General features: G+C 41.3%; 62 protein-coding genes (1 of these 62 running past the window's edge). 27 read left to right on the forward strand and 35 right to left on the reverse strand.

Translation table 11 applies throughout. The features are described 5' to 3' along the window. Together QQL36_RS01935 and QQL36_RS01940 are read right to left on the reverse strand one after the other, a co-directional pair. Nucleotides 1-501 carry the 5' portion of a GNAT family N-acetyltransferase gene (locus QQL36_RS01935; RefSeq protein WP_083720269.1) on the reverse strand. 12 nt of this gene lie to the left of the window's left edge, so the window shows 501 of its 513 coding nt (coding positions 1-501); the start codon lies at nt 499-501; its stop codon lies off the left edge, out of view. Nucleotides 502-567: 66 nt separating this feature from the next. Beyond that, nucleotides 568-1,179, reverse strand: a complete 612-nt coding sequence (locus QQL36_RS01940; RefSeq protein ID WP_083720268.1) for a hypothetical protein — start codon at nt 1,177-1,179, stop codon at nt 568-570. An 808-nt stretch (nt 1,180-1,987) separates the two neighbouring features. Between QQL36_RS01940 and QQL36_RS01945 the strand changes: the two genes are divergently transcribed. Next, a complete protein-coding gene (locus QQL36_RS01945) occupies nt 1,988-3,151 on the forward strand; it encodes a hypothetical protein (protein WP_083720266.1) in 1,164 nt (387 codons plus the stop codon). A gap of 108 nt (nt 3,152-3,259) precedes the next feature. On the opposite strand, the gene QQL36_RS01950 is transcribed toward QQL36_RS01945, so the two are convergent. Next, nucleotides 3,260-4,534 carry a hybrid sensor histidine kinase/response regulator gene (locus tag QQL36_RS01950; protein WP_321570534.1) on the reverse strand — a complete coding sequence of 425 codons (1,275 nt, stop codon included), beginning with the start codon at nt 4,532-4,534 and terminating at the stop codon, nt 3,260-3,262. 293 nt (nt 4,535-4,827) lie between these two features. Here QQL36_RS01950 and QQL36_RS01955 point away from each other — a divergent pair, with 293 nt between their 5' ends. The 9 genes from QQL36_RS01955 to QQL36_RS01995 all read left to right on the forward strand — a co-directional run bounded on the left by QQL36_RS01955 (nt 4,828) and on the right by QQL36_RS01995 (nt 14,877). Next, on the forward strand, nt 4,828-6,942 hold the full coding sequence (locus QQL36_RS01955; protein ID WP_321568701.1) for a M48 family metalloprotease: 2,115 nt from the start codon (nt 4,828-4,830) through the stop codon (nt 6,940-6,942). Nucleotides 6,943-7,018: 76 nt separating this feature from the next. Further along, a complete protein-coding gene (locus tag QQL36_RS01960) occupies nt 7,019-9,064 on the forward strand; it encodes a DNA polymerase III subunit gamma/tau (RefSeq protein WP_321568702.1) in 2,046 nt (681 codons plus the stop codon). Nucleotides 9,065-9,152: 88 nt separating this feature from the next. After that, nucleotides 9,153-10,811, forward strand: coding sequence for a pyruvate dehydrogenase complex dihydrolipoamide acetyltransferase (locus tag QQL36_RS01965; RefSeq protein ID WP_321568703.1), 1,659 nt, complete (start codon nt 9,153-9,155; stop codon nt 10,809-10,811). 134 nt (nt 10,812-10,945) lie between these two features. After that, nucleotides 10,946-11,332 carry a VOC family protein gene (locus QQL36_RS01970; protein WP_083720345.1) on the forward strand — a complete coding sequence of 129 codons (387 nt, stop codon included), beginning with the start codon at nt 10,946-10,948 and terminating at the stop codon, nt 11,330-11,332. A gap of 73 nt (nt 11,333-11,405) precedes the next feature. Continuing rightward, entirely contained in the window at nt 11,406-11,912 is a 507-nt protein-coding gene (locus tag QQL36_RS01975; protein WP_083720261.1) for a GbsR/MarR family transcriptional regulator, read from the forward strand. 213 nt (nt 11,913-12,125) lie between these two features. Continuing rightward, entirely contained in the window at nt 12,126-13,076 is a 951-nt protein-coding gene (locus QQL36_RS01980; RefSeq protein ID WP_321568704.1) for a TIGR01777 family oxidoreductase, read from the forward strand. 32 nt (nt 13,077-13,108) lie between these two features. Further along, nucleotides 13,109-13,477: a CoA-binding protein gene (locus QQL36_RS01985; RefSeq protein WP_083720259.1), complete on the forward strand. Its 369-nt coding sequence runs from the start codon at nt 13,109-13,111 to the stop codon at nt 13,475-13,477. Between the two features lie 185 nt (nt 13,478-13,662). Continuing rightward, entirely contained in the window at nt 13,663-14,136 is a 474-nt protein-coding gene (locus tag QQL36_RS01990) for a ribonuclease H-like YkuK family protein (protein ID WP_083720258.1), read from the forward strand. A gap of 324 nt (nt 14,137-14,460) precedes the next feature. Then, nucleotides 14,461-14,877, forward strand: coding sequence for a hypothetical protein (locus QQL36_RS01995; protein WP_321568705.1), 417 nt, complete (start codon nt 14,461-14,463; stop codon nt 14,875-14,877). A 259-nt stretch (nt 14,878-15,136) separates the two neighbouring features. On the opposite strand, the gene yihA is transcribed toward QQL36_RS01995, so the two are convergent. After that, nucleotides 15,137-15,745, reverse strand: coding sequence for a ribosome biogenesis GTP-binding protein YihA/YsxC (gene yihA / locus QQL36_RS02000; RefSeq protein ID WP_179090955.1), 609 nt, complete (start codon nt 15,743-15,745; stop codon nt 15,137-15,139). Between the two features lie 90 nt (nt 15,746-15,835). On the opposite strand from yihA, the gene ubiE reads away from it, so the two are divergent. From ubiE to QQL36_RS02025, 5 genes are all read left to right on the forward strand, one after another. Further along, complete coding sequence (gene ubiE, locus QQL36_RS02005) at nt 15,836-16,570, forward strand: bifunctional demethylmenaquinone methyltransferase/2-methoxy-6-polyprenyl-1,4-benzoquinol methylase UbiE (RefSeq protein ID WP_083720256.1); 735 nt, start codon at nt 15,836-15,838, stop codon at nt 16,568-16,570. A gap of 59 nt (nt 16,571-16,629) precedes the next feature. Further along, nucleotides 16,630-17,247 carry an outer membrane beta-barrel protein gene (locus QQL36_RS02010; protein ID WP_235643406.1) on the forward strand — a complete coding sequence of 206 codons (618 nt, stop codon included), beginning with the start codon at nt 16,630-16,632 and terminating at the stop codon, nt 17,245-17,247. Nucleotides 17,248-17,379: 132 nt separating this feature from the next. Next, the gene (locus tag QQL36_RS02015) at nt 17,380-18,726 is read left to right on the forward strand and encodes a dihydroorotase (protein ID WP_321568706.1); all 1,347 of its coding nucleotides are present in this window, start codon (nt 17,380-17,382) and stop codon (nt 18,724-18,726) included. 163 nt (nt 18,727-18,889) lie between these two features. Then, the gene (locus QQL36_RS02020) at nt 18,890-20,218 is read left to right on the forward strand and encodes a MutS-related protein (protein WP_083720253.1); all 1,329 of its coding nucleotides are present in this window, start codon (nt 18,890-18,892) and stop codon (nt 20,216-20,218) included. Between the two features lie 142 nt (nt 20,219-20,360). Beyond that, complete coding sequence (locus QQL36_RS02025; RefSeq protein WP_321568707.1) at nt 20,361-21,455, forward strand: YifB family Mg chelatase-like AAA ATPase; 1,095 nt, start codon at nt 20,361-20,363, stop codon at nt 21,453-21,455. On the opposite strand, the gene QQL36_RS02030 is transcribed toward QQL36_RS02025, so the two are convergent. Together QQL36_RS02030 and QQL36_RS02035 are read right to left on the reverse strand one after the other, a co-directional pair. Further along, nucleotides 21,388-22,899, reverse strand: a complete 1,512-nt coding sequence (locus tag QQL36_RS02030; RefSeq protein ID WP_321568708.1) for a recombinase family protein — start codon at nt 22,897-22,899, stop codon at nt 21,388-21,390. The two genes, QQL36_RS02025 and QQL36_RS02030, sit on opposite strands and share 68 nt — an antisense overlap. A 52-nt stretch (nt 22,900-22,951) precedes the next feature. Beyond that, nucleotides 22,952-23,632 carry a hypothetical protein gene (locus QQL36_RS02035; protein WP_321568709.1) on the reverse strand — a complete coding sequence of 227 codons (681 nt, stop codon included), beginning with the start codon at nt 23,630-23,632 and terminating at the stop codon, nt 22,952-22,954. Between the two features lie 746 nt (nt 23,633-24,378). Between QQL36_RS02035 and QQL36_RS02040 the strand changes: the two genes are divergently transcribed. Further along, nucleotides 24,379-25,200, forward strand: a complete 822-nt coding sequence (locus QQL36_RS02040) for a hypothetical protein (protein ID WP_321568710.1) — start codon at nt 24,379-24,381, stop codon at nt 25,198-25,200. Between the two features lie 188 nt (nt 25,201-25,388). Here QQL36_RS02040 and QQL36_RS02045 read toward each other — a convergent pair whose 3' ends face one another. Next, entirely contained in the window at nt 25,389-25,547 is a 159-nt protein-coding gene (locus tag QQL36_RS02045; protein WP_321568711.1) for a hypothetical protein, read from the reverse strand. A 522-nt stretch (nt 25,548-26,069) separates the two neighbouring features. On the opposite strand from QQL36_RS02045, the gene QQL36_RS02050 reads away from it, so the two are divergent. Continuing rightward, entirely contained in the window at nt 26,070-26,270 is a 201-nt protein-coding gene (locus QQL36_RS02050; RefSeq protein WP_321568712.1) for a hypothetical protein, read from the forward strand. 16 nt (nt 26,271-26,286) lie between these two features. Beyond that, a complete protein-coding gene (locus QQL36_RS02055; protein WP_321568713.1) occupies nt 26,287-27,819 on the forward strand; it encodes a hypothetical protein in 1,533 nt (510 codons plus the stop codon). A 34-nt stretch (nt 27,820-27,853) separates the two neighbouring features. Here the strand turns inward: QQL36_RS02055 and QQL36_RS02060 are convergent, their stop codons facing one another. Genes QQL36_RS02060 through QQL36_RS02070 form a run of 3 tightly spaced genes read right to left on the reverse strand, consistent with a single transcriptional unit; the run spans nt 27,854 to nt 30,649 of the window. After that, nucleotides 27,854-28,078 carry a DUF2188 domain-containing protein gene (locus QQL36_RS02060; protein WP_321568714.1) on the reverse strand — a complete coding sequence of 75 codons (225 nt, stop codon included), beginning with the start codon at nt 28,076-28,078 and terminating at the stop codon, nt 27,854-27,856. A gap of 44 nt (nt 28,079-28,122) precedes the next feature. Continuing rightward, nucleotides 28,123-29,502, reverse strand: coding sequence for a ThiF family adenylyltransferase (locus QQL36_RS02065; protein ID WP_321568715.1), 1,380 nt, complete (start codon nt 29,500-29,502; stop codon nt 28,123-28,125). A gap of 4 nt (nt 29,503-29,506) precedes the next feature. Then, nucleotides 29,507-30,649: an E2/UBC family protein gene (locus QQL36_RS02070; protein WP_321568716.1), complete on the reverse strand. Its 1,143-nt coding sequence runs from the start codon at nt 30,647-30,649 to the stop codon at nt 29,507-29,509. A gap of 530 nt (nt 30,650-31,179) precedes the next feature. Here QQL36_RS02070 and QQL36_RS02075 point away from each other — a divergent pair. Then, complete coding sequence (locus tag QQL36_RS02075; RefSeq protein ID WP_321568717.1) at nt 31,180-31,551, forward strand: helix-turn-helix transcriptional regulator; 372 nt, start codon at nt 31,180-31,182, stop codon at nt 31,549-31,551. A 4-nt stretch (nt 31,552-31,555) separates the two neighbouring features. Beyond that, nucleotides 31,556-32,080: an ImmA/IrrE family metallo-endopeptidase gene (locus tag QQL36_RS02080; RefSeq protein ID WP_321568718.1), complete on the forward strand. Its 525-nt coding sequence runs from the start codon at nt 31,556-31,558 to the stop codon at nt 32,078-32,080. A gap of 597 nt (nt 32,081-32,677) precedes the next feature. On the opposite strand, the gene QQL36_RS02085 is transcribed toward QQL36_RS02080, so the two are convergent. The 24 genes from QQL36_RS02085 to QQL36_RS02200 all read right to left on the reverse strand — a co-directional run bounded on the left by QQL36_RS02085 (nt 32,678) and on the right by QQL36_RS02200 (nt 51,673). After that, entirely contained in the window at nt 32,678-32,950 is a 273-nt protein-coding gene (locus QQL36_RS02085) for a hypothetical protein (RefSeq protein WP_321568719.1), read from the reverse strand. 112 nt (nt 32,951-33,062) lie between these two features. Next, nucleotides 33,063-33,902 (reverse strand): DUF3560 domain-containing protein, encoded by an 840-nt coding sequence (locus QQL36_RS02090; RefSeq protein WP_321568720.1) that lies wholly within the window; start codon nt 33,900-33,902, stop codon nt 33,063-33,065. A 31-nt stretch (nt 33,903-33,933) separates the two neighbouring features. Continuing rightward, on the reverse strand, nt 33,934-34,134 hold the full coding sequence (locus tag QQL36_RS02095) for a hypothetical protein (RefSeq protein ID WP_321568721.1): 201 nt from the start codon (nt 34,132-34,134) through the stop codon (nt 33,934-33,936). Between the two features lie 58 nt (nt 34,135-34,192). Then, nucleotides 34,193-35,251 carry a DUF932 domain-containing protein gene (locus QQL36_RS02100; protein WP_321568722.1) on the reverse strand — a complete coding sequence of 353 codons (1,059 nt, stop codon included), beginning with the start codon at nt 35,249-35,251 and terminating at the stop codon, nt 34,193-34,195. Nucleotides 35,252-35,305: 54 nt separating this feature from the next. Further along, the gene (locus QQL36_RS02105) at nt 35,306-35,527 is read right to left on the reverse strand and encodes a hypothetical protein (protein WP_321568723.1); all 222 of its coding nucleotides are present in this window, start codon (nt 35,525-35,527) and stop codon (nt 35,306-35,308) included. Nucleotides 35,528-35,924: 397 nt separating this feature from the next. Further along, nucleotides 35,925-36,230 carry a hypothetical protein gene (locus QQL36_RS02110; protein WP_321568724.1) on the reverse strand — a complete coding sequence of 102 codons (306 nt, stop codon included), beginning with the start codon at nt 36,228-36,230 and terminating at the stop codon, nt 35,925-35,927. A 290-nt stretch (nt 36,231-36,520) separates the two neighbouring features. Beyond that, nucleotides 36,521-37,015, reverse strand: coding sequence for a hypothetical protein (locus QQL36_RS02115; protein ID WP_321568725.1), 495 nt, complete (start codon nt 37,013-37,015; stop codon nt 36,521-36,523). 354 nt (nt 37,016-37,369) lie between these two features. Continuing rightward, nucleotides 37,370-38,641, reverse strand: coding sequence for a hypothetical protein (locus QQL36_RS02120; protein ID WP_321568726.1), 1,272 nt, complete (start codon nt 38,639-38,641; stop codon nt 37,370-37,372). 24 nt (nt 38,642-38,665) lie between these two features. Continuing rightward, nucleotides 38,666-39,325, reverse strand: a complete 660-nt coding sequence (locus tag QQL36_RS02125) for a hypothetical protein (RefSeq protein ID WP_321568727.1) — start codon at nt 39,323-39,325, stop codon at nt 38,666-38,668. Nucleotides 39,326-39,347: 22 nt separating this feature from the next. Then, a complete protein-coding gene (locus QQL36_RS02130) occupies nt 39,348-39,887 on the reverse strand; it encodes a hypothetical protein (RefSeq protein ID WP_321568728.1) in 540 nt (179 codons plus the stop codon). Beyond that, entirely contained in the window at nt 39,884-40,732 is an 849-nt protein-coding gene (gene traN / locus QQL36_RS02135; protein WP_321568729.1) for a conjugative transposon protein TraN, read from the reverse strand. The genes QQL36_RS02130 and traN overlap by 4 nt, the downstream gene beginning before the upstream one ends. 42 nt (nt 40,733-40,774) lie before the next feature. Beyond that, nucleotides 40,775-41,398, reverse strand: coding sequence for a hypothetical protein (locus QQL36_RS02140; protein WP_321568730.1), 624 nt, complete (start codon nt 41,396-41,398; stop codon nt 40,775-40,777). An 11-nt stretch (nt 41,399-41,409) separates the two neighbouring features. Continuing rightward, entirely contained in the window at nt 41,410-42,693 is a 1,284-nt protein-coding gene (traM, locus tag QQL36_RS02145) for a conjugative transposon protein TraM (protein WP_321568731.1), read from the reverse strand. Nucleotides 42,694-42,701: 8 nt separating this feature from the next. Further along, the gene (locus QQL36_RS02150) at nt 42,702-43,154 is read right to left on the reverse strand and encodes a hypothetical protein (protein ID WP_321568732.1); all 453 of its coding nucleotides are present in this window, start codon (nt 43,152-43,154) and stop codon (nt 42,702-42,704) included. Nucleotides 43,155-43,157: 3 nt separating this feature from the next. Further along, nucleotides 43,158-43,778, reverse strand: a complete 621-nt coding sequence (traK, locus tag QQL36_RS02155) for a conjugative transposon protein TraK (protein WP_321568733.1) — start codon at nt 43,776-43,778, stop codon at nt 43,158-43,160. Between the two features lie 42 nt (nt 43,779-43,820). Continuing rightward, the gene (gene traJ / locus QQL36_RS02160) at nt 43,821-44,894 is read right to left on the reverse strand and encodes a conjugative transposon protein TraJ (protein ID WP_321568734.1); all 1,074 of its coding nucleotides are present in this window, start codon (nt 44,892-44,894) and stop codon (nt 43,821-43,823) included. Between the two features lie 29 nt (nt 44,895-44,923). Beyond that, nucleotides 44,924-45,547 carry a TerB family tellurite resistance protein gene (locus QQL36_RS02165; RefSeq protein ID WP_321568735.1) on the reverse strand — a complete coding sequence of 208 codons (624 nt, stop codon included), beginning with the start codon at nt 45,545-45,547 and terminating at the stop codon, nt 44,924-44,926. Nucleotides 45,548-45,549: 2 nt separating this feature from the next. Next, on the reverse strand, nt 45,550-46,194 hold the full coding sequence (locus QQL36_RS02170) for a hypothetical protein (protein WP_321568736.1): 645 nt from the start codon (nt 46,192-46,194) through the stop codon (nt 45,550-45,552). Between the two features lie 139 nt (nt 46,195-46,333). Continuing rightward, nucleotides 46,334-47,011 carry a conjugal transfer protein TraI gene (locus QQL36_RS02175; RefSeq protein WP_321568737.1) on the reverse strand — a complete coding sequence of 226 codons (678 nt, stop codon included), beginning with the start codon at nt 47,009-47,011 and terminating at the stop codon, nt 46,334-46,336. An 11-nt stretch (nt 47,012-47,022) separates the two neighbouring features. Continuing rightward, a complete protein-coding gene (locus QQL36_RS02180) occupies nt 47,023-47,652 on the reverse strand; it encodes a hypothetical protein (protein ID WP_321568738.1) in 630 nt (209 codons plus the stop codon). 17 nt (nt 47,653-47,669) lie between these two features. Beyond that, on the reverse strand, nt 47,670-50,195 hold the full coding sequence (locus QQL36_RS02185) for a TraG family conjugative transposon ATPase (protein ID WP_321570535.1): 2,526 nt from the start codon (nt 50,193-50,195) through the stop codon (nt 47,670-47,672). Next, complete coding sequence (locus QQL36_RS02190) at nt 50,137-50,520, reverse strand: DUF4133 domain-containing protein (protein ID WP_321568739.1); 384 nt, start codon at nt 50,518-50,520, stop codon at nt 50,137-50,139. Before QQL36_RS02190 ends, QQL36_RS02185 begins: the two co-directional genes overlap by 59 nt. A 247-nt stretch (nt 50,521-50,767) precedes the next feature. Next, the gene (locus QQL36_RS02195; protein ID WP_321568740.1) at nt 50,768-51,106 is read right to left on the reverse strand and encodes a DUF4134 domain-containing protein; all 339 of its coding nucleotides are present in this window, start codon (nt 51,104-51,106) and stop codon (nt 50,768-50,770) included. A 45-nt stretch (nt 51,107-51,151) separates the two neighbouring features. After that, nucleotides 51,152-51,673: a hypothetical protein gene (locus QQL36_RS02200; RefSeq protein WP_321568741.1), complete on the reverse strand. Its 522-nt coding sequence runs from the start codon at nt 51,671-51,673 to the stop codon at nt 51,152-51,154. A 318-nt stretch (nt 51,674-51,991) separates the two neighbouring features. Between QQL36_RS02200 and QQL36_RS02205 the strand changes: the two genes are divergently transcribed. The 7 genes from QQL36_RS02205 to QQL36_RS35540 all read left to right on the forward strand — a co-directional run bounded on the left by QQL36_RS02205 (nt 51,992) and on the right by QQL36_RS35540 (nt 56,917). Beyond that, complete coding sequence (locus QQL36_RS02205) at nt 51,992-52,192, forward strand: hypothetical protein (RefSeq protein WP_321568742.1); 201 nt, start codon at nt 51,992-51,994, stop codon at nt 52,190-52,192. A gap of 49 nt (nt 52,193-52,241) precedes the next feature. Then, nucleotides 52,242-53,660 carry a S41 family peptidase gene (locus QQL36_RS02210; protein ID WP_321568743.1) on the forward strand — a complete coding sequence of 473 codons (1,419 nt, stop codon included), beginning with the start codon at nt 52,242-52,244 and terminating at the stop codon, nt 53,658-53,660. 283 nt (nt 53,661-53,943) lie between these two features. After that, a complete protein-coding gene (locus QQL36_RS02215) occupies nt 53,944-54,660 on the forward strand; it encodes a sensor histidine kinase (protein ID WP_321568744.1) in 717 nt (238 codons plus the stop codon). Beyond that, nucleotides 54,661-55,410: a LytTR family DNA-binding domain-containing protein gene (locus QQL36_RS02220; protein ID WP_321568745.1), complete on the forward strand. Its 750-nt coding sequence runs from the start codon at nt 54,661-54,663 to the stop codon at nt 55,408-55,410. 167 nt (nt 55,411-55,577) lie between these two features. Continuing rightward, the gene (locus QQL36_RS02225) at nt 55,578-56,432 is read left to right on the forward strand and encodes an RteC domain-containing protein (RefSeq protein WP_321568746.1); all 855 of its coding nucleotides are present in this window, start codon (nt 55,578-55,580) and stop codon (nt 56,430-56,432) included. Between the two features lie 136 nt (nt 56,433-56,568). After that, a complete protein-coding gene (locus tag QQL36_RS02230) occupies nt 56,569-56,769 on the forward strand; it encodes a hypothetical protein (RefSeq protein ID WP_321568747.1) in 201 nt (66 codons plus the stop codon). Beyond that, complete coding sequence (locus tag QQL36_RS35540; RefSeq protein ID WP_415751049.1) at nt 56,762-56,917, forward strand: hypothetical protein; 156 nt, start codon at nt 56,762-56,764, stop codon at nt 56,915-56,917. Before QQL36_RS02230 ends, QQL36_RS35540 begins: the two co-directional genes overlap by 8 nt. A 113-nt stretch (nt 56,918-57,030) precedes the next feature. Here the strand turns inward: QQL36_RS35540 and QQL36_RS02235 are convergent, their stop codons facing one another. After that, on the reverse strand, nt 57,031-57,282 hold the full coding sequence (locus QQL36_RS02235) for a helix-turn-helix transcriptional regulator (RefSeq protein ID WP_321568748.1): 252 nt from the start codon (nt 57,280-57,282) through the stop codon (nt 57,031-57,033). Between the last annotated feature and the right edge of the window lie 389 nt (nt 57,283-57,671).

A 57,671-nucleotide genomic window follows, 5' to 3' on the forward strand; every position in this document is an offset into this window, starting at 1 on the left:
AACCTCCCGATATATTTCATTGCTGACTTTTGAAAAGGTATGTTCCTCAAGGAACATACCTTTCTGCATTAAGATCAATTGTAATGGTTCCCAACCTTCCCTATAAGGAGGCTGTAAATAAGGTGTGGAAAATGCACCAAACCCCAGCGCTTCATAGAACCGGATTCGCCGTTGCGCATCAAGGGTATGTGGCAACTCTGTTTCTAATACTAACCTTCCAAATCGCTCAAATAATAAGGTGATGACCTTCGTACCTGTCCCCTGCCCTCTCATAGCAGGATCGATCGCAAAATGCTCTATAAACGTGAAATCCGTCAATCCCCAACAAAACACAAACCCTACAAACCTCCCCCCCTCCATCACCTTCAGCAACTGCAAAGCCCCCTCCACCAGCAACCGCTGTTGCGCAGGCAAAGGCCGCCGCTCCTCCTCAGGAAAGGCTGCCTCATACAATGCAATCACTTCAGGTGAAATAATTTTTGTGTACTGGAACGATAACATGTCCCAAAGATAATCACTTATCAGGCGTGCATTTAAAAGGTGCTTGCTTATGATCTAAATAAATAATCACTTATCCTGCGTGCATTTAAAAGGATCCGGGTTAACAGGATCTACTACTTTATTCACAGCCCAGCAAAAATTCATAGACTGACTCGTAATACTCACTAACTTAATGACTACCTTCTGCCCCTTCCTGCTATCCGCCGCTCTCACCGACTTCGTCCCCTTCGCACCTATATCACTGATAGTATACTGTTCTGTCTTAAATACATCTCCATTTCCTCTCTGATAATCTACTGACACCACTACATTATCAACCACAAACTCCGTCTGGTTCTTCACAATAACATCCAGATCCTTTATCCCTCCCAGAAAACCAGTTCTGTAATCACTATTCGTTACAGCAATAAACTGCTTCCAGTTCTTTCTATAATAAATCCTTGGATCTACAAACTGCCCCTGACTATTCTGCCGCTCCCTCACCTCAGCCCTGTCCGCAATCTGTTGCGCAGTATTACTGCTCATGTCTAATGACTGTCTTAAATGACGATTCTCATTATTTAACCGTTCATTCTCTGCCAATATCTTCTTTACCCGCTGCTGCTGCCGGGAATAACTCATTACGAGAAAAATACCGAGAAAAATGATGATGATAATATATCCTACATTCCGTTTCATAACTGACTTATCTGAAAAAATGATGCCAGTGAATTATACCTCATAGAAATCACCACCCTCAAAGCTAACATCGGATTTGAAAACGAAACCACTTCTTCCAGTTACAACTACAATTTTAAAATCGACTCCCAATACCAAAAAGAATATAAAATCGTCAGGTTATTTCTGGAAATAAGCATCCAGGGGTTAGATGATGCCGATCAGTTCAATGGCATCTCTGCAGGCTATACACACGAATTTGTTTTTCATGTTGATAACCTGGAAGAATTAGTCGAATTCGATGAAGAAAAGAAAATAGTCGTTGCCGATAGCGACCTGGGTATTACTCTCGCTGGCATTGCTTACTCCACCGCCAGAGGCATCATCTTTGACAAAACACAAGGTACATTGCTCAAAGGCCTGATCCTCCCTATTATCAGTCCTAATCAATTACTTTCTACTCCTTAAGTGCATACCTGATCTTTTCCCTCTTCTCAAAATACCTGTATCAACTAATCTTTACACACATACCAGATCTCACCTCTTCTCAAAGTATAAATATCCCCTATTCCTTAAATGCATACCTGATCTCTTCCCCAAATACGAGTCTCACCTATTCCTTACACATATACCAGATCTCACCTCTTCTCAAAGTATAAGTTTCCCCCTACTCCTTAAACACATACCAAATCTTCCCTCCTCTCAAAATCCCAGTCCCCCTTTCCTCACGCTATATTTGTTCTTCTGAAAAATAAATGTTAGCCCTGCCAATTCTTAGAAGCCGATATATATTTACCAATCGTTACTTTTGCACCTCTAAATCTCCCCTATGGAACTGGTGATTGTAAATGATAAACACACAGCAAAGCAGTTTTTAGACGTTCACGTGCTGCTGAATAAAGATATTCCCGGATGGGTTCGCCCCCTGGATAAGGATATCAACGCGGTGTTTGATACGAAAAAGAACAAGGCATTCCGTCACGGAGAGTTGATCCGCTGGGTGCTGAAGGATGATAATGGCAAACTGATAGGCCGTATCGCCGCTTTTGTTAATAAGAAATATAAGAACAAAGGAGATACCCAACCAACAGGTGGTGTAGGCTTCTTTGATGTGATCAATGATCAGGAAGCTACCAACATCCTCTTTGACCATGCCCGTGACTGGCTGAAAGAAAGAGGGATGGAAGCAATGGATGGCCCTATCAACTTTGGTGAAAGAAACAACTGGTGGGGATTACTGGTAGAAGGCTTCCACGAGCCGTTATATGCCATGAACTTCAATCCGCCATACTATAAGCAGCTGATGGAAAATTATGGTTTCCTGCCATTCTTCCACCAGCATTGCTATGGTCGGGATGTAAAAGAGCAGGTGCAGGAAAAGTTTTATAACCGCCACGCCGCTATGGCAGCCGATCCTGCATTCTCTTCCAGCCATCTCAAAAAGAACCGGATGGAAAAGTATGTAAAGGACTTTGTGTATGTGTATAATAAAGCCTGGGCAGGCCACGGTGGTAATAAGGAGATGGGCTTCCAGCAGGCCTTGAAGTTGTTTAAACAGATGAAACCTGTGATGGATGAAAAAATCATATGGTTCATTTATCACAACGACGAACCTATCGGCGCCTGGTTGAATCTGCCTTCCCTGAATGAGTATTTCAAACACTTGAATGGTAAATTTGGTCCTTTACAGATACTCAAACTCCTCTGGTTGAAAATGACCCGGGGTACCAAAACATTTACAGGGATCTTATTTGGTATAATACCTGAATTTCAGGGAACAGGTGCGGATGCTTACCTGGTCCTGGAAGGTGGCGCTATTATCCAGCACAAGCTGAAATATGAAAAGTATGAGATGCAATGGATTGGCGACTTCAATCCTAAAATGATCAATATGGCAGAAGGATTGGGAACAACCATCACCCGTAGGTTAACGACTTACCGTTATCTTTTTGACAGAACTAAAGAATTCAAACGTCACCCACTACTGAGTTAACATACGGGGCTGACCAAAAAGGGGCCCCCCTCTCGGGTAGGTGATGGAGCCGAAATTGCTTTTCCGCAATTCTGAACACCTTCATTTTACTTTTTAGTCAGCCCCTGGTTATAATACCTTTACACCCGCTGGAGGTAAATGTCTGATAATAGTGTTGTAAATATCCCTTTCCCTGAAAGGCTTCAACATACAATCATTAAATCCTAAATCTCTATACCGGCTATTCTCCGTAATCGTAATATCAGCAGTAATAGCCAGCACTGGTACGCTGGCTTTCGCCACATCCCTATCCTCCCTGATTTTCTTCACGACTTCCACCCCTGTCATCCCCGGCATCTGTACATCCAGCAGCACCAGATCATAATCGTGCAAAGAGAATAATTCATATGCCTCAATACCATTCGCAGCCTTATCAAAATTACATTTCCAACGGCTTAGAATATGTGTAAGTAATAACAAATTCATCTCCTGATCATCCGCCACCAGAATATTCCTGCCTTCCATAAAGCTGCCGGTCATATCCTCCAGCTCCCTGCGCGTAATCAAAGTCATCTGGGCATCCGATAGCTGGTATAAAATTTCAAATGCAAAAGTGCTGCCTTTGCCTGGCGTACTTTCAACTTTTATATTTGTTCCATGCAGGTGCAGAATACGCTGAATAATAGCTAAGCCTAATCCCGTTCCACTCACCGACGCCATTTGCGGAGGACGTGCTAAACTATAAAATCCGAATAGATGAGGAAGCATGTTTATAGGAATACCCATACCAGTATCTTTAACCTCTGCTCTTACCAACACTTTATCTTCAGCAGTTTTTGACACACGCAGTATAACCTGTATACCTCCCAGCGTAGTATATCTGATAGCGTTTTCAACCAGGTGTAGTATCACCTGTTTCAGACGTTGTTCATCACCCTGTACACGCAGGTATTGATCGCCTTCATAAAGAGCATCAAAGTATAATCCTTTTTCCAAAGCAGCTTTTCGTTTTTCTTCAGTCACTGCATGAAAGGCAGCGTATACTTCAAAAGGGTGTGAATTCAATTGTACCTCACCATTTGTCAGGTCATATACTTCCTGTGCATTGTTCATGATGCGCAACAGCTTACCTGTAGCATGTTCAATAGAATACATGAGTTCACGTTGTTCCTTATCCAGTAGGGTATGAGAAAGCTGTTCACTCATGCCGATGACAGCATTGAGTGGTGTGCGTATTTCCCTGTTGAAATTTGTAATCATATCCAGCTTGCCTTTCATAGAATCAGACAAGGCAGATTTTGCTTTGTTTAATTGCATCCGCAGGCGATAGATCATGACAATAGCTCCACTGGCTATTAATAGAAATAATAGTGCTATGGCAATAATGCTATCGGGTGATTGCACCAAAAGGGGTACAATACATGAGGTCAACCTGGGTGCGACCATCCGCGACATCATAAGAAATTGAAATATTAAAATGATTGCTTGCTACATGATAATTATGGTCCGTTCTGTGGTGCTTTAGCTGATATTAAGGTAGCGATTTATTTATTTATGGCCAATTCATTGCTGAGAGTGCCAGCCAAAAAAGAAAAATCTTCCATGCTGCTTTTCTCAAATTCTCTCATTCCCCATCTCTACTTATCAAAATAGAGTTATATTTATTCAGCAATCATAATGCTAACTTGCTTGTAACTATGTCCAGCTTCTTTTCGGCCAGTTCCGAAAACACCACGACCGTCCCGCCTGCAGGATCATTCAGATTGCAGGTTCTCAAAATGATGGGAAGCATCCTGCTATTCTTCATCACCTATGGTCTTCTGCTCATCTATGCAGGTATACTCGCCGCCATTTTTCTCTGGGCAGGCGTCAGTCTTATCATGTTCGCCCCGCTCCACCCCATCACCATCTTATCTGTATTCATGTTCATCGCAGGACTCGGAATAATTTTCATGGGTATTATGCAGGTGTTGTTCCTGATCAAGTTCCTCTTTACCCGCCAGCAACAGGACCTTTCACTCCGCATTCCCATCACACGCAAAGAACAGCCGGCACTTTTCGACTGCCTCCAACAAATTGCACGATCGACCAAAACCCGCTTCCCTAAAAAAGTGTACCTCGCCCCCGGTGTAAATGCCGCAGTCATTTATCCGGTAAAATTCATGAACATGTTCTGGCCTGTTGGCAAAAAACTGGAAATAGGTTTAGGACTTGTAAACAGTCTGAATGTAAGTGAATTCAGCATGGCCATCGCACACGAATTCGGTCATTTTTCACAGCGTAGTATGAAACTCGCCAGCTATGTGTACACCGTAAACAGGATGATCTACAACATGCTCTACGAAAACCAGAGCTGGCACAAAACCATGAGCTGGATTTCCAGCAGGTGGATCGTATTTGCACTTCTGGCCCACATCAATCTCCGCATCGTAAGCGATATACAAAAAGCATTACGACTCATGTACAGTATTGTCAACAAACAGTACATGCGCCTGAGAAGAGAAATGGAATTTCATGCAGATGCAGTAGCACTGACAGTAGCTGGTACAGATGCAGCCATTTCCGCCATGCGCAGGCTGGAAATAAGTGGGTTCTTTTATGAGCATTGTTTGCTGCAACTTCCTGAAATGGCACGGCAGCAACGTCGCTTTGGAAATATTTATGAAGTACACAGATCATTGATACGGCTATATGCCACCCAACACGAAATAGCACTGGATGCACACCAGTTACCACTGGTGACAGATAATTACTTTAGTTCATTCCTGCTAAGCAGGGTACAATTACCCGATCAATGGGCCACTCATCCTTCCCGCGAAGAACGGGAACAACGTTACATGGCAGCGAATATCAGCAAAACCATCAAAGGAGAAAGTGCATGGCACCTTTTTCAACATGCAGAAGAGCTACAGGAGCATATGTCCTCCTTACTCAGTCAATCTTTTATTCAGCCATCCGCTGAATATGCACCCTATCCGGTAGAAAACTTCATCGCAGATACAGCCACCCGAATCAAAGATTACTCAATGCCGGCGATTTTCAATGAGTATTATGACAACCGCCCATTGCCAATTTTGCCTGAGGGGAATATTACCCCCTTGTCAGATGAACAGATGGCGACACTCTCTGTTTCCACTTTATACGCAGAAAACAAAGTCCAGCGTTTGCGCGCTTATTTCAGGGATATGCAGGATGCCGATACCTTGCATGCAATACAGCAGGGACAAATTAAAACGAGGTATTTTGAATTTGAAGGCAAACAATATCCGGTTACCGCTGCCGGCAAAGTACGTGCTAAACTGCAATCCAGTATCCGGCAGGATACAGAATGGCTACTGGCCCATGATACACTGGCGATAAAATACCATTATACCATCATTTTTCAGAAAGATCCTGCCTATGCACAAAAACTACAGGAACAATATCACACATTACTGGAACACCAGGCTACCTGCTGGCAACTAAATGATATTGTCGCAAGGATCCTTCATAATGTCAGCTCACTATTCAGTGAACAGGGTCTGACGGTAGTAAGTGCCCAACCATATTTTGATAGCCTGATTGATGAAGGAGCTTTATTAAAGAAGATCCTCCTCCGCCTGAAACAAATTCCGGAAGTAACAACGGGTTGGGAAGGTGCTTTGCAGGAAAAGATCAGTCATTTCCTCAGGTACAATTACAATTATGTTAAGGGGAATGAGCCAATTATGGAGGAGATTACAAATCTGCATGAAATTAGTACTACAGTGATGGATCAATATAATAATTGCATCATCCTGATGAAAAAGGCGTGGTTAGAAGCGGTGTTGTAATTATATCCCCCATCCCTCTTTTCACCATTTCTCCTGAATTTTCTGTACTTTCGGCCTTCGTGAATAGCCTTTGAATATGGAGAATTTTATCGTTTCTGCCCGTAAATACAGACCACAGAACTTTTCTACAGTAGTAGGACAATCCCACATTACCACCACACTCAAAAACGCCATCCGCAACAACCAACTTGCGCATGCCTTTTTGTTCTGCGGTCCACGCGGTGTGGGAAAAACCACCTGTGCCCGTATCCTGGCAAAAACCATCAACTGCGAAAATCTCCAACCCGATGGCGAAGCCTGCAACCAATGTCACTCCTGCGTTTCATTCAACGAAGGTAGCTCTTTCAACATCCATGAATTAGATGCCGCCTCCAACAACTCAGTAGATGACATCCGTACCCTTGTAGAACAGGTACGCTTTGCTCCTCAAGCGGGTAAATATAAAATCTATATCATAGATGAGGTACACATGCTCAGTTCCTCCGCGTTCAACGCATTCCTGAAAACGCTGGAAGAACCCCCCTCCTATGCAATATTCATACTGGCTACCACCGAAAAACATAAAATCCTCCCCACTATCCTGAGCCGATGCCAGATCTTCGATTTCAAGCGCATCACCATTCAGGATACCGTGGATCACTTACAGGAAATCTGTCAGAAAGAACACATTCAGGCCGAAGGAGATGCCCTGCACCTCGTAGCGCAAAAGACCGATGGCTGTATGCGTGACTCGCTCAGTACCCTGGATAAAATCGTCTCCTTCACCGGCGGAAAGCTTACCTACCAGAATACCCTGGAACACCTCAACATCCTTGACTATGATTATTTCTTCAAACTCATGGATGGAGTACTCCAACAGGACGTAGCTGCTGCCCTCCTCATCTTTGACGAAATCCTTCAAAAAGGTTTCGAAGGAGACAACTTCCTCAATGGCTGGGCCGAATTCCTCCGCAACCTCCTGTTGTGCAAGGAAGACAAAGTCCTCCACCTGGTAGAAGTAAGTGGTAACCTGAAAGACCGCTACCGCCAGTTATCCGGCAAACTGAGTCCATCTTACCTGATCACCGCCCTCCACCTGCTGAACGAAACGGAAATCAACTACCGCATGGCGCGCAACAAACGGCTTCATGTGGAAATGGCGCTGATCAAACTTTGTTTCCTGCAACAGGCTGTGAACTTAGTCAGCGATGACCAAACCGGTGAGGTAGTAAAAAAAAAACTGGTAGCTGACGGTTCTGCACCGCAAAAGCTCCGGGCACCGATCGCACAAGCCACACCTGCCAAAGCAGGCCAGCCGGCTACAAGTGCATCAATCGCTGCCAATGAGCCAAAGCTTACTATAGAAAATACACCAACACAGAATACTTCATATAATTCTTCTCAGACGAGTTCCGGACAGCCGCATTCTCAAACTGCCTCAGGGCAAACTGGGTATTCTCAAACAGCTCCCGGACAAACGAACGCTCAAACTGCTTCAGGACAGGCTGCGTATTCTCAGACCGCTTCCGGACAAACGAATTCTCAGACACCCTCCGGACAGACTACTTATTCTCAAGCAGCTCCCGGACAAGCAGCAAATACTCAAACAGCTCCCGGACATGCAACACCTGCGCAGACCTCTTCCGGACAAGCAACTTCCAAACCTGCCCAACCAGCGGCCAATGTGCCAAAGTTAACAGGTCTGGCAGCCATGAAGCAGGCCTTCGCTGCATCGCAATCCACTGAAACCAAACAGGAAATCATTCCGATGACCCTGGGTGCCCTGCATGTATACTGGGAAGAATTTATCGACCGTTTCCGTCAGGCTAACAAAATGACAGTCGTAAGCAACTTACAACTGGCTGCAATCTCCATGAACGGAGCTGAAGAGATCGGAATTACCAGCAGAAATATTGTCCAATTCCGCTTCATGGAAGAAGAAAAATTGTCCATCTCGGCTTTCTTCAAAGAGAAGTTCCGAAACAACGGGCTAGTACTGACATTACATCTCGACGAATCACAGCAAACTGCGGATATTGGCCCTGCGCCTTTATCCAGCCGTGAGAAATTTGCGAAGATGGTAGAAAAATATCCACTTGTGAAAGAGTTGAAAGACAAACTAAATTTGGAACTCGATTTTTAATACTGTTTATAATCAGCAGAAGATCACGAATACGACTTTCACAATTCGCAATTCTTTTGTAGGTTTGAGCAAAATTTGGAAAAATACTATGGCAGAAGTTATCAGAATGCCCCTTTTGAGTGACACGATGACAGAAGGGGTGATCGCGGAATGGCATAAAAAGGTAGGCGATACCGTAAAAGCAGACGATGTAATTGCTGAGGTGGAAACGGATAAGGCCACCATGGAAGTGATGGGATATGTAGAGGGTACGTTATTATATATTGGTGTAGAGAAGGGAAAGGCTGCTAAAGTAAATGAAGTAATAGCTATTGTTGGTAAACCGGGTGAAGACTTCCAGTCTTTACTGGGTGGTGGTGCTCCAGCGCCAGCTCCGGCTGCCGCACCTGCACAACAGGAAGCTCCGGCACCAACTCCTGCTGCTGCGCCAGCGCCAGCTGCTGATAATGCAGCTGCTGCAGAGGCTCTGAAAAATGCAACTGTAATCCGTATGCCGCTCCTGAGCGATACGATGACAGAAGGTAAAATCGTTGCCTGGAATAAGAAAGTAGGCGAAACCGTGAAAAGCGATGACGTACTGGCTGAAGTGGAAACCGACAAGGCAACCATGGAAGTAATTGGTTACGCTGACGGTGAATTATTATATGTAGGCGTAAAAGAAGGTGATGCTGCCAAAGTAAATGGTATCATCGCTATCGTAGGTAAGAAAGGTACAAATGTGGAAGCTATCCTGGCCGCTGAAGGTCAGGGTGGTGCTAAACCAGCTGCTGCCGCTGCTGCTCCTGCCGCTCAAACTGCTGCTCCTGCTGCAAATGTAGCTCCGACAGCAACTCCTGAAGCTGCTGCTGACGCTAACGGTCGTGTGAAAGCATCTCCGCTGGCTAAGAAACTGGCTCAGGAAAAAGGTATCGATATCAATAAAGTACCTGGTTCCGGCGATAACGGTAGAATCGTGAAGAAAGATGTGGACGGATTCGTTCCATCTGCTGCACCTGCTGCTACCACCACCGCTTCTGCACCTGCTGCTGCTGCGAAAACAGCGCCTGCTTTTGCACCTGCCGGTCAGGAAGGTTACACAGATATTCAGCTTACTCAGATGCGTAAAATTATCGCTAAACGCCTGAGCGAAAGCAAATTCTCTGCTCCTCACTTCTACCTGAAAGTAGATGTGAATATGGACAAGGCAATGGATGCCCGTAAAGCAATTAACGAGGTATCTCCTGTTAAGATCTCCTTTAATGATATGGTGATCAAAGCAGCTGCCCTGGCCCTGCGTCAGCATCCTGATGTGAATAGCAGCTGGATGGGTGATTTCATCCGCCAGAACCACCACATACACATCGGTTCCGCTGTAGCGATCGAAGATGGTCTGATCGTACCGGTTATCCGCTTCGCTGATCAGAAATCTCTGAGCCAGATCGCAGCTGATGCTAAAGGGCTGTACGACAAGGCTAAGAACAAGAAACTCCAACCACAGGACTTCAGTGGTAATACCTTCACTATCTCTAACCTGGGTATGATGGGTATCGATGAATTCACTGCAATCATCAATCCTCCGGATTCTGCGATCCTGGCTGTTGGTGGTATCAAGGAAACAGTAGTATCTGAAAAAGGACAGTTTAAGGCTGTAAATATCATGAAACTGACCCTGAGCTGTGATCACCGTAGTGTAGATGGATCTGTAGGTGCGAAGTTCCTGGCAACACTGAAAGGTTACCTGGAAAACCCGGTTACAATGCTGGTGTAGACTAATAAGATATAATTTTGAAAAGCGGCTTCCTGCAGGAAGCCGCTTTTTTTTTGAAAATGGTTTTCATTCCCCGTTGGTGAATTCCCTTTTTCATGAATGTTTTATTTATATTTATACTAAATCCAGTCGCAATGGAACCTCTCAGGAATGCATTAAACTGGTTCGAAATCCCTGTCCACGACTTCGACAGAGCAAAGAAATTCTACAGCCAGATCCTTGGCTGCGACCTTCCCGAACAAACTTCCGGATTCAAAAAAATGGCCTTCTTCCCCTTCGACCCCTCTACTGGCGCAGGCGGCGCACTCGTCCATGGCATGGAATACCTCCCCAGCCAGCGCGGAGCACTGATTTACCTCAACGCCGGCGAAGACCTTACCCCTATTCTCGACCGCGTCGAAGCCGCCGGTGGCAAAATCGAACTCGACAAACGCCCTATCTCCGACATCCCCCTCCCAGGCTTCTTCGCCATCATCTACGATACCGACGGCAACCGCATCGCCCTCCATTCCCGTACCTAATCACCAATTAATTTTCACAAACTTTTGAAAGTTCAAAAACATAATATACCTTTATACTATCAATAAGGAAGCAATGAAATTACCGGAAGCAAAAGCACAATTCATCCAGACATGGGGTTCACTCGGAGCGCAATGGGGAATCAACCGGACCATGGCCCAGATTCATGCTTTGCTAATGATCATGCCTGATCCACTGAGTGCAGACGAAATCATGGCAGAGCTGAACATTTCCCGTGGTAATACCAATATGAATGTGCGTGAGCTCATCAACTGGGGTATCGTAGACCGTGTCCTCGTTCCCGGCGAAAGAAAAGAATATTTCACTGCCGAAAAAGACATCTACAAAGTCGCTAAGGAAATAGCCAGGGAAAGAAAACGACGAGAACTGGAACCCATCCTCAAAACCCTGGATCAACTCCAGGAAGTTGAAGGAGATCCAAAAGACAAGCACGTACAATCTTTCAAAAATTCTATTGCTGAAATAAACAAATTCGCTCATCAGACAGATAAAACCCTGAGTTTATTTGTAAAAGCAGATGAAAATTGGTTTTATTCTACACTGATTAAGCTATTTAAATAATTAATAGAGAACGTTTGTTGAGATCTTCAGTCTGAAAAGAACTTTCAAACCATTTGCCTGAAAGTTCTTCAATTCCATCAGTCTGAAAAGATCTTCCAAACCATTTGCCTGAAAGCTTTTATCACCCGCTTTCCAGGTATCTCAACTAATCAAAGGCGGCCCTCCGCCTTCTTTTTTCAAAATATGTTTCAATAATTACTGAAAGTTCAGAACATGAAAAACAAAAAGATAATCATCGCTGGCGGCACTGGCTTCATCGGCACAGGCCTGACTCACTACTTCGGTCATGACAACGACATCATCATCCTCACCCGCCACCCTCTCCCTGACCATGACCGTGTCACCTATGCCGCCTGGGATGGAAAATCCCTTGGCAACTGGGTACACCACTTCGAAAATGCCGACCTACTCATCAATCTCACCGGCAAATCTGTCAACTGCCGCTACACACCCGAAAATAAACAAGCCATCTTCGACAGTCGTACCAACGCTACCGACGTCATAGCCGCCGCCTTTCGTTCCATCACCAATCCCCCTAAAGTCTGGATCAACGCCGCTTCTGCCACCATCTACCGCCATGCAGAAGATCATCCCATGGATGAATTCAATGGCGAAATAGAAAACGACTTCTCTGTGCAGGTCTGCAAAAAATGGGAAGCAGGTTTCAACGAAGCCACCGTACCTGCAGGTGTGCGCAAAGCTGTATTACGCATCGCCGTGACCATCGGTGCCGAAGGAGGCGTAATTTTCCCCTACCTGAACCTGGTCAAATTTGGCCTGGGTGGTTACCAGGGCAGTGGCCAACAGCGTTTCAGCTGGGTACACCTCACAGATGTAGCCCGCATGATGGAATGGATTTACGAAAACCCAACCCTCGAAGGTACCTTCAATTGCTGTGCTCCACATCCCACCACTAACCGTGAATTCATGCGCACATTACGCAAAGCCGCCGGCCACCTGTTCGGTCTGCCAGCCCCCACCTGGATGCTGAAAATCGGCGCCTGTCTCATTGGCACAGAAACAGAATTACTCCTGAAAAGCAGATGGGTGCTGCCTACCCGCGCCACTCAGGCTGGCTTTACATTTCAGTATCCCCACCTGAAACCCGCCATGGAAAACATTATACATAGTCTGCCAAGAAGACGGTATCACCTCTTCTACTAATGATCTGGTGTAAAGTTTGATATTATGTAAATATGAGCGACAAGAAAAAAACAGTGGTATTGGGTGCATCACCTAATCCTGACAGATATAGTTTCCTGGCTGTGAATAGATTGACGGCCAATGGGCATCCTGTGGTAGCTATTGGTAAAAGGGCTGCTCAGATTGGAAGTATTCCCATTGTTACCGACCACGCTTCGCAGGAAGATGTGGATACAGTCACCCTCTATATGAACCCAGGAAATCAAAAGGAATACTATGATTATATCATGAATCTGCATCCCAAACGCATCATCTTCAATCCCGGTACAGAAAATGACGAATTAGCGAAGATGGCGGAAGATAAAGGAATTGATACATTAGAAGCTTGTACATTGGTACTCCTCAGTACCGGACAATATTGATTGCTTTTTTCATAAAAAGAGGGGGATTGCTTTCGCAGTCCCCCTCTTTCACATATACACCATACTCAACCTATCCAAATAAGTTGTATATTCGGATATCCTAATATCCCCATCAGCCCGGCACTAAATCATCGACTGGCCTTAACTACATTAATACCGCCTTTTCACTCTAATCATATATAATCATGAAATGGAGAAGATTCAATGGCGAACAAATCCAATTGCCAATTAAGGAAGAAGTCCGCGAGGCTATCATCCGCGAAACCGCAAAAGGCTTTCACCTAAAAGTATGTATCGGCACCGACTCCCAGGTAAAAGGCGCTGATACAGAATTCGCTACAGTTATCGTTTTTCTGCGTGAAGGACATGGAGGTTTTATGTTCATTCACAATGAAAAAACCCGCGACGTCTACTCTATCAAAGAGCGGATGCTCATAGAAGTAGCCAAAAGCATCGAAATCGCCTACGAACTCTGTGACATGTTTACTAAATATGACGTAGACATGGAAGTACATGCAGACATCAACACCAACCCCCAGTTTAAAAGTAACCTCGCTTTACGCGAAGCCATGGGTTATATACTGGGTATGGGGTTCGCCTTCAAAGCCAAGCCAGACGCGTTTGCCAGCAGTTGCTGTGCCGATAAGGTAGTCAACTGACAAACGTAGTTCACATCGCTTTCATTGTTTTAGGATGTGTACTCACACATCCAGGGACTTTATCCCCCATAAAATTCAAAAAAACACTCCCTCCTCCTCCCAAAAGTTATGTTAAAGTGGGCCATCCTCTGTAACCAATCTCCCCCTCACGTTTTACCAACATTAAAACCCACATCCATTCACTTTATCTTACCTATTTTACTCACAATCGTATTATTCTCCTCCTGCACATCCGAAGACGAAGACACCCTCATCTTCTCATTTTTCAAAAATTCTTCGTAACTTATATCGTTACCTAACCTACAATAAAATAAAGGGATCAAAATGAGACCCATTTCTGTCACTGTCACACTAGTAGCGATATTAGCAACCTTTGCCTGCAAAAAAGAGAACCTTGCAGACAATCCATCCAGCAAACTTCAGGGTAGCTGGCGACTGATACAAACCGTCTCCGGCAAGCATCTTAACCTGGTAGATAGTAGCGCTCTCAATACCATTACCTTCAATGGCAATACTATGCTCACTTACCGTCACGACACCCTCGTGAACCGGGAGTCTTTCCTGATGGCTTTTAAAGCCGACCGTCTTCCTTACCTGGTCTCTGACAAAGACCCATGGAATCCAAGAATTTACAGCTGCACCTTTTGCACCTCTGCTGATACGCTATACCTATCAGCAGTTCATATAGCTGATGGGATTAAAGCCACTTATGTTCGTGTAAAAAATAAAGGAGCACTGTAACAGCGCCCCTTTAATTAAATAATATTGTATACAGTTTGGGTAATTACCTGAACTGTATGTTTATTTTATCTATTTAGGTCAGGCGCACTCCCCTCCTTCAATCATCCTAAACTACACCCAGTTTACACAATCATCCTAAACTGCATATTCATCCACATAGCCCACCATCTCTCCCCAACCTACACCCAGTTTACGCAATCATCCTAAACTGCATATTCATCCACATAGCCCACCATCTCTCTCCCGACCTACACCCAGTTTACGCAATCGCCCTAAACTGCATATTCATCTCATCAATAAACTCCAATATCTTATCCCTCCCCATCTTCTTCACCGTACTCGTCACAAAATTCGCCGGCAAAAACTCCCAACTCTCCCTCAACTTATTCAAAAACGCCTTCACATTCTTACTCGTCTCCGCCTGCGTACTCTTATCCGCCTTCGTAAACACCAGGTTAAAAGGAATCTGCCACTCCCCCAACTGATTTACAAAATCCAAATCCAGCTGCTGCGGCGTATGCCTGCTGTCAATCAACACAAATACATTCACCAGATTCTGCCGCTTCCTCAAATAATTCTCAATCATCTTCTCCCAACTTCTCCGCTGAGACTGGCTCACTTTCGCAAACCCATATCCTGGCAAATCCACCAGATACCAATCCTTATTAATCACAAAATGATTAATCAACTGCGTCTTCCCTGGCGTTCCGGAAGTCTTTGCCAACTTCTCATTGTTCGCTAACATATTGATCAATGAGGACTTACCCACATTCGACCTGCCAATAAAAGCATACTCCGGCAGATTCGGAGTCGGGCACTTATCCCACTCAACATTACTAATCAGATATTCTGCAGACTTTATAATCATAATCTCTTTTTTCAAAAAAAATAAAAAATGGCCCCGTACATGACTTTTAGCATTTTACTTATCAACAAGAACACCCTAACTTTGCGGTCTATGTCAGACAAGAAAGTAGTACCGTTTGCCGCGTCAAAATTAAGCAAGAAGGAACAAATAGCGACAATGTTCAATGATATTGCCCACCGCTATGACTTTTTAAACCACTTTATGTCCCTCGGGATCGATATCATGTGGCGTAAAAAAGCCCTCAGACTGCTGAAATCCCTCCAACCCAAAAAGATGCTGGACGTGGCTACCGGTACCGGCGACTTCGCCATTATGGCCAACAAAATACTGAATCCTGACACCATTACCGGAATAGATATCTCCGAAGGTATGCTCTCTTTCGGTCGGGAAAAAATCAATAATCTGGGCCTCTCTGACAAAATTACCCTGCAGCTGGGAGATAGCGAAACAATAAGTTTTCCTGATAATACGTTTGATGCAATAACGGTAGCATACGGTGTTCGCAACTTCGAAAATCTGGAAAAAGGACTGGCGGAAATGTTGCGTGTATTAAAGCCGGGCGGAAAATTGGTAATATTAGAATTCTCTAATCCAACAGTTTTTCCTATTAAACAATTATATAATTTGTATTTTCGCTATATTACACCCCTGATCGGAAAATGGATTGCAAAGAGTGAGGCAGCATATAGCTACCTCCCCGAATCTGTGAAAGCGTTCCCACAAGGTCAGGAAATGTGTAATATTTTAACTAATACCGGCTTTCAAGCAGTGACATGCAAAAAACTCACATTCGGCATCAGCTCTATTTATTGCGCTTCCCGCTAGTACTGATACTGGCTATCCTATGGAATACAAGGGGCGCACACGCGCAAACCGTACTGAATATGGAAGAACATGATGCCAAACCCTATTACTTTGGTATCACGCTCGCGGCCAACAACTCTAATTTCAAACTCCTCCACGATGCTGTTTTTTTGCATCAGGACTCTATCATGGTAGTAGAGCCCCTCAAGACCTTTGGATTCAACCTCGGTCTGCTGGGCAACATACGCCTGAGCGAATATTTTGACCTTCGCCTTAATCCGCAATTGTCATTCGCCTCGAAAAACTTATACTATAGAGAAAATTTCCCTTCCAGGGAGACCACTAAAAATATCGAATCCATCCTCCTGCAATTCCCTTTACAGGTTAAGTTCAAATCCGACCGTATCGATAATATGCGCGTATACGTGATCGCTGGTCTGAAATACGATTATGACCTGGCTTCCAATGCCCGTGCACGTCGTGCAGACGATCTTATAAAAATCAAAGCGGGTGACTACGGCTATGAAGCCGGCGCTGGTTTTGAATTTTATTTCCCCAGCTTTATCTTCTCACCAGAGTTTAAAATCAGTAATGGTTTGTCTAATATGCAGGTGAAAGATAAGAACCTCCGTTACTCCAACGTGATTCAATCCCTGAAGTCCAGAATGATCGTGTTCTCTATCCATCTGGAAGGTTAATAAATTACACCCGTATGTGAAAGGCAACAACCTATCACTACCTGTGGTGGCTTTTCTTCTCAAACATGGAATGATAATAAACCTCCTTCCCCTGACAGGTTAACAAACCTTTCTTTGCACTATATTTGCGGCATGCAGACATATATCATCCGCAATATATCCGTAGTGAACGAAGGCAGTACCACTGTCCAGGACGTCCTCATCAGCAATGGCCGTATAGAAAAAATCGCCCCGCAGATCACCATCAGCGGACAATACAATGAAATCAACGGCGAAGGCAAACACCTCCTCCCCGGTGTCATCGATGACCAGGTGCACTTCCGCGAACCCGGCCTTACCCACAAAGCTACCATCTACACAGAATCCCGTGCAGCTGTAGCCGGCGGTACCACCAGCTTCATGGAAATGCCTAACACCATTCCCGCCGCCCTCACCCAGGAGCTGCTGGAAGACAAATACACCATCGGTGCAAATCATTCCCTGGCCAACTATTCCTTCTTCATGGGCGTATCCAACGACAACGCTGATGAAGTACTGAAAACAAACGAAAAGAAAGACCGTATCTGCGGCGTGAAAATATTCATGGGTTCCTCTACCGGCAATATGCTGGTGGATAACTTCATCACCCTCGAACGCATCTTTGGTGGTAGCGAAGTACTCATTGCCACCCACTGCGAAGATGAAAAGATCATCAAAACCAATCTCGAAAAATACAAACAGGAAGTAGGTCCGGAAAACCTCACCGCTGCTTACCACCCCCTGATCCGTAACGAAGAAGGTTGTTTCGAGTCGTCATTGGTCGCCATCCAGTTTGCTAAAAAACACAATTCCCGTCTGCATATCCTGCACATCTCTACCGAGAAGGAATTACAGTTGTTCAGCAATATGCTGCCACTGGCAGAAAAACGTATTACCGCTGAGGTATGTGTACATCACCTGTACTTCACAGCAGATGATTACGCCCGCTACGGCAATCTTATTAAATGTAACCCTGCTATCAAAGCAGCACACAATAAACATGGCCTCTGGCAAGGTCTGCTCGATGACCGTCTGGATATCATTGCCACCGACCACGCTCCTCACACCTGGGAAGAGAAACAACAACCTTACTTACAGGCGCCATCCGGCGTTCCACTGGTGCAGCACAGTCTCCTGATGATGCTGGAACATGTATCCAAAGGCAATATCTCCCTTGAGAAAGTGGTAGAGAAAATGGCGCATGCGCCCGCTATCTGTTTCCAGATTAAAGAAAGAGGTTTCCTGCGTGAAGGATACTTTGCGGACTGTGTGATCGTAGATCTGCAACAGGCCACCATGGTGGAAAAGAGCAACCTGCATTATAAATGTGGATGGTCTCCGCTCGAAGAACATACATTCCCTGCTGCCGTGACACATACATTTGTAAGTGGTCACCTGGCTTATGAGAATGGTAAATTCAATGAGAGTGAGAAAGGACAACGTTTGTTGTTCAACAGATAATAAAGGCTTCCGTTCTACAAATAACAACGACCTTTACCAATATATTCACCCATCCTCTAAAAAGGATGGGTGCTTTTTTTATCCCCTCCTTATGGAATTCTTCACATTGCTCATCTGTAAATAAAGCGACATATTTCCGTATATTCACCTAAAAGCCTGTGCAATGGAATTAGACAAAACGACCTATTACGACCTATCTATATTTAACAGAGAAGAGGAATTTTCTTTGTTTCATAAACTGGATTTTACGACAACAACAGGCGGCAGACATTACCTCAGGCAGATATATGCAAATCCGCTGAAAGATATACCTGCCTTAGAACATAGACATAAAGCATTACAATACCTGATACAGGAAGAAGATCGCTGGCCTGTGGATATCACCAACGGTACGATCGTCGTGATGGAAAATTACCTCGAGGCGCAGATAGAACCTATCAGCAATCCGGAAGGCCTCTCCCTCGTAGTAAGTGCAGTGATGACCAAGATGATCTATAATTCAGATTATGGGTTCATCCAATTCTCCTTCACACAATTGCTCAACCTGCTCAAAGGATTCCGCTCATTAGTCAGCATATACAATACTGAACATACCCCCCGCGATCTAAAACAAATTTTAGACAGGGCGCATCATCTATTATATCAAAAAGAATTCAACGACATCATCGCTGCAGATGCATCCGGACCAGCATCATTCATGCAGATCCTGCGACATGATCATTATATCCGCAAAAAACATCGTAAGACGATCCAGGAGTTGTTAGACTTATACAGCAGACTGGATGCATTATATGCAATGTCAAAAGCAATTCGTCATTTCAATTTACAGTTCCCTACATTCGAAGATACGCCGCATCCATTCGTAGAGATCAAAGATCTCTATCATCCAATCCTGCCTAAACCGGTATCTTACAATGTATCGATCACACCACAATCACACTTCATGTTCCTCACCGGCGCGAACATGGCGGGAAAGACGACATTCATCAAAGCAGTAGGTGTAGCAGTATTCCTGGCTCATATAGGCATGGGCGTACCTGCGAAAGAAATGAAATGTAGTTTCTTCAATGGTATCTTTAGTAATATCCAGGTGCAGGATAATATCTTTAAAGGAGAATCATTCTTTTTTAATGAAGTACAACGTATCAAAAATACCATCATCAAAATCAATGATGGAAGAAAGTGGTTAGTACTGATTGATGAAATGTTCAAAGGTACAAATGTGGAAGATGCAAAGAATTGTTCTCTTGCAGTGATCAATGGTTTATTAAAAAGTACGAACTGTTTGTTCATCTTATCCACACACCTGTATGAGATTGCAGAGGAGTTGAAAGATGCTGCTAATATACGATTCAAATATTTTGAAGCAGATGTGATAGATGATAATCTATACTTCACCTACCAATTGAAAGATGGTATAGCGAAGGAAAAAATTGGTTACTTAATATTGAAACGCGAGAAGGTATTGGATTTATTGAATGAAATAAAATAACAGGTTTCATCACAGGAGGATAATCTGGAAAATTCATAGCGAATAATCTGGGAAATCCACAAAATCTTTCACAAAGAAAAATCTCATCTGCCAAAAGTAGATGGGATTTTTTCGTTATATTCAATAATAAACGCTATCATCCATGATTGTTAAAACCTATGGCAGTGCGCTGCAAAGCGTCAGTGCCATCTCCATTGTTATAGAAGTGAATGTCTCACCCAAAGGCACCCGTTTCTCCATCGTAGGTTTACCAGGCAACTCAGTCAAAGAAAGTGAAGACCGTATAGAATCTGCCATCCAAAATATCGGGTGCATATTTCCCCGCTTCAGAACCATCGTAAACATGGCGCCTGCGAACATTCGCAAAGAAGGTGCTGCATATGATCTACCAATAGCCATTGGTTTATTAGCCGCCTCAGAACAAATCAAAACTGATAACTTAAATCACTATACTCTCATGGGAGAGCTCTCTTTAGATGGAACCTTACTTCCAATAAAAGGAGCCCTCCCCATAGCCGTACAAGCAAAAAAAGACGGTTTCAAAGGAATCATACTCCCCCTTCAAAACGCCAAAGAAGCATCAATGGTAGACGGCATCAAAGTTTACGGCGCTGCCGATCTGAAAGAAGTCATTGACTTCTACAACAACCCCAAAACCTTACGTCCTACCAATTCCGATGTCGTCAACATCTTCTCCCAACAAAACTCCAACGATCCCGACTTCAATGAAGTTAAAGGCCAATACATGGTCAAACGCGGCCTCGAAATAGCCGCCGCCGGTGGACACAACGTTTTACTCATCGGCCCTCCCGGTGCTGGCAAAACAATGCTGGCAAAACGCTTTCCTGGCATCCTCCCACCCATGACGCTTCCCGAAGCTTTAGAAACCACCAAAATCTATTCAGTAGCTGGCAAACTCGATTGCTCTTTAATCACCAAACGTCCCTTCCGCTCACCACATCACACGATCAGCGATACCGCCTTAGTAGGTGGGGGTATCACACCGCAACCAGGTGAAATATCCTTAGCCCACAATGGCGTATTATTCCTCGATGAATTACCTGAATTCAAACGCGCGGTTTTAGAAGTAATGCGTCAACCCATAGAAGAAAGAAAAGTCACCATTTCAAGAGCCTCCTATACTGCCGACTTCCCTGCCGGTTTCATGCTCATTGCGAGTATGAATCCATGTGATTGTGTTGCCTTTTTCCGCTTTTATCAAAAAAAGAGTGCTTAGGTAAGTATGCCAATTTAACATAAATATCTTCCTCTCCTACCACTATTTCATCTGTAATTGCTTCAACGATAGTACGTTTTTCATGCAATTCAAGGTCCGGCCAACGACTGTAAAGATCCTGTACATCTGAAAGTACTGCGTTAGACGAGGCTAAGTGAATGGTTAGGGCATCAATTTCTCCTTGAAGTTCCGCAGATTGCTTTTGCAATTCCTCAGTGCGCTCATTTTGGGGTTTATAGAAACATGCAAAGTCAGATTGGGAAATCTCCTTCCGTAACCTCAATTCCAACATTTCATGTGTTCTTTCTCTAAGTTCTTTTATTTTCGATTCCGTAACCGCCAATAAATTAGTCTTTTCATTTATCAAAGATTCAGTTTGCCGCTTATACGACTCTACTTCCAAATTGGTAAACAAAAATGTTCTTAGCTGTTCTTCGTAAACAAGGTCTATATCTTTTACCGTAATCTTATTGCCGCAATTTTTGCAATGAAAGGTATCTACACCATGATAGACATACATTTTATTACCACATTTGCATTGCAGTATGCCTGCTAACAAAAACTTACTTTGCCTACCTAATTTGTCCCGCCGTTTATACTGCTTATCAAGTATAGCGTTACACTCATTCCATAACTCTTCACTAATAAGGTTCGGACATTCAGTTAATACCCATTCATCACTAGGTTTCAGATCCCAATGCTTTTTATTCCCTCTACTTTTAGTATAATTGGCTCGGCGGATACCTTTCGCCATCGGGTCTCTTAGCAACCGATCTATTGTGGTATCAGAAAATTTATCCCCCTTCCTTGTGCGATAACCCAAATCGTTTAATTCCTTCGCTGTAGCTTTTTTTCTTTTGGTTCGCAGAAATATATCATACATCAATTTTCTAACCGGTGCCTCATTCTCATCTATGACTAGCTGCTTTTTCAGTGGATCATCCCCCCAAGAATAACCATATGGCGCAGCTCCACCTAACGGCTTACCCAATTGTGCACGTATAGGTACAGACGCAGCGACACGGCTGGCAATTTCTTCCCTCTCCCATTGTGCCATGGCTGCAATTATTGTATAAAAGAGCCTACCAGCCGGGGTACTAGTATCAATAGATTCCTGTAAGGAAACAAGGTCTGCCTTATGCTCTTGAAAATAGTCAGCAAATGATAATAGTTCTTTAGTATTGCGAGCTAAGCGTGCCAATTTGGAAAAAACCAGTGCCTTAATTCTGCCCTCTTTAACATCATTAAGCATACGTTGGGTTTCTGGCTGTTCCATTACCGATTTTCCGGAAACGGCCTCTAAGTTATACACAGTAACTACATTCCAACCTTTAAGTTTGCAATACATTCGCGCTCGTTCCTCATGATGCTCTGGAGCATCGCCCTTCGCCTGATCTTCAGTGCTGACACGTATCCAAATACCTATTGGCTTTTCATCATTCATAGTAATTTCATATCTAATTTTGGCGTTTAAACAATTAAATTTTTAAGGCATGTCAATACCTTAGCCTTCCTTTAGATAACACACGCTTAATTATGTTGCTTTTCATTTCCGCTTCAACTTCTGATACTTTTTTATATTCAATAACAACTTTCCTGCCTTTAAAAAAATACTCCTTACGGAAGTTATTGCAATTAATACGGTCTAAGTAATCTGCAAAATCGCTTAATGCTATTACAGATATTTTTTTTAAAATGTCTCCTAAAAGAAAGCCAATCTTATCATCATGACCTTTACCAAGTGAACAAACCACTATAAAATCAAAATCTGATTGAAGGCATAGTTTAATAATATTGGGTTCGCATGATAAATGACCACAATTAAACATAAAGCAGGCTATAGATAAATTGTCCTTTTCCAGGACAATATCAACTCCTCCATCATTTCCTAATCGTTCATTAAATTTAACAGTAAAACCTATTCTATGGGCAATTTTAACAATCTGTCGTTTTAACCCCTCACGCTCTCTAACTTCAGCATCTTTAATAATGCGTAACGCCTCAGCAGAGTCTGATAATATTGGGAAATTCTTCCTTGAATGTACTATTAACTGTTTTTCTTCATCATTGGGTTCACTTGTATTGCCAGTATCTGCCAACTTTTGATTAACGAGTGCCACCAACCTTTTAACTATTTCATTTTCATACTCACTTGGAAATAAGTCCTTCTCCGCCATAACACGACCTTTGCCGTGTTGCCCCCCCGCATAGCTTATTCAAATATACAAAATACAGGAACCGTTTCCAAAATTTGGATACTGATATTGTTACACATAGAGGTAGATAATAACATTAAAAATAGATCTATTTTTTTTATACATTTCAGATCTAAACAGTATAATCATATTCTCTCTTTAGTTAAACAAATAGGTATTGGGGAGTAATTGTTTTATTTCCCTAGGTGTATAAATTTTCCATGCTCAACAATGTACTTAAGAATCTGATCTATATGTTCTGAGTAAATTATCTTTATATATACTAACAGCTACCATTTAACGTCTAATATTTCTTATTTTTATTTATTGCCCGTAAGAATATATCCGATAGTAACTGAAGCAACTGGAGAAGATTATCGCAAAACTACTCAATTTTCAACCTCTAACTTTTTATAGACATGAAAAACTGTTTTAAACTTCTAATCCTGGCAGGGTTTGTTTTCACTTTTTACTCTTGTGGTGGAGAGACAGTCTTTTGTTATGCAGTTGGTATTGAAGGCTTCGAATCCGATTATGATAAGGCGGCATCTGCAATAGAAAAATTAAATTTAGAAAGCGAAACTTCCGACATAAATCAGGTTGTGGTATACCTTACCTGAAGCGAAGTAAAAGGTCGTGACTATCTCTATTTACAATCCAACTACCTACCTTATGGATCAGAGCACATCGCAAAGCTGGCAACAAACGAAAATTTAAACCTAAAGGACATGCTACGGCTTCTATTTGGTGTTGACGAAAACGATCCTGAATTCGAAAAAGCATTTCGGCAGCAAATTACATTCATAGTAGATGCTAAAATATTTGATCATTCAAAATTCAAAAAACTGGATTTCGGTGACGCATTGATTATCGCAGTTGCAGATAATGATGTAATCAATGATAAACGCACAGAATGCTTAGCTACACAAAACGCATTAAAAGGAATGGGGCTGTATTCTGACAGATTAAATGGCACACCTGGTGAAGAAACGACTATAGCATTAGCAACATTCAAACGAAATTACCATATTGATGAAAACGCTGAAATTGTTATCTACCCTGGGGAAAGCAAGCAAGTCAAATTCAAGAATGTCGAGGACTTTTTAACTCAGTATAAAAGAGAAGATGATGACTGCCAATCATCCGCTTCCCTATGTGTAAACACTGAAGGAGAAGCATCTTTTTCAGCTGAGTGCAAAGACTTGACGGTAGAATTTTCCACCTCGGGGGAAATTACCTTAACGACCAGTTATGAAGAGAAAACCTACTCTATCTCCTTAAATGATGTAAAAGACGCTGTAAAAAACGGGTGCATTACAAGTGGTACTGGTAATTTGGATTATAAAGGGTTTCTACAGATTATACGCTGTTTCCAAAAAAACTACAAAGGAGCCACAAGCGATTGCGAACAAGGATTTACAATCTGCGTGAATAGGAAAACCGGCGTATCTATCGAAATAAGCTGTAATGATGATAAATATAGCATAACCACCAGCGGGCAATTTTCCATGAGCGCAAAAAACGGAAGAGGCGTATCAGTCCAATTTTAAAACTTCACAGACGTTCTTTAAAACAGTACTACATTACCTAATCTTCACTATTTGAACTTCCGGCTCTCCGGTATCACCTTATTACGATCCGGGGCCTTGGCATTGTCATTCTGTGGAGCATCCTTGGGAATAAACCAACTGATCCAGCATGTCAGAAATATTAAAACACTTGGACACTACCACATGTATCACCTCTCCCTGGATTTGTAGCCTAGCCTACCCTGCACCAGTAACAACATGGATAACATAATTTCTCTTTTGTCACGACCAAAGACCTGGGGCCATACAATGAGGTTGGTAAACCCCTCTTCATCTTTAATGGTAATCCCCCCCCTTTGCGGTTTCATGCCGCTTTTTAACGGTTACCAGACCAGCTACCTTAATAACGGCTCCATTAGGCAGCCTTTTGTAAAGTTCACCATTTTCGTTTTGGATATAGCTCCGCTGGGGTGTTCCTTTGTTTAACACCATTTAAATAGAGATCAACACTGCCTCGTTGATAAGTAATTGGAAGACATTGCTTTGCTGCTCTTAATATTGGTTATAGTTGTACAAAATGAAAAGCAAAGCAGAATCAGGACTAAGGTTAACAGTTTTCCATAGTCATTAAAGATTTTGAGTGGGCAGACGTATACTGTGCGTCAGACTATTAAACCGCATTGAGGGGTATTCACATAGAAAATATGACACAAAAAATTGAAAATCAATATTTTTTACAAAACAAATGCATTAATCATCTTGGCATGGGAGTTGGACAATGGTTAGAAGATCACCTAAAAATAGTATTTGTTGAATTGCTTCTAAACATTACCTTTAAGTTAATGTTTACGTTAAAGGTAAATTATCCACTTTAAACTCAATTGAGACAAATGGATATAAAATTTTTCGCATGTGATAAGTTAAATCTGCACGACTTAAATAAGTTGTATGCCAGTTTAACCGCTTTCAATCTTTTAGAAGATAGCGACGAGGTCGCTGACTTAATTGCTGCAACGAAAAAAAAGCAGGAGGATACTTTAAAGGACAAAGAAATCGACCAGGAAACTTTGAAGATGGTCGTACAATTTTAGTTAAACCTCGTAATTAGTGGAAGTTTACTCATTTAGTGATATCAATCTAGTTGCAACTCTATCGAACTCTTACACTCCGGAAAATGTAATCCGCCAAAAAAGACATTTTACCTATCTATATAATTATTTAGGAGAGCAGGGATTGAATGCCAAAACTATTGTAGTTGAAGATGCCTATATAAGTAAGGATTACCTTCATGATTATGCATCCTATTACTCATTATGCTTTGAAAATTATCCTAAGTTCTGTAAAAGGGTTCATTTTTTCTCATCAGACTTCACACTAGAGCAATTCAAGGCAGCTGTACTACAAAATGATAACAGTTCCAATCATGCCCTATGGGATGGTTATCTTGGATTTGTAGTTGTAAAGCCGATTCCGGTTACTGTTATTGGATATACTATATTGAAGACATATAATTCCGGACAAGATCTTGAAGGAAGATATTTTTGGGGTACGAAGGAATACAAAGTACACCTTTATGGGAAGTTGTTGCGAGTCCGATCTCTGGCCTTTCAAGAACAGGATCATGTTCTTGCTGCATGTGCAACGACGTCTATTTGGACTATGTTAAACAAGGTTATTGAGGGAAGTCACCCTTTACTCCGTTCTCCGAGTCAGATAACTAAGGATGCCGATAAGACAGCACAAAATGGGAGTAGGCTATTTCCCAACAAAGGACTAAGTGTCCAGCAGATTTGTCAATCTATTCTGAATTCTGGGTTAGTCTCGGATGTTCAGGAAGGAAAACTAAAGGACGAGTATACTAATATCCGCCACTTTGGCAACTCTGAACTCAAGCAATTGCTACGCGCTTATTCTGGAATAGGAATTCCTATCATTTTAATTGCTCATGTTCCAAGCAATGGTTGGCGGATACATGCATTAACTGTATCAGGCTTTAAACAGTTCATTCCTGAAAGCACCGAAACTCAACCAGGTGATATAAGCTTATTGGCTGACCATATTGAGAAAATTTATGTTCATGATGATCAATGGGGGCCTTTTGTGCGAACTGAGTTCCTGCCAGATGACGGTATTAGTACGCCATGGACAGATAATGATAAATTGAATTCTAAAACCTATATAGGTACAGCAATCATCTCTGTATATCCAAAGATTCGTATTGCCTATCAGGATATAAAGGCTATAGTAATCGGATTGAATGTTTTGCTAAGTCGTTTCCATAAGGAAGCGAAAGTTAGTGTGACGTGGGATATAAGAATTCTCCTGAGTGAGGATCTTAAAAAAGAAGTGCGAACATCAGGTCTACCAGAGGATGAAAAACTATCTCTATTAACCACAAGCTTACCTAGATATATATGGGTAGCGAGCTGTACTCTTGGAAAAAACCGGCTTGTAGATTATGTTTTTGACGCGACAAACATCGCCGACGCTATGATCGGAATAAAAACGGTGTGCTATTTCCCTGAACTGAAGAAAGTACTTTTGCTGTGTCTTACGCAAAGCCGCCAAAAGCTTCCTGAAGTATTCAATCATCCGCTTGCGGAAAGATATGCGGACTTTTTTATTGAAAGTCTGCAATAAAAAGGTGTGTTCCTTTACGGAACACACCGAAAATTTAGCCTTTTGGAGGGAACGGATCATTTCCATAGCTATTAGAGCCACGGATCTGACCATTCGGGCGGTGGATAACCACCTCGGTTCTTTGGTTAATTGCTATTTCTTGGGCCCTGTCGATAGCCTGCTGCTGAGTAGAAACAATTGCAGTTGCTCTACTATTGCCCGCACCTACCACTGCCCAGTCATCCCCCCTGGGAACAACGTGTTGATTTTTTTTAGACATGTTTAAATGTTTTATAGTTAAAAATAGATAGCTAATTCGTAATACTAATCCCGCCCTAATTCGTCTATGCGTAAGAGCGGTTTAACATCCCCTATACCTACGTACTTATCAAAAAATTCACAACTCTTGTCTTTGTAATTTACTGTTGTAGTTTCTGAGGTTGCAAAAATTATCCTGATAGCATCAATCTCTGAATTAGGGATAATGCGGTAAGGATGAATACGAGCAAGGAAATCTTCAACAGCAGTGGCAGCAGCTTTCATATTGACAGTGATGACAGCAGGCGAGGACTCGCCTACGGCAGCAAGGTATTGGTTCCTGGCATAAGCTTCTGCGTTTTGTCTTTTGGTTGTCTCAGCCAGCAGCTTACCGACACTGTAAGCTCCGCGACTAAGGAGGCTACTTCCGCCAGGCTGGATATAATGCACAGTACCATAGATGCCTGAAATACCCCCAACTCCATCCGCGTCAAGGCGGACCCCCAAATCGAAATATGGAATAAGATAGCAACTTGAAATCAGGTTAAGAATGTGCCTTCCTTCTGCACCATCAACACAACCAAACAGGATGTCACAGTCTGCGAGGTCTTTCACGACATTAGCTTCGCTAATATGGGAAGGGTAAACGGTTATTGTGGTTTTAAACCCAACTTCCTCTATCTCACGTTTCATAACTGATGTCTTCAAGACTTTCATTTCTGCATCCGAATGAGTAGAACCAATTATTCTGTTGAGGTTCACAAAGTCGATAGTGTCCGGATCGACCAGTACAAAAGAACCAACGCCATATCTTTTAAGTTGTTCGATGACAATACTTCCCGTACCTGAACAACCGACTACTCCTATCTTCATTCGGCTCAACATCAGCATAGTTCCTTTGCCAAAAGCCTGTAAATTGCGGGCCTGTAACGCCTCGTTCAATCCTTCCACTGGCTGATAATGCCACTGATAAATATTAGCACCTGCAACGGATATTTGTTGAATACGCTGTTCGTTTAAATCTCTGTCAAAGGCGCGGCCGAAGATCCTGCCATCAGGCAACATGATACAACTGACGTGCGGAAGGTTTGTATCCAGCCATTGATGGATTCCGGAAAACAACTCTCTGTCTGACTTTGTATCAATATGCGAAAAAAATTCCCCGCCTCCAGGATGGCAATGAATCTTTAATATCGCATAATTATGCTTTTCAGCGACTTCCAGTAACGGTTTTAACATGTCCGTTGGCCAGTGAACATAATCCTCTTCACGTTGAAAGCATTTGTCATGTGGTATTGGGTGGATTTCTTTTAGACAAAGTGTATGTCCTTCAGAGGTAAAACTTCTTGAACACAGCCCTAATGCTACGGCTTCTTTGTTATCACCTGGATACAGGTGATTAACGAGGGCAGCGTGCTGCCCTCCTGTTAATCTTAACTTTATCATCTGGTCAGCGTTTTAATTCGTTACGTAACCAATTTTCAACGAGGATCAGGTGCGTTGCTATATTATCAACGCCTGGTAGCCATTCGTTTGGCTTTCTATGCCTCGACCATCTTTGGAATTGCAGTCCTTTGATGATCTCGGCAGAAATAGCATGAATCTGCCTTCCATCCTTGCGAACAAGTTGCGGATAAAAATAAGCCATGTCGATTTCGGTGGCGGGATATAATGGGGAAATTTTCAGCGCTACGGTCACCGTAGGTGCATTATACCCCTCAGGAACAGGAAAGTCATTGATTAATATGCATTTCTCACCATTATTAATCAAGCACTCCCATGGGAGCGCCTGATTATCTAAAAAGGTAACATCCTCTTCTGGAAGTATGAAGGGCTGGTCGTTACCACGTCCATCCTCCTGCTTTTTAGGCAGAATAAGGAAGCGTACCAGACACTGTTCAGTTAGGTCTACCTCTTCATTATATTCAACCTGCTTTTTTGTCGAATTACTGTAGGCTTTATAGATTTCGAACTCCTGGTATTCGCTGCGGCCTGTTTTAAGAATCAATTCTTTACCAGTAACGAACGGAGTTGTAAACGTATAGGAGCCTCCATGAATTGGCACTATGAAACTGTGAGTCGGTGGAACTGGCAGGCATTTCATACCGTATTCTTCGATATTCACCTGTTCCAACCATGGTTTTGTGATAAACTCAAGGCCACTGCAAACCATCTTGATTTCGGTCTCTGGTGTATATGCATATACAATGTCTGGCGCCTTCGGAATTACCTGAATCAGATATTCCTTATCAGGATTTTTCCCACCCAATTTCAGGATTTCAACCGGTGTCAGTGTCCTACTGTCGGTAGTTTCCAACTCTTTATTTAATGTGTAGCTAAAGACAGTAGCTTCTTTTACGATTAAGCGCTCCTTGCCTTCATAGCTAAGATCTATCATATCACCAGCCAAAATTGGATCAAAGTCGTTATGCTCCTTTACTATATATAAGGAATAGCATGACACCGGGAGAAATCCACCAGCAGTCAGGAACTCTTCACGTGACACGATTGCTTTATCAAACACTAACTCTTTATCGTTTGCGAATGCCTTATACTTTTTAGGCATTGCGGATTTCAAGGATTGTTCGTCCATTATTATAATAATTTAAAATAAAATAAATAAAACCAGGGTGCAATCAGCACCAATGCCGCTAACAGCGTTTTTGATGTGTCTTAATAACTGACGGCTTTACTTCTTATTTTTTATTATTACTGAATTCAAGGGGAAATCCGCTGTGAGGGCTTTGTAGATTGGAGAAAAACAGTATCTTTGTGTTCTCAATACCAAGATACACTGAGAGAAAAGCCCAACTTCTAAGTTGTCTTTCTCCAATCTTATTAAAGCCAAGCGGAATTTCCTCTTGGTTTTTTTTATGTCCTATCGGGTCGATCTGACTCAACAATACAAAAGTATACCAACCACTTTACACTTCCAAAAATATTTACAGATTTATTTCAACATTTTTATAAACAGGAATAAAAATCAGATAATGTAAAATATTACTAACATAATTTGCTTTTTAGTTTAATTGGTCGTAATTTTGCAATACATTCATAAAATGAGTTTAACCCTAAGTAATAAAATCCAATTTCCGTAATGTTTAATCACTAAATCATGAACTCATGACACCCCTTGATTCAAATGGCCTTTACACGCAGTTAGGTCAGCGCATAAGAAACGCACGGGAAAAAGTCGGTATGAGTCAGGAAGTTTTAGCCGAACAGCTAAGTTTAACAAGAGCGTCAATTGTCAATATCGAAAACGGCAAGCAGCGTCCCATGCTTCATACCCTCCTTTCTATCTGCGATATTCTAAAAACAAATCTGAAAGTACTGTTACCGGAGTATGTTTCTGAGAATGAAGAGTCTGAGATGGCACTTGTCGCAGCAGCTGCCCCACCAGTAGTTGATACTATTATTACACAAAACGACGAAGCAGTAGACGAGGATACCAAAGATGCGATTCTGAAATTCGTTGCACACCTAAAAAAATAATAAGATGACAAACGCTGCTATCAATTCAAAAGCGACTGAAATCATCTTACAATTTGGAAAGATGGAAGCTCCTATCAGGGTTGATGATATTGCCAGAGCGATGGGACTGAAAGTTGTTGCTTTTCCCCTCGAGGGTGACGTGTCAGGTCTGTTATTAATAGAAGCAGACGGCGCTACTATCGGTTATAACCAGAATGAAGCGAGAGTCAGAAGGCGTTATACAGTAGCACATGAGCTTGGACATTATTGCCTTGGGCATACCCAGGAAGGTACTCCGAGCGTTTTTGTCGATAAGGGGTACCGTGTCTATTTTCGGAGGCCAGGGCAAGACGAGCCAAGTGCTGCAAGAAGGGAACGCGAGGCTAATTATTTCGCAGCTTGTCTTTTAATGCCTGAACAGCTTTTGGTGCCTGAAGTAGATAAATTGGAATTCGATCCGGGCAACGAAGATGCTATCAAACATCTTGCAAAAATGTTTGATGTAAGCGCCACTGCTATGAGTTATAGAATTCAAAATTTGTACGCTTAACATTTGCGCCTCACTTAAGAAAAGTTATCTTCTAGTGGGCCTTTGAAATCCTAAGATTTCAGCACTGCATTCACGATTAACCAATTTAGCTAATTGATTCCTCGCTAACAGATCGAAAGATCAACTCATTCAGAAACGTTGACGGTCTATGATTGTCAACGTTTTTTACTTTCACCGCCTCCCCCATACCCATATTCCCTAAGTCCTGACAGATATTGCATTAGCTATTCAATTAAAACATTGGATGAAAGAAACTAAAATTTAGTTGGTGGAATTCCTTGGTCCAACAAGTGTAAAAAGCAGGCTGTAGAATCTTTGCCGCCCGGAAAAGCAACTATATTTATCTTAATCATAAAGACAACTATTCCCCTTATCGGCTATATGCTCCTTATGTGAACTGATGTTTTCAATTCTGGACATAGCTGTAATCATTTGTTCCCTGATTAAGGTTGTGATGAATAATGAATTTTGAAAAGAAAGGGGAAGAGCAAACGCCGTTTCTTTGTTACTTTCTTTGCGGATGTCAAAGAAAGTAACCCCGGCACCGCCGGGGTCACCAATACGCGGTATTCAAAAGACATCAAACAACGCTACCGGTTATTCGATTGTAATTTTATAGATTCCGCCGGGATCGATCCAATAGGAAAAACCGCCATTGTCACAAGTATTCGTTTCCTGAATTATCTTAAATACCAGGTTAGCCAAAGATTCCTGTGACACTTCCTTCGCGGCCTCGTCCGACATGCCGGGAATCCCTTTTCGCAAGGCCGTTTCATTGATAGCCTGTAATAAGAATTGCTTTTCGCTGGCGTGACATGCCTGATATATCTCATTCCAGCCCTCCGGCGTAATTGATATACTCCAAGCCATAAACAAGGTGCGCTCATTAGTGACCGGCAACGCTCCCGGTTTTAAAGTAAAAATTGTTGCTATGAGTATCTATTTACCGGCCCAAATGGGCCGGTAAATAGCTTTCCGTTATTCAATCCTGGTTGTCCGGCAATGTATTCGCCTGTTCATGCCCTTCCTGCTGTACTTGCATTTTTATAGCAATCTCACGCAAAGCAGATTTTGCGGCGTATATACCGGCATTATTTAAATGCCGCTGCCAGGCTATTTCTGAAGGTGCCCAGCGGAACCCGTAGTACCTTAAAACGGACCTGATTTGTTCTTCCGGTTTACCTGGGAATATCAATTGTACGCGGTTGGCTTCCACGTTTATTCTATATATGATGCCATTATGTTCTGATTCAGAGGATTCTATTTTTTCCACAGCCTCTAACTGTTCAATACGTGCCTTTAACCTCCTGATTTCAGCACCGTTATTTGCCAGTTTATAATGGGGATAACCTTTGCATTTAAAACAATCTGGCGTGTTTACAATAATCCATTTTTCTTCACTGGCTCCTGGCAGTTTTAAAAACGCTTCCTTATCATTTTTTTTGATGCACTTATTAACGGCTTTCATATAGGCTTGCAGGTCTTCACAGTCTTTCAATTTGGAACGCAGTTTATCCGTTGCCTGCGGGTCATCAGAAAAAATAGCGGTGTTACTTTCAATGACATTTGCTTTATCAGCGTAATAGGCAGCTTTTTCAGCTGCTTTGATAGACTGGCCGTGTAAATTGTGTATCCGGTCCAAATCGCGGCGGTGTCTTTTTTCTGAGTGATGCCCTACTAAAATAGGCTGGCCCATTGGAATAAACGATGAAATTTCATGGGCTGCATTAAACTGCTGATCTGATAGGCTTGTATTTTTTTCGGCCTGTCTGATAGCATATACAATGCGATTCTGTTTGCGCTGTTCAAAATTATGTTTCATAATGAGATTATTTTATGAGTAACCAAAATGTTTACAACGTCCAGGGTTCCCTGGATGCCGGATCTTTCGGCCAGGTATCAGTCCACCTGACGTATCTGACTTCTATATCAGGCGTACCGGGAAAATTTAATTCCTCCTTTTGTAATTCGAACTGCCTAATGATCTCGCCTTTGTCAGGCAAAGCAGTGTCTACCACCACCCTAACGATGACGTACAATGCATGATAAGCCATTTGATAAAGATTTAAATGAAATTGGATTAAACCGGGGGCATTGCCCCCGGTGATCGGATTAATTAAACTGTAATGCATCTGCGCCGTAATTTGCGAATGCCTCGCAAAGATCGAATGCCTTTTGCGCTTTCTTTTCTGCTGTACCTCCATATAAAATGGCGTTTACCTGGTCGGCAGCGCTATCATATTTGGAGACATTTTGGAAGTAGCCTGTAACCGCGTTATAAGCCCCAAATAATTTGCCTTTTGTAGAATTCAATTGTTGGGTGTCGCTAGCGAATGCATACGAAAATGCCTCACCTAATTGATTTTTAAAACGGGTGCTTACTTCTTCCCATTCTCCTTTTTTAATATTGGCGATTGTTTCCGGGTTAGGCGATAAGGCCAGGGTAATCAATTCCTTTACCTGCTGGTCTGTAATATTAATTTTAGCCCAGTGATTAAAAGTGTCAGAGATTGCCGGTATACATTTGTTTACCATCCCTATTACGCGGTGAGCCTCTTTTAACCTATCTTTTGCATTAGCAGTATGACGTATTTTAATTTTATTTGAACAATTGCGCAAAGCGGCGTTTAAGGTATTGTTACACACGATACGCACGGGAGTAAACCCGGCCACAATTGAGCCGCTGCCATCGTGGGACGTTGTAAGGAAAAGATAGTTTTCCATTGTGTCTATGCCTGCAACGGTAATATATGAAGGTAGTTTTGCGGTTATAAAAATACGCTCCCCCTTCCCCAATGCTCCGGCTGTTTCGTAGTAGATATTTTCAGGTCCTGCGATGCAATCAAAAAAGCTAAATGCGTCTATGTTCTGCACTACTTCATAACCACTTCCTACAACTCCGAGAGGTTGATTTGTATCGGTGCGAACAGTCGCGAAAAAGTCAGGAACTTTAATATCCGGTACAATTAATTCGTTTGGTTCTTCACCAATAGCATCATAAGTAATCAAGGGACGCTTAACTACATCAAAATTTAGTTGTGCAGCTGTTAGCACATCCGTACTATTTTGATACTTGTCTACTATCTGTCCTTTCCCGTGCCATGCTTTTTGACGTACTGAATAAAAAGCGTGTTTACCTGTGATCTGGTTAAAATTTATATTATCTGCCATAGGATAGCCGCTTATTTTTGAACTGGCGGCGGCATACGCCAGGATTACAAGTGATTAAATAAAAAGTGTGAGGTTGTTAGTGGAAACCTGGGGTTTCTGACGGGTGCCATGTTTGGCAGCCAAGCGATAGAGCATAACATTTTCGCTTAGGAACATGCCCCAGGCGTAGCATAATGCGCGGCTACGTGTTACGCGTGTTTCGATCTGGATAGCCCAGGATGTTGCCATAATCTTGGCAAAAGGCGGCGGCGTGTGCGTGTTTGCGTTGTGTTTCATTTTGCTTTTTTTTGCGTGATCATTTTTAAAAGAAAAAAGAGAAAAAGAAAGCATCGAAACATGGCACGGACAAGGGTAAGAAAGCAACCCTGGGTTAAAAAAAATACTACCTCATATATGAGGTCCGCCGCCAGGCGGACACCAAACTGTATGAGGTGGAGATTTTTTTTGCCTTCAGACTTGCTTTCTTACCCGCGTGCCATACTTTTGTTTTCTTTTTTCTCTTTCTTTTAAAAATGAATAGTGATCCCGTGGCGCAGGGCGCCACGGGACCAATGAAAAAAGCCGCCTCAAATGAGGCGGCAAAAGGGATCAATTACTATAATTTTTTAAGAAGCGCTTGCTATTTAGTAGATAACTGGTGTAATAAGTATACACCAGTTATCATTTCAATTAATCATCCATATACCCTAATATGTTCCTTATCGACGTAATCGACATTTCTTCTTCCCAGCACCTGTCCTGTCGATGGATGGAATATCCTTCCGCAGTACTTGCATAGAATTTTGTATTTTCTGCTATCGACAGAAGGATCAAAGAGGTTACCGAAGTTATCGCAAGGCCAAAATGAATCCCGCATAGCGTCTGGACCGCAAGGGCACTCCCAGTCATCTTCAAATTGAATTTTGGCGAATTCCGGATTGCCTTCTGCATCACGATACAGGTACTTAGGCTGCTTTTGTTTGCTTTTCTTGTTCTTCATATTTTTTTTCGAGGCATTTCCCACCTGCCGGTTCGAGACAAGGGATCGTGGAATAGCGGAACGCAGTGAGCATATGCCGCGAAAGCCCTTGTTGAGAACGGAAAGGCAGGTGGTACATTTGCGGAGAAAAAAATGATAGGCAAGAAAGCAAATAGGGTAGCTGTCGTTATCACAATGGCAAACCGCCCCCAAAATTGGAGGCGGCTTATGGGTTATTCCCGCAATAGTCCTATCGCTGACGGGTTGCGCTCCCGCATTGCCCGTTTCCTTTTCGGACTATAAGTTGAGCATCACTTTGCAGCACGGCCATAGCCTTTATTAGGCTTAAATAATCTGGAAGCTGGTTGTCGCTGATGCAATGCTGTAAGTTCCTTTTCGATCTGTTCATAAGCCATTAGCCTATAAGCCGTACCGGTTCCCAAATTAATAGATGGATAACTTATAAGATCTTGCCCGGATAACCTATTGTACTCTTCTGTTGCAATGCCGTGCAAGGACAGGTAAATACCTGGGGGCCGTTCACGCGACCAGCCAAAATAACTTTTTGTGATATTAATTACACCATCACTGTCATGAATTACAGCGTAATCCAACGACTTATTAAGCTGATGCTGAATGGCTAAAGCATCAACAAAGCAATAACTGGGGATATTATTTAAAGCAATAATTGCATCATTTATGTTGGTGAAAGGTTCTCTTGTAGAAAATGATTCAGGCAAACGGCTGTTTCCCATCCTCCACTGATCATATTTTAACCCTACGGTAGCAAGAAATAATGTTTCCATAGTCTATTAAATTTAAGTAAACGGCGAAACGAGCCTGGACGGAACATCGCTTTTATATTTGCTAAAACATTTCACATGCATTCATCTTCTGATTTAGAACTCATACAGTTTCCTGACACTGTCGCTGTTATATGCTTTTGCATGAGCAGGATTGTAAGTACTGAGCAGATGAAGTAACTATAATAGGCTTGTCCTGTATGAGATTAAAACGAGTTTCAGAGCTGCATGATGCATAGCGATCCAAACCCCGAACGGAGCGTCGCAACGGATGCCCAATGGGGCATTTAAAAGCTGACAATCCAAGGAAAAACAACGGGAACATTGATCCAAGTGTAGTTCCCGTTGCATTATGCTTTACATTGTCTTGCCATTCTTATTACCGTCTTCAGCAAAACGTCGGTTACGGCTAAACATTGACCGAATCTGCCCCAAAACACCCTGTTGCGTGGTTGCACTATTTGCGTGGGAAACGCCATTCGTTTCTGCACCTTCGGGTAGGCGAGCATTTGATGGCGGATTAATGGCAGGCATTTGATTCGCTTCAGCATTTCTCTGCTGCCGGTCATGGGAACTCAACACTTCTGGCCTGGATAGATTTTTCCTTTCCGGTGGAACTTTAAGAAAAGGAACCGGGCTAAGGACCTTACCGTCCATGTTGGAAATTTTCAGGCCATCAGGGGGATTAGCAGAAACTAATAAATCTGACGTACCGGATGCATTAGGATATTTAACTACCACTTCACTACCTTTTCGAATATGGTAGGCCAGTTTGTGTACATAGCTGGTTTCGTCCATATTGAGGAAGTTAAATTCCTTCAATTGTGATTCTACATTACGCAGACCACCTACGAACTCAATTGCCTTTATTCCATCAGGTTGGTCTTTGAGTTTTAGCCAGGTATCGAAGTTAGAGGATACTTTTTTTAGGTCCGGGCGATTTTTAAGGTTCTCACCTTCCACCAAATTGCCATCATTGTCAACATAGCTATATTGTTTCAATGTTTTGTACACAGCTCTATCTTCCAGCAAGTTGTACATTTCCAAGGTGGTAAGTTTATAGTAATCACTAAATTCAAAGGTCCTGTTGTGGTCTGCATCAATTTTAGCCTGCCTATCCAGCGAATTCTTATCCATCTGAATATCGACATCAGGATCGTATTTTACAATAAGGCGGTTAAAAATCTCCGGTTTTTCCTTCTGAACAATTAATAGATCCTGTTTAATCTCACCTTGATACGCTTCCAAAGCAATATTGTATTCATTTCTGTTTTCGGGTCCAACTAATTCCGGGTTAGGCGGGTTTGCCAGACGAGCTTCCAGGTCTGCTGTGTTAAGGTTGCCTATTTTCTCGTGATGTATTTCAATTTCTCTACTGACAGTAGTAACAGCCCTATTGTAGTAATACTTATCACCTACCAAATTAAAAATAGCCTCTACGGCAACAATAGTAGAAGTATCCTCGAAACCAGACATACCATAGGTTTTAATTTCCGGCTTTCCGGCTGCCATCTGTTCGGGCAGTGTATTTAAAACTGTTTCAGGCAGCTGCCTGATGCGGACAGTATCAGCTAATACTGCCAAATTCTGTTCAATATTGAAACCTGATTCATTCTGCACGTTGTCCATAACTCAAAAATTAAATTGTAAAAATTATTGTATTGTACGCATCCTACCGCTATGTGTTTTTATTTCCCGGTCGCGGTGAACTGATTTACGCAAAGGCGCTGCATCCATTTTGATTTCCGGTTCATTCCCCGGCGTGTCTGTGGCCGACGCTAATGACGCAGCGGCATTTACAGGTTTGTAAGTTGGCATAGAATCGGCATCTACAGGCGGGCCGCTATTGGTTTGTGCCGTGCCAGCTATTGACGCTTTGTCCGTCTTTAGTTCCGGAGAGACATATACGGCGGTAAGCGCCGCTCTGTCCGGATGTTGCTGCGCAATAGGCGCTTCATTCGGCTGCGGGGACATACTCAACATGGTCGAATCCTGCAAAAAAGCTGGATTTCCATTTAAAATGCGATCAACCGTTTTCCAGAACTTGTAATTCATCTTCTGAAAAAAGCCCTTTATACCGGGGAACAGGGCATCATCCATCTGCCTGATTTGTCCTTTGACGAAATGCAGGTCATCGTATTCACCCTCAGTCAGCCTTAATTTATTATGTTGTTTAACAATTCTCTTCCAAACCTGCAAACGCAGCAAATTGAATTCCCGATCTTGTAAAAGATCCGTCCCAAATTTCTGAAGGTACTTCGCCTGCTTGGCATCCCATCTGCTTACCGCTACTTCAACCCTGTTTTGCTCCATAACACACTATTTTAGGCCCGCCTCAGGATATACCTTTACCCAAACGGGGCGCATTGAGCAGTACCCGTGGTTGTTCCCGTCGTTTCGATTTGAGCAGAGGTTGTTGCATTTGCTGAGAAACAGCTTTTGTAGTCGCGTCCTGTTTGTTATCTGTGGCCAAAACATTGGTATCAAAGGGGGCATTATTCACAAGCCTGCGTTCCCTTTGCTTTTCATTTATTATTTTAGCTGCATTCCTAACCTGCTTGAAAATAAAGCCAACAGTTTTCCAGGCCGCTCTTGCGATGTCAGCCGTCCATCTTTGCCACCAAGGATAAAGCTGGCGCCGGGTAGTCCTCAAATGCCCTTTTAATATCTTACGGGATGCTTTCACATCTTTGTCCTTGGAGTCCTTAATTTGACGCTGTAGACTACGAAGGTGTTTATATTTTACCTTCAGGAAAGATTTAGACTGTACAGTAGCAGCACCCAGCGTTTTCTGATACAATTGTTCTTTCGCTGCCCATCGTTGCAATTCCTCTTCGAGTGGGTTCATTTTCACACCAGTATCTTTCTTCATCATTGATCAGTTTTATCGGGGAATAGTGGACTTGCTTTTAATATATCCTTCCCCTTAATTCTGAGCTGTAAATGCCTATCGCCGTTTCTTTCAAAAAGATCTATCGTTAAGAACTTCGAATCTGCAATGGTAAATTGAGGAAAGGCAATCACCCAGGTCTGGCTTATTTTGTTGGAAATGTTCCCGCCTGGTGTTAGTAGCTGATACAAGGGGTAAACTTCCTGTTCCAGGACAGAGGTACGTTTAGCCTTTGTTTTGTCCCTCTGGCATGCCTTGCTATAGTCGATGACATAAGGAATATTAGAACGGTTATTCAGGGTAAGATGAAAGTATAATACGCCATTATGTATATATACGCCCCGCAAGTTGATTTTCATTCCGCTGTTATGCGCTTTTGGATGGCGTGCCCTCTTTTTGAATTGGGCAATGCTGTCAGCATTTCTCCTGATAGCGTATTGAAATTGATTAGAGGTATCTACTTTCTGCGACTGTATGGCTGACAACAGTTTCTCAGGTGTACCAAAATGGTATTCCAAGGAGGGGGCTTCTTCAACATAAAAGACACGGATTGAGTAGATGGCACCTTTATCGGTAAAGACAGATATGGTGGTCGGCTTAAAATTCTCCCGGTTAGCCTTAACCTTCAGCACATAGCTGTTCTTATTAGCTGCCTTGACTAAAATATCGGCAGACCCTCTATCGTAATCCTGTACAGGAGCGTCAAACACGAGCAATACGGTTTGGTAAAAACTTACATAAATGTTCTTTACCTCGAACGTAGTTTGTGCATGCAGCCTCGAAAAGAACAATCCAACAAATAACCAATTTAACAACATCACCTTTTTCATTTTCACATTATTATTAGTCAAAGAATACAGTAGTCTTATGAGTTACAGCTTTTTTGCCCTGCCACCCTTCCTTTTGATACCCTCCGGCAAGTCCCATCCCTTAATTTTAAGCTCATGGCGCATAAATAAGTGAGCTTCCTTAACAGAAGGGAAATGGTTGCGAAATGACTGACGCGGGTAATGCTTTTCACTCAGCAACTTGAGGCGGAAATCCCCTGCAATAGACTTGGCAAATGGAGTACCTGTCAGGTATTTCACTTGCAGCTGCCTGCTAATAGCATATCCATCCGTTCCGGCCTGTTCCAAAGCATAGAGCGTACTAAGCAATTCTATCATGGTGTTGTAAACACCGTTAGTTTTAGATAGCTGCTGTCCCCAGTCAATTTCTGATAGCTTCCGTTCCAGATTGGCGGTATCGATACCATCGATTTGTGCGTGTATAGGAACAATGGGGAGCTTTAATAAAATTTCATATTCGGTTAAATCTATAGATTTCAAGTCCGGCAACAGGCGAAATGACAGATATATAATTAAATCGTCCTTACCCTGTTTTTCAGGAAAACTGATAGAAGCCTCCGAAAGGCCATCCTGAATAGCCCGTTCAATAGGCGCCTTTGCAGCGCTTAGCCCTAACTTATCTAATTGCTCTAATGTTAATTTTGCCATCGTTCTTTCGTTTATTCGTTACTATTCGTGTCCAATAGAAGGATAGGATGACCGCTTTTCACCGTTACCTTGATAAGTTTAGTCTTTTTAGAGAGCAGACTTTTTGCAGCACTAATACCGGCTGTAGCTGCTTGTGCGCCAATATTGGGATCAAGTGATGCCATTTGCAGGGTCTGAATAGCGTTTGTAGCTTCGTCTTTAGCCACGTCCCTGGTTATAGCACCGGGGACACGTATGCCGGCAATGCCGTCACCATCATAGATCTGTAAGGATACCGGAAAAATATTACCCTTATATTGAATTTCTTTAATCTCACCCATTAACCTTTCATTGCTTAAGTCGCACACAGCATGTGCATTTGTACCTTTAGGTATCAGTTGCCCTTTGATATAAATATCCTGCGTTAACCGAATCTTTAAAGCTGCACCTGCTACTAAGGTCTGCTCTTCGTCTACAACAGCGGCAACAGCATTAGTTGTCCCAGGTTGATCCTCCGCATCTTCAAGATCAAAAAAACGATTCGTTTTCGCAGGCTGCTGGAATATGCGGGCAAGCGAATCTCTCCACCTGCTATAGATGGTATCGCCCTGATTGGGCCTGGCAGGCAATAAATCGTCTCCTTGATATTTGGCTGATGTAGCAACCGGATAAACTTTGCCCCGATTTTTCAGCGATTCCTCCTTTAATTTATTTCTCGTTCTGGAAGGATTCTGAATATCAAGGACTTTATCAAGCATATTGTTTAATTGCGTCATTTCCGGGTCAGGCTCACTGGCAGCCCCCTGCATAGCATGCATCATCTTTTCCATCTGACGCAATTGCTCATCTGCTGATCCTGAAACATCCTGTGTTTGGGAAGTGGCAGGCCCACTCGCCTGCACTGGCTTATCGGATACAGATAACTGTTTCTGCAACAAAGCCAATTGTTCCTTTACCTTTTCTTCTCCGCCTACAGGTTTGCCGGACTTTAGATTTTTAAATTCAGAGCCGGGGGTAGTCGGCGTGGAGAAAGTATCACTGCCGCTGGGCACTGTTAAGGCATACGGGTCACCTTGGGCAAGTTTGCGTAAGGACAGTGAATCTGTCTCTGCCTTCTTATACAATGACAACTTATCCATGGCATCATCCTCTTTTAACTTTGGTGACGGCAGGACAGTATTAAACCCTGAATTCACGGTTGGCGGCTCCCTATTATCCTCCGCGCCGCCCATACCGTAAAAAATCAAACAAATTAATGGGATGAATACCACAGGCATGAATAACAATATCCGCGCTTTCAATTTTTCTTTTTCCATAGTCGTTGCTATTTTTTTGGATACAATGAATTACTAATTAGGAGCATGCTATCGAGTAGTCCAGGATTATCGGCTTCAAAAAACTCAATTTCCTTTCGGCCTTGTTCAGTTCTGCGCATGCTGTCAAGTATGTTTCTAAAACGCGATGCAAGCAAAGAATCATTTTTGCTATAACGGGCATCAGCTAAACTCTCTGAAGGGAATACAGGAGGTGGCGCGGATTGCAATGGAAGCATGCCGGATACAGGCAAAATATGGATACCAGGTATTGCACAAACAACACCAGCTATACTAAGCGCAAATAGAGACACTATCAGTACGGTCTTTCTTTGCCTGATCGCCATTCGTTCGACCTTGGCATTCAACATTAAAGAAAGATGTCGCAACTTTTTGTCGGCAAAATCAGCCAGCTTTCCAAATACAAAGGGAGTACCCTTTCTATTATTATTTTTCAACCACATATACTATTTATTATTGACGGTTACATCAGTATTATCAATTATGGCCCATCGTTCAATCAAAAAGCCATGCGGATTATTCTCTGTACGGGTATTCAGGTCTCTAATAAACCCATCTGTAATGAGGTTACGTATCACTGTAGAAGTTGGCCTAACAATGCGTAATTTTCCATAATACCGAAAAGAATAAGGGTATTGGTTAATATCAATATGAACACTGTCGCAGGAAACTTCCTGGCTAATATTGCCAGACACCACCTGATCATAATAGCCCGCTTCCTTTAAATCATCATATTGGGCTTTAGCTGATTTATCAACCAGGTACATTGCCTTGCTTAGGCCAGACTGTATAGCTTTCTCATCTGGTGTAAGAGAAAAGAAAAGGCTATGAAACACTTTAATGTGATCGGTGGCTTCTACTGGAATATTATCCTTTCTCGTAGCGGAAACTGCCTGAATAGCTTTGCCGTCTATTATTACGAATACCTTTTGTTGCGCATCGCCTGCGTACCGATAACTCCTGTAGATGGTATAACAGGTAATAATCACCGTTGCAATGATAAGCACAGCTGTAAACAGTCGAATATGTTTAAAAGCCGTTTCTATATTCTTGAATTGTTGGAACATAACACACATTTATCATTCTACACACTTACAATACGGCTCCCTTTACGAACGGATACCGAACGGGTTGGTGGCAACATCAGCTACCCTGCCGGTCATCGAGTGGGCATGTCCAGTCACCTTATGCTGCAAAGCTGATCCGCCGCCGGCATGTACAATCCAATCTGCGATACTTGGAACTGTGGTATAACAGATAATGCCTATGACCATAAATACCAGGTAACCTGCATCATATAAACCAAAACTGGTCGTTCCTGATTTGGCAAGAGAATCCAAATCCATCTGAATTAAATGTTGTTGAATTGTACCCAATACCGAACCAAGGATATTACAGATGGGTAGCCACAAGTAAATATTGATGTACCGGGCAAGGTAAACCGGGAGCGTATGATGCAAGCCGTCGAAAACGCTCAACCCAAGGACCAACGGTCCAAGTATACCCAATAGGATCAGGTTAAAAATTCTAAGCGTATTTATACAGAGGGAGGCAGCAGCATACAAAATTTGCAGAATGGTAGACAATACCATTTTAAGCTCGTTTTGCATATTGTACTTCATTTTATCCCATATAAACTGCATTTCCTTCCAAATCCTGGAGAACATCCCCCCGCCACCATCACTAGGATGTGCATACTTCACCCAAAGGTCATAGTCACCTGTCTCTGACTTGCCTACCAAGGCTTGCCACTGGTCCGTACTTTTTATAGCCGCATCCTTTTTCGCGAAGAGTTCCTTTACTGCCGCGTCAGAATTTACCACCAGCGTCTTGGTCCCACTTACTGTAGGAGATAGGATTCCGTTGAATACCGCCAAGACGGCGGGAAAGTTCAGGATGACGAGCGCAATCGCAAAAGGCCGCATTAAAGGATATACGTCTACCGGCTCTGCTGCTGCTATGCTACGCCATACCCGATGACCTATATAAAAGACTGATGCAAAACAGGCAATAGCCCTTCCAATACCGATCAGGCTGGAACACTTGGGAAGCATATCTTTATATAACTTATCTAAAACAGCCTGAAGACCGTTGATATGCTCAGCTACGGACTGTGCTGACGCAATAGAGGGAATAAATACACCTATAGCAATCCCGATTATAACCAAACACCACACTTTCATAACTACTCAATTTTAAACAGGTATATAAATCAATTCAAATCATGCAGCGTTTCCAATCCGCTGTTCTCGTTATTTTCCCGAATGAGGTTTACCATGTACGTCCTGGTGTCAATGTTGAATAACCTTAAAAAGGTAAGTTTGCCTTGGAGATCATCATAAATTTTATCAATAGCCTTTAAACGTTCATCATCCGACATTCTCAGTGAACCTGAAGTAATGACCATTGTAAGCTCAGATAAATTCCTAACTGAACCTTCGTATAAGCTGTTAAAAACACGGCTGATATAATCACGATAGGAGCCTTGAAACACACTGGCAGATCCAAATGTTTTCCAGGCTTCTTTACCCTCCTGAAGTATAGCTACCTGACAAGAAATAATATCGGCTACACGCCTGTATTTTTTCACCTCCGGGCTTACGATGTAAAGACCATCTAAAAAGACCTCATGTAACTTATAGTTACCGCTGGCAACGTCCTTCACTTTGTTATAGCCATCAGAAAGGACTTTATATCCCTTATACATATCCTGCAATATGCTCTTCAACTGGGCTAACTTTTCAATATTCAATGCCAATTGTGCCAACTCAATTGCTTGCGCGCTTCCAGACCTGGGCAATAATAACAACAGCAAAAAACCTACACACCATTTCATAATCACTTCTTAATGCTTAACAAAGTTTGTAATCCTTCATTCTCAGCCGCCTGCTTTCCCACGTTCTGATCCGTAAAAATCACCAGCTGATAATACCTGCCTGCGTCTGCGGACTGAACGCGATTGGCATTGATTGCGGCATTAATTCTTTCAATGCGTTCGTCATCCGTCATTTGCAGGCGTCCGCTTGTGGTCACTGCAATAAGATCATCCAACGTAGCGGAGATTTTACCCATCAGTGTGTCTATGCAGCGTGAATAATATTCTCGTTGAGCAGGGAGAAAACGACTATTCCCTGTCATTCGATGCTTTGCTTCGGTGCATAGTTTGAAAGAAAAGGCTATATTATTTGCCGCCTCCAATAAGGGCGCATAGTGCTGTATATTGGGATTGACCTGTTTTAAAGAGTTAAAATAATCGCTGTGCAAGCTGAATTCCCCGTTTTTAATATCATAGACAGCATTTAAGCCCCCCTTCGCTATATCATATCCTTTCTTAAGATAGCCGGCATACACCTGGAAAGCTGCTATCTGTGCCAACAGGTATTTTGTCTGTGTCTTTTTCTGGTTAAACCATTCATCCCAGGTCTGAGCATATCCCAAACGAGATATGGAGAGCAGCAACAACAATAAGATTACAATTCTCATACGGATAAATTAAAAAAGTAAACACATAGGTTGATAATATCGCTTTATGGCATATTATCTAAAACGCGTGGTAGACGTTCCCACAGCCGACAAAGGTATATGCCTGAACATATACAGCGCGATTACAGGAAATTTGGCTTCATTCAAGGTTTCCGTATAACCGACGCAATGCAGCCAGATCGTTTTGATCCTTAGCCCTGTTAAAAGCCTTCGCCTTATTACTACTATTATACTGACGCAAATCACTACAATTTTCATCGATAGCTTCCCCAGCTCGATGTATAAGAGCCAGACGTGCGGCATCGTTCATCTGCGTCAGGAAGGAATTTATAACCAGATTAACCGATTTAAGATTTTGTGCACTTTGCGTTAAAATACCGTCATACACCTCGGCCATGTGCTCAACTTCATCAGGGGTAAAATGGCTATCGCTCTTAAAAAGACTGTAAGCCTCCTTATACTCATCGATCATGTCTGCCTGCTTTTGAATGATGACCTTTATTTCCTGGTAGTAAGTAATAACGTTTTTAACCTTTACCAGTTCGTCGTAATAGACCTGGTAAAGCTCCTTCTGCTTTGTCACCCAGCCTGATATTTCATCCAGCTTTAGTTTCGACAACGTATTCTCGATTGCCTTCTGAGCATTCTGAAGACCGATGGTTTTGTTTTGCATTCGTTGAACCTGCAAATCAATCGCCTTTATGATCTTTTTTGCAGCGGCCTTCACCACCACCCAAACGATTGCATGACTTTTTTGAGTGGGTGCAACCGTCAGCATGGCAGACAAAAAGAGCGCTATAATTAGTGACCTCTTCATTTTAATAGATTCTATTTAAGAAAACTGAAAACACATTTCTTTGGATTTGCATTCACTCGCTTATACAATTCCGAAATAGCTTTATCAGCCGGGTAGTAAACAGCACCGGCAGAAAGGTCAACAGTAATTAACAGCTCTTTTGGCAGTACATAAAAGGCATCGTGCGTCAAATAAAATGATCCCAACATGGATAGAGGCAAGTAGTTTAAGGCAAGATAAATGCCTATATGCCTGTCTTCATTTGAAGGCGAAGAAATGATCCAACCCAATTTTTCTACTACTGCGTATGTACTGTTCCAGGCATCCAATCGGCTGCGAACATCCCCGGCGTACCGTTCATTCCACGGCAATTGCTTCAGATCTTCTTCCAGCGTTTTAATACACACTGAACCTATATAAACCCCTTCAAAATCTCTGTTCATCAATATCGCAGAAGTATACGAGTCAAGATGGTAACAGCCAGCCAGATCCCTATTGAAATCAATCTTAAAATGAAAATTGGCTTTATCTTCTCTTTTCCGGCAATAGAGTGAAAAATTGGGTGGCTCTTTTTCAGCCATCAAATCAATTTCACTTGTAGGTAATAACGTATCAAACCCTAAAGCCACCAACATCGACTTTGCAAAGAATGTATCACTCATACAATTTATTTTAAGGATTATGCCGCCATGACCATTTCCTGGATGCCTTTCTCCATGCTGCCATGTATTGCTGCCAACTTCTGCACGTTAGTCTTCTCAGTCTGTTCGGTGGTGTAGGCATAATATTCCTGACGGGATACTTCCGTTCTGTATACCTTACTAACTGTTCCACCTAAACTGATAAATACTTCTTTGTATTTCCTTCCGGGTTCATTTGCTTTGTTCATACTTAATATGAGGGCCTTTTCCTTATCAGTAAGACCCAAAAGCTCTTGAATTTGGTCAAACTTGTTCTGATACTTGCTTTGATCGAGAAGGATTTTTGTATCACTATTATTGATAATGGCTTGCTTCACAATAGGGCTTGCAATCATATCGTCTGCTTCCTGTGAAACAACAATTGCTTCACCATAAAATTTCCGTACGGTTTTGTAGAGGTATTTAATATATTCCGCGAATCCATCTTTCATCAATGCTTTCCACGCCTCTTCAATAAGGATTACTTTGCGAATTCCCTTCAGCTTTCGCATCTTGTTTATGTACAGCTGCATCACCGTGAGTACGGCTGCTGTAAACAAAATTTGATTATCCTTAATATTATCAATTTCAAAGACTATGAACCTTTCATCCAAAAGGTTTAAATTCTCGGAGGCGTTCAGTAGAAAGTCAAATTCGCCACCGGTATAGTAAGGTTTCATGACGAATAGGAAATTATTTACGTCAAAATCCCGTTGCTGTAGCTTTTCGGCCTCTAAAACAGACACATACTCGTCCCTGAAAAATTCATAGAAGCTATTGAAGCAAGGAAATACCTGGCTATTGGCATCCAAAAAGGCATAGTAGGCCGTCAAGACGTTCGATAACGCGACATATTCACTACGTTTAAATGTTTCGGTGTCCTTCTTCCATAAAGCTAACAGTAGTGTTTTGATACTTTCCTTTTTCTCGGTATCCAGGGTATCCCCAATGGAAATGTAGAAGGGATTGAACTTAATCGGGTTTTTCTCTTCATAGGTAAAGTAATAACCGTTAACAAGCGAACACAATCCGGAATACGAGTGGCCTACATCAACTATGACCACATGTGCCCCCTGTTCGTAACAAGAACGCATGTATGCATTTGTAAAAAAGCTCTTACCCGATCCGGATGGTCCAAGAATAATACGATTAAGATTTTGAATTACCCCATTGGCCCGTGGAGCCAGGTCGAGATCGACAAATAGTGGCTTACCAGATATACGATCCGCTAAACGAATGCCTACGGGAGCAATAGAAGTTTCCGCGCAACTTTCCTGGTTAAAGAAACATACAGCCTGTTCGGAAAAGGTAGAAAATGTTTCATTCATGGGCAGGTCTGCAGCGTTTCCCGGTAGTCCTGCCCAGAACAGTTGTGGTGCACCATTAATTTCCAGATTAGGCACCGCATTCATTTGGGTAAGAGACGCTGCGACTTTATTGCGCAAATCTTTTATACCTGCCTGGTCATCCGACCATGCCAATATATTGAAATGACCACGTACAAATTGACGCTGTTCACTAATTGCCTCATTAAGGAAATCATTTGCTGCATCCCGGCTGATGCTATTCTCCCTTGAATAATTGGAAAGAGACTGCATCCGTCTGCGCTTCGCCTCCAACGCTTTGGTTTCTTTAAGGGGATCTTGTACAACTATGTACTGATTATAAATATGATTGCAACTTAAAAGCTGGCCTACCGGTGAAGCGAACCCGACAAAGAACTTCGTTTTATCGGTAGAATACTTGTCATTCTGTATTTTCGGACTGCAAACAGATGGCAGGTTCTCCACATCACTTAAAGTATACAGTTGGCAAAATTTTTCACCAATTCTCAGATCAGGTTTGAAGGTTATGTCCTTTATTTCCGGCGTATCACCATCGGCTGACAGGAAAAGATATTTTTCAAATAAGCCTGGCAAATCTTTATTACCCACCAGGTCGGATGCGGTCAACATGCGGGATTTAATGGCCCCACTTGCTGTTATGAGCTTTTCAAATTGACCGGCTTTATCCTGAAAGTTCTGTAATACAGCAGGATTAATGGTCTGAGGCGGTACAAAAGAATTCCTTAGTAAGTTGGAGAGTACAGAACTGGCGGGCCTCCTTCCTTTTACAGGCAAGGTCAGCATAAGGTAGCAATGATGGTCTAAGTAAGGGCGTTCATGAAAGTACTTTTCACTACTGTAACTTAGGAAAGTATGATTATCCCGATCAAAGTCTCCTTTATATACCCTATCGACGTACCAATCCTGCTTGTGCAGAATGGTTCCGGTAGGCAGGATGCGTATCGCTTTTACCCATGCATGATGAATTGCATCCAGGTCCTCCTGACTTGATGTAAATATCTCGGGAAGATGCAATTGAAAAGCGACTGTAATGTCACCATTCTTACTGATAATTGCGTCGTTTTCCACTTTATAGATCGGCAGAATGCCGTCTAACTTCTTAGTATTGTTGACCGGTGGCTTAATTTGCAATACCACGGCGGTCATTATGACCATGACTAACGCTAACACTACTATCATCACACATCACATTTTCTGTTAATCGAAGAAATACCTTCCTTGAAGTAGATAATATTGCAGAAGGCACCCGGCGGTAAGCCATGGCTTTCATCAACCCATGTTCACCATACTTTCTCGAAGCCTGGCTTACCCCTGTAAACAATGCACCCCCTAAAACACCCACTGTTGGCAACAAAATAAAACCGGGCGCCCCTGCAATATGACCTACGACATAGAGCAGCAATAAAACGATCGCTCCTATTGCCAAATAAATAAGGTATTGCGCTTTTACGCCTTTTACTTCAAGCGGCTTATTGACACCTTTATTGATCTGATATAGTTTCATTCTTAAGACATTATAAGAAAACATAAACAGGAACACCCGGCATTCAAACACACTTTCCATCTACAGGTCTATACTTATGCCAGGAGAACAACACGAATCAATAATCACTGCATAGACCTCACAAACGCGGGCATTCCTGTTATGTATTGGTGGGTACTAACCGCAGCCAAGCCGGCTGATAGCTGGGGCATGCTTCATCATCATGCCCAAAATGGTCCGGTCCTTTTCCCCAAGAACGTGCTTTCATTTATACTTTAAAGAAGCCTTTCAATATCGTAGCCACTACCACCAAGAAAATACACGCACCGAACCAGCTGCTAGCTACTTTCGAGGTATCCTGATCTCCGCTTGACCACTTGTTATATACCTTCACAGCCCCCACGATCCCTACCAGAGCACCTATTGCATACATGAGGTTAACAGCAGCGGGAAAGTAACCTTTGACGGCGGTTTCGGCAGCGGTTAAACCATCCTGCGCATATAACTTTGATATTCCTGCCATTGCGGCAACGAACAAAAATGTAAGTTTCCTTCTCGAAAAGACATGATCCCTCACACGAACCCATGCACCACACAGTCGTTTCATTACAATATGTATTTAACTTGAAAAAATAAGAGAAAAGCAATGCTATTAAGCAGCTGGAATTAGCGCGTCCGCTTCAGCGGTTGAAAGCTCCAAACCAGCTACCTCAGATGCTTTCCGGGTAATCACATTAGCCAGCATTGTTCTATAAGGAGGTGCATGCAATACAGGAGCTGAAGCGACTTCCTGTGTAATGTTTGCGAAAAGCAGTTCCCTATCCATATCAGTTCCAGCATTTTCCAATAGAATCTCAATGTTATCCACTACCAAAGACATGGTATCCAGGGCTTGTTCTTCCGGTCCTGGTTCAAAAACAAATCCCGGTTTTGGGATTGGCTCCGCTTTAAGTGAATTAGATAATGTTGCATTTTCGTTTACCGGGGTCTGGTCAATTTCGTCTGGTTCTTCCTGCGTTTCGACATGCCATACCCGCTTTGAAGGGGTGGGCGGCGGCCCACTCTTCCATAACACTTTACCAAATCGCAACATCACGTAGCCGTAATACACTGCCGCCGCACCACCCAACAAAGTGAAAAACTGCCCCCAACTCATAATTCCTGCTAACATCAATATTTTCGTTTTGCGTTATTAATATGTTTGTCAATCATCACGACACAAACATACATTCAGCAGGAAGAGAAAATATACACCGAGTATACAGGTCTATAAGATTTCTTGTCTTGGTATTATAAAGCCCAATTATGTTCGAGCGTATCTCAAGTATTACATAGATTCATCTTTGCAATAATAAAGTTTAAATAAAAATATGGGGTTACTCCCTAAAATCACCGGTTCACTCCCTAGAAAGAACTGTTTACTCTATTATTTTGAAATCTTACAAGTATGGGTTAATTTTATATCAGTTTGTAACCAATAAATACACATCTTATGAAAACACCTAAAATGCACAACGGGAAAGCATTATTATTATCAAAAACAATCATTTCGAACTTTGCCCCTTATAATATTAAATATTCTAATGCCAACACTCCTAAGGAATCTCAGTTTATATGTGATTCTACTGTTGAACCAATTTGCCGAGGAGTAGTAAAAAATATTCATGCGCAAAAGTTAAAAGAGAATATTTAACGTTTACAATGCCAATAAACTAAACTTTCAACTCAATTAATCATTAAAAATGCAACGGATAATATTACTCTTAATTATCTGCAATGTATTCTTGTGTTTAAAATTAAAAGCACAGGAATGTAATTGTAGCACAAACCTTGATACACTAATAAGCGATATAGAAAATAATTATGTGGGCTTTAATATAAAAACGAAGGAAGAAAAAGCGCATGATTATAAAACCCTAATTAAAACCCTTCGTGCAAAATCACACAATTCTGACCATTATAAATGCTATTTACTATTGACAGAATATGCAAACTTTTTTAATGATCCACATTTAAAGGTACTAACAACCAAATTGGGACCAACCAATAAATACTACGATTCATTAAAAATTATGTTTTCTAAACTTGCAGTTGAACATATCAATCTTGACTCAATAATAAATTATTATCATGAACACGACACCAATAATACCTTAGAAGGAATTTGGAGTCTGCCTGAATTCAACTATAAGATAGTAATTGTAAAAACAAACACAGCAGAAAGATATAAGGGTATTGTAATAAAAGCAGACAACTTTAAATGGTATAAGGGACAAGTTAAAATGGTATTGTCTGGAAAAAATCCATATAATATTCAATTCTATATTGCCGATCACACTCAAAGAAATGCAAAAGCATTAGTAGAAAATAATACTATGAACCTCGGTGAACTCGGAACATGGAGAAAAGAACAAAAAGGAATTCAAATAAATTCGGACAAAGAAGATATAATATATTTCAAATATTTGTCCAGCCAAACATCTCTGCTAAGAATAGGAAGTTGTGATATCCGTTTAAGAGATACCATTAATGAAATTATAGGAAAAAACTGGAAAGAAATTACGGGAAGGAATAATTTAATTATCGACATTCGGAATAACACTGGCGGAAGCATTATGACATTAGATACACTTATTAGGCTATTTTATATCAAACCAATTCTTACAGACGGTCTATATATTAAATCTTCTAAGGAAAATATATTATTGTATACGGAAGCCTTGAACAATCCAGAATTTAATGATAAAGAAAAAAGAAATTTCCAAGAAGTAATTGATAGCCTGAGAGCTCACCTAGGTGAAATAACTCTGGTTTCAAAGCCAGATTCTATTGTCCTAAATGGAACCGTTAATCCGAAAAAGATCGCAATAATAACGAACTCCCGAACAGGAAGTGCAGCGGAGCTATTTACATTATACGCCAAACAAAGCAATAAGGTTATTGTAGTCGGCGAACATACTAATGGTGCATTAGATTATACAGAATTAGGGAGAAATCGAAATTTACCTTGTCCAATGTGGCAATATATTTGTCCTATGGGCATGTCAACTCATATATACAAACCCTTGATCGACAATATTGGAATTATACCTGACCAAAAAATTCCTTACAATATTGATTGGATAAAATGGACTCAAAAATATCTCGAATATGATAATTAAAGGGTTAAATAATTCACCTTGGATTCATGTCATTTTCTGGTTATTATATTCGTTAATGAACTATGGTATTACCTATATTCACTACGGAGGTGATTGTCATATATGGGATACAGTATTTAAGTATTTTTTTGCGGCGTGGATGTTTTATGCGACATCTTCGCTAATATTTCCTTATTATTTAAAAAATAAAAACTGGATCAAATTAACATTGTCCATGTTAGTATTATTGGTGGTGACCTATGTGATAAGAGAATTTATTATTATTTATATCTACCCATTGTTTATGACCGAAAGAACTCCATATACTCATACGGAATCCTTTATAATGCATTTATATTGGTATACACAATATTCAATGTTGGGAATTGGATATTGGTTTGGAAAACAAACAGTTATAAAAAAGTGGGAAATAACGAAACTCGAAAAAGAGGTAATAGTAACTGAATTCCATGCATTGAAAGCTCAAATAGACCCTCATTTCTTGTATAATACTCTTAATTTCTTTTACTCGGAAGCGCTTGAATATTCGCCTTCTTTGGCAGAAGGTATTATCGACTTAAGCGATGTTATGAGATATTCGATAGAGAAAAAGGAAGATCATAATGGGGAGATATTGCTAATTGATGAAATTACCCACATTGAAAAGCTATTGACCTTATTTAATTATAGATTTAACGATTCAAGTCTAATAACATTTAACAAATCTGGAAATCTAAAAGACCTAAAAGTTCCCCCTTACATTTTAACCATACCAATTGAAAATGTATTTAAACATGGAGATACGACCCAGGAAATATTCATTGATATCAACTTTGACGATTTCAGTTCGTCTTTATTAATTTACATTGCAAATAGTAAAGGCTTAAAGGTAAGTCCCTCAACAGGTTTAGGCTTGGAAAATCTAAAGAAGAGATTGCATTATCATTATGCAGATAAACACATATTAACTGTAAATGAGAATGCTCAAACTTTTGAAATAACCATTGAAATTATGTATTAGATGGAAAGTAAACTTTTATGTTACATATTAGAAGATGAAGTGGCAGCGGTTAATATATTAAAAAAGCATATTGAAAAACTATCTGACATCGTGGACTTAGTAGGGTACACATCTGATTTTTTAGTGGCAAAATCTATTCTGGATAGCATAAAAATCGATATATTATTTCTGGATATTAGGTTACCCAAAACCACAGGATTCAAATTTCTGGATCTCTTACAAAGAAAACCCCAAATAATATTAACAACAGCTCATACAGATTATGCCTCTGAATCTTATGAATATAATGCTGTAGACTACTTAATGAAACCCATTAGCTTTGAAAAGTTTGAAAAAGCGGTATTTAAGGCAATTGGGAAACAAGATATTAACAGCAATACTATACAAAAAAGTTTGCTGCCAAAAAACAAGAAGTATGTATTAATAAAAAATAGCGAGAATAATAGAATATTGAAAGTCAATTTTAAGGAAATAATATACCTAGAATCAAAAAACAAATCAACAATTTTCAAAACTATAAATCAAGATATCCAATCTAGTTATGTATTGGGTCAATGGGAAAGAAATTTACCGGAAAATGATTTTTTAAGAATACACAAATCATATATAATAAATGTAAATTTTATAGAATCAATTGAAAAAGGAAAAGGGAATATCAAACTAGCAAACATCGATAAACCTTTCCCAATAGGGGATCAATATAAAATAAAATTCCAGAACCATATAGATAATAATAGCGTACAGCTATGAATGTTAATCATCTTATTTAGAAGGTAGGGTACTGGGAAGAAAAGCCTCAAAGCCTATTATTTTGCGGCTTTCCTATTCTATTGCGCATTTAGAAGTACTTTCAGTAATATAAATGCACAATATTATTTAATAGCAAAATTATTTTTAACCATATTAATTAAAAAGCGATGATTGAAAAAGCCAGATCAATGAGGGATGAGCTTCTTAATGAATTTTACGAGAAAATTCCTCTTTATGAAAAAGATATAATTGAGGCACTACAAAAGGTATCCTCTGATACAGCATATCTTAAATCAATAATGGCGAGTTATAATTTTGATAATGAAAAAGACGAGATAGAATTTTATAAGGAAATTAAACCTGAATTCGATAGCACAATAATTTTTTTGTTTAGATTACATTCAATAATACTTAATTGTCCCACAGCCCACCAGAAACAAATCGACTATTTTGATACTGAAATCATAAAAATTAAAAAGTTCTACTCTAACAACAAAGAATTCCTATTATATTTTAATTCTGGAAGCACCCATCTTGATAAATTTTACTTTTTAAAAAGAGATGAATTTATATGGATAAACCCAGATGAAGGGATATTATTTGACGAGAGATTTCTTACCCCTATGTCCTCCAAGATTGCCTGCTTAAAAGCATGGATTAAACTCGAAACTATACTTAAAATAACAATTCAAACCTTAACACCAGTATTGCAAAACGGGAATTCCAACTCTCACAAAGAGAATACAGTAATATTAAAATGGACTGGGAAGATAAATGATATAGTTGAATTAGGATATTTCATTTATTGCTCTCGTCAAATAAATAATGGCGAAGTTAGCATTAACCAAATTTTTGAATGGATACAATCATCCTTACATATTAATGTGGGAAATCAATATAGAACTTGGCAAGCAAATCTAATAAGAAAAAACCCTACGCAAGGAATTGATAAGATGGTGAATAACTATAAGGAATATATAGATAATACTTTATTAAATCCCAGGTATTATAATAATAAATAATAACAAAATCCGTAGCAATTTATACTAAAAAGAGCTAATGATATGCCTGGTATTCTTATTTGTAGGTATCGCTCCGAACAATAGCAATACCGTTACAAGGAAACTAAAACAAATATGAAAAATTGAGACTAAGAAGGTGTATCACGAGGCATGCGTTGAGCTGGAAGAACTCTTAAGTAAAGGGTTTACTGCTCTAAGTGAGCGAGAAGAATTGCGCCTTGCGGAAGTGTCAGATGCTATTGAGCAGTGGGAAAATATGGCTTACACCATGCCAATCAAGCCGACGTTCATCGACATTCTTAATTATTTATTTATTAAAGCAATACGGCTTGACTAAAACGGAACTTGCCACACGCCTGGATATTAGTAATGCCGGCATCACCCAGTTATTTAGCGGGAGAGTACCAAGTGCAACGGTCCTGACGAATTTACGCTTCCTTTGGGTTGGATGGAAACTTAATGTTACAGAGCCTTTTACTGAATAATGAGAGTTAGTCCATATTGCGGAATAAACCAACTTTGAGAATACTTGATGTATAGTCCCCTCAGCTATGCCTTTGGAGGTTAAGAAAAACCCTTGATTAGACAATGCCAAGTATTATTTCTTATCTTCTTTATCTCTCCCTATTTTAATAAAGTAAGGTTCCTTTTCAAGAAGATCACGCCAATCTTTCAGTTTTAGAAATTCTGCTATTCTATATAATTCCTGAATGGGAGGTTGTGCTCTGTTACTATTCCACTTGGTAATACTATTCACAGTTTTACCTAAAAACTTTGCTAAATCTTCATTTCTAATACGCTTATCAGAAAGAAAACTTTTAATCTTATTGTATTTAAGTACCTCTTCCATATAGTATGGACAAATATAAGAAAGAGATAAATAATTGAAAATGTGTATTATTTGTATTTAAAATACATTTTTATGTATTTTAAATACATAAAAATGTATTTTAAATGTGTTTTATTATTATTTTTGTTTTAGAATGATAAAATGTATTAATTTTTCTTTTTATTATAATACCAATACAATTAAACGTATTTAAATTACATTTTAAAAATAAATGATATTTAGGACGGTTTTTCATAATATAATAGTTAAAGGCGCGCCAAGTATTTACCTAGCGGCGATTTAAGTAATAATCACTTTCATTATGCACCAAACGCTATAAAATATGGGGAGGAACCCAATTAAAACTCATTGAAGTTTTAGCACAAAGGTATGGACGAGATAAGAAATCA

The sequence above is a fragment of the Chitinophaga sp. LS1 genome (assembly GCF_034274695.1).
In the GTDB taxonomy this organism is placed as follows: Bacteria; Bacteroidota; Bacteroidia; order Chitinophagales; family Chitinophagaceae; genus Chitinophaga.

Excerpts from the sequence above, each read along its gene's own strand:
- QQL36_RS01940 (WP_083720268.1), bottom strand. The coding sequence starts at position 1,179 with ATGAAACGGAATGTAGGATATATTATCATCATCATTTTTCTCGGTATT.
- QQL36_RS01945 (WP_083720266.1), top strand. The coding sequence starts at position 1,988 with ATGGAACTGGTGATTGTAAATGATAAACACACAGCAAAGCAGTTTTTA.
- QQL36_RS01955 (WP_321568701.1), top strand. The coding sequence starts at position 4,828 with ATGTCCAGCTTCTTTTCGGCCAGTTCCGAAAACACCACGACCGTCCCG.
- QQL36_RS01960 (WP_321568702.1), top strand. The coding sequence starts at position 7,019 with ATGGAGAATTTTATCGTTTCTGCCCGTAAATACAGACCACAGAACTTT.
- QQL36_RS01965 (WP_321568703.1), top strand. The coding sequence starts at position 9,153 with ATGGCAGAAGTTATCAGAATGCCCCTTTTGAGTGACACGATGACAGAA.
- QQL36_RS01970 (WP_083720345.1), top strand. The coding sequence starts at position 10,946 with ATGGAACCTCTCAGGAATGCATTAAACTGGTTCGAAATCCCTGTCCAC.
- QQL36_RS01975 (WP_083720261.1), top strand. The coding sequence starts at position 11,406 with ATGAAATTACCGGAAGCAAAAGCACAATTCATCCAGACATGGGGTTCA.
- QQL36_RS01980 (WP_321568704.1), top strand. The coding sequence starts at position 12,126 with ATGAAAAACAAAAAGATAATCATCGCTGGCGGCACTGGCTTCATCGGC.
- QQL36_RS01985 (WP_083720259.1), top strand. The coding sequence starts at position 13,109 with ATGAGCGACAAGAAAAAAACAGTGGTATTGGGTGCATCACCTAATCCT.
- QQL36_RS01990 (WP_083720258.1), top strand. The coding sequence starts at position 13,663 with ATGAAATGGAGAAGATTCAATGGCGAACAAATCCAATTGCCAATTAAG.
- QQL36_RS01995 (WP_321568705.1), top strand. The coding sequence starts at position 14,461 with ATGAGACCCATTTCTGTCACTGTCACACTAGTAGCGATATTAGCAACC.
- yihA (WP_179090955.1), bottom strand. The coding sequence starts at position 15,745 with ATGATTATAAAGTCTGCAGAATATCTGATTAGTAATGTTGAGTGGGAT.
- ubiE (WP_083720256.1), top strand. The coding sequence starts at position 15,836 with ATGTCAGACAAGAAAGTAGTACCGTTTGCCGCGTCAAAATTAAGCAAG.
- QQL36_RS02010 (WP_235643406.1), top strand. The coding sequence starts at position 16,630 with ATGGAAGAACATGATGCCAAACCCTATTACTTTGGTATCACGCTCGCG.
- QQL36_RS02015 (WP_321568706.1), top strand. The coding sequence starts at position 17,380 with ATGCAGACATATATCATCCGCAATATATCCGTAGTGAACGAAGGCAGT.
- QQL36_RS02020 (WP_083720253.1), top strand. The coding sequence starts at position 18,890 with ATGGAATTAGACAAAACGACCTATTACGACCTATCTATATTTAACAGA.
- QQL36_RS02025 (WP_321568707.1), top strand. The coding sequence starts at position 20,361 with ATGATTGTTAAAACCTATGGCAGTGCGCTGCAAAGCGTCAGTGCCATC.
- QQL36_RS02030 (WP_321568708.1), bottom strand. The coding sequence starts at position 22,899 with ATGAATGATGAAAAGCCAATAGGTATTTGGATACGTGTCAGCACTGAA.
- QQL36_RS02035 (WP_321568709.1), bottom strand. The coding sequence starts at position 23,632 with ATGGCGGAGAAGGACTTATTTCCAAGTGAGTATGAAAATGAAATAGTT.
- QQL36_RS02040 (WP_321568710.1), top strand. The coding sequence starts at position 24,379 with ATGCTACGGCTTCTATTTGGTGTTGACGAAAACGATCCTGAATTCGAA.
- QQL36_RS02045 (WP_321568711.1), bottom strand. The coding sequence starts at position 25,547 with ATGAAACCGCAAAGGGGGGGGATTACCATTAAAGATGAAGAGGGGTTT.
- QQL36_RS02050 (WP_321568712.1), top strand. The coding sequence starts at position 26,070 with ATGGATATAAAATTTTTCGCATGTGATAAGTTAAATCTGCACGACTTA.
- QQL36_RS02060 (WP_321568714.1), bottom strand. The coding sequence starts at position 28,078 with ATGTCTAAAAAAAATCAACACGTTGTTCCCAGGGGGGATGACTGGGCA.
- QQL36_RS02065 (WP_321568715.1), bottom strand. The coding sequence starts at position 29,502 with ATGATAAAGTTAAGATTAACAGGAGGGCAGCACGCTGCCCTCGTTAAT.
- QQL36_RS02070 (WP_321568716.1), bottom strand. The coding sequence starts at position 30,649 with ATGGACGAACAATCCTTGAAATCCGCAATGCCTAAAAAGTATAAGGCA.
- QQL36_RS02075 (WP_321568717.1), top strand. The coding sequence starts at position 31,180 with ATGACACCCCTTGATTCAAATGGCCTTTACACGCAGTTAGGTCAGCGC.
- QQL36_RS02080 (WP_321568718.1), top strand. The coding sequence starts at position 31,556 with ATGACAAACGCTGCTATCAATTCAAAAGCGACTGAAATCATCTTACAA.
- QQL36_RS02085 (WP_321568719.1), bottom strand. The coding sequence starts at position 32,950 with ATGGCTTGGAGTATATCAATTACGCCGGAGGGCTGGAATGAGATATAT.
- QQL36_RS02090 (WP_321568720.1), bottom strand. The coding sequence starts at position 33,902 with ATGAAACATAATTTTGAACAGCGCAAACAGAATCGCATTGTATATGCT.
- QQL36_RS02095 (WP_321568721.1), bottom strand. The coding sequence starts at position 34,134 with ATGGCTTATCATGCATTGTACGTCATCGTTAGGGTGGTGGTAGACACT.
- QQL36_RS02100 (WP_321568722.1), bottom strand. The coding sequence starts at position 35,251 with ATGGCAGATAATATAAATTTTAACCAGATCACAGGTAAACACGCTTTT.
- QQL36_RS02105 (WP_321568723.1), bottom strand. The coding sequence starts at position 35,527 with ATGAAACACAACGCAAACACGCACACGCCGCCGCCTTTTGCCAAGATT.
- QQL36_RS02110 (WP_321568724.1), bottom strand. The coding sequence starts at position 36,230 with ATGAAGAACAAGAAAAGCAAACAAAAGCAGCCTAAGTACCTGTATCGT.
- QQL36_RS02115 (WP_321568725.1), bottom strand. The coding sequence starts at position 37,015 with ATGGAAACATTATTTCTTGCTACCGTAGGGTTAAAATATGATCAGTGG.
- QQL36_RS02120 (WP_321568726.1), bottom strand. The coding sequence starts at position 38,641 with ATGGACAACGTGCAGAATGAATCAGGTTTCAATATTGAACAGAATTTG.
- QQL36_RS02125 (WP_321568727.1), bottom strand. The coding sequence starts at position 39,325 with ATGGAGCAAAACAGGGTTGAAGTAGCGGTAAGCAGATGGGATGCCAAG.
- QQL36_RS02130 (WP_321568728.1), bottom strand. The coding sequence starts at position 39,887 with ATGATGAAGAAAGATACTGGTGTGAAAATGAACCCACTCGAAGAGGAA.
- traN (WP_321568729.1), bottom strand. The coding sequence starts at position 40,732 with ATGAAAAAGGTGATGTTGTTAAATTGGTTATTTGTTGGATTGTTCTTT.
- QQL36_RS02140 (WP_321568730.1), bottom strand. The coding sequence starts at position 41,398 with ATGGCAAAATTAACATTAGAGCAATTAGATAAGTTAGGGCTAAGCGCT.
- traM (WP_321568731.1), bottom strand. The coding sequence starts at position 42,693 with ATGGAAAAAGAAAAATTGAAAGCGCGGATATTGTTATTCATGCCTGTG.
- QQL36_RS02150 (WP_321568732.1), bottom strand. The coding sequence starts at position 43,154 with ATGTGGTTGAAAAATAATAATAGAAAGGGTACTCCCTTTGTATTTGGA.
- traK (WP_321568733.1), bottom strand. The coding sequence starts at position 43,778 with ATGTTCCAACAATTCAAGAATATAGAAACGGCTTTTAAACATATTCGA.
- traJ (WP_321568734.1), bottom strand. The coding sequence starts at position 44,894 with ATGAAAGTGTGGTGTTTGGTTATAATCGGGATTGCTATAGGTGTATTT.
- QQL36_RS02165 (WP_321568735.1), bottom strand. The coding sequence starts at position 45,547 with ATGAAATGGTGTGTAGGTTTTTTGCTGTTGTTATTATTGCCCAGGTCT.
- QQL36_RS02170 (WP_321568736.1), bottom strand. The coding sequence starts at position 46,194 with ATGAGAATTGTAATCTTATTGTTGTTGCTGCTCTCCATATCTCGTTTG.
- QQL36_RS02175 (WP_321568737.1), bottom strand. The coding sequence starts at position 47,011 with ATGAAGAGGTCACTAATTATAGCGCTCTTTTTGTCTGCCATGCTGACG.
- QQL36_RS02180 (WP_321568738.1), bottom strand. The coding sequence starts at position 47,652 with ATGAGTGATACATTCTTTGCAAAGTCGATGTTGGTGGCTTTAGGGTTT.
- QQL36_RS02185 (WP_321570535.1), bottom strand. The coding sequence starts at position 50,195 with ATGATAGTAGTGTTAGCGTTAGTCATGGTCATAATGACCGCCGTGGTA.
- QQL36_RS02190 (WP_321568739.1), bottom strand. The coding sequence starts at position 50,520 with ATGAAACTATATCAGATCAATAAAGGTGTCAATAAGCCGCTTGAAGTA.
- QQL36_RS02195 (WP_321568740.1), bottom strand. The coding sequence starts at position 51,106 with ATGAAACGACTGTGTGGTGCATGGGTTCGTGTGAGGGATCATGTCTTT.
- QQL36_RS02205 (WP_321568742.1), top strand. The coding sequence starts at position 51,992 with ATGAAAACACCTAAAATGCACAACGGGAAAGCATTATTATTATCAAAA.
- QQL36_RS02210 (WP_321568743.1), top strand. The coding sequence starts at position 52,242 with ATGCAACGGATAATATTACTCTTAATTATCTGCAATGTATTCTTGTGT.
- QQL36_RS02215 (WP_321568744.1), top strand. The coding sequence starts at position 53,944 with ATGACCGAAAGAACTCCATATACTCATACGGAATCCTTTATAATGCAT.
- QQL36_RS02220 (WP_321568745.1), top strand. The coding sequence starts at position 54,661 with ATGGAAAGTAAACTTTTATGTTACATATTAGAAGATGAAGTGGCAGCG.
- QQL36_RS02225 (WP_321568746.1), top strand. The coding sequence starts at position 55,578 with ATGATTGAAAAAGCCAGATCAATGAGGGATGAGCTTCTTAATGAATTT.
- QQL36_RS02235 (WP_321568748.1), bottom strand. The coding sequence starts at position 57,282 with ATGGAAGAGGTACTTAAATACAATAAGATTAAAAGTTTTCTTTCTGAT.